The organism is Micromonospora sp. NPDC005161 (assembly GCF_053599855.1).
Window position 1 is genome coordinate 1 of sequence record NZ_JBSFYQ010000037.1, and the last position, 56,252, is coordinate 56,252.

Genomic DNA, 56,252 nt, shown 5'->3' on the forward strand with positions numbered 1-56,252 from the left:
AAATCCAGGTCGAAGGCGCCCACGCTGGTGGCCAGTGACGCGGTGTAGGCGACGGTGATGGCCATCGCGACCAGCAGCATCATGCCCGGCGCCCGGATCTCCGGGCGGCCGTTTCGCTGTGCCGTAGGCAGTGCGTGCCGGGTCAGTCGTCCAGCCAGTCGAGGCGTCGACCGCCCCGCTCGGTCGGCGGCGGGCTGTCCGCCGGCCGAGCCCGGCCGGACTGCTGACCGTAGCCGCCCTGGTCGTAGCCGCGGTCGTCGTAGCCGCCGCCGCGCTGGGCCGGGGGCTCCTGGCCGTAGCCGCCCTGGTCGTACCCGCCAGCGGCCTGTTGGCCGTAGCCGCTCTGGTCGTAGCCGCGGTCGTCGTAGCCGCCGCCGCGCTGGGCCGGGGGCTCCTGGCCGTAGCCGCCCTGGTCGTACCCGCCAGCGGGCTGCTGACCGTAGCCACCCTGGTCGTACCCGCCGGCCTGCTGGCCGTAGCCACCGGTCGGCTCCGCCGCCCGACCGCCGTACGGGGCGGGGTCGGACTGGCCGTACCCCTGGCCCTGCTCCGGCTGGTAGACGCCGGTGGCGTACGGGTCGGCCGGAGCCGGGTACTGCGTGCTGTCGCCGGTGTACCGGCCGGTCGGCTCGTCGAAACGCTCGCCGTAGCCCGCACCGCCAGCGGGAGCCGGCGGGTAGCCGGCCGCACCGGCCGGGGCCGTGTAGTCGCGGCTCCCGTAGCCGCCGTCGGAGGACGGCGTGCCGCCGTAGCCGCCGCCGGAGGACGGTGCGCCGCCATAGCCCGCACCGGAGCCGGGCGCGCCGTAGCCGTCGCCAGCCGCGCCAGCGCCGTAGCCGTCACCGGCTGCGCCGTAGCCACCCTCGGGGGTTGCCGCCGTGCCGTAGCCGCCACCCGAGGCGGAGGCGTTGCCGTAGCCGCCCGCGCCGTACCCGCCGGGTGCCGGCTCGTCGCCGTAGCCGGTGCCGCCCCAGCTCTGCTGGCCCGCCGCGCCGTACGGCTGCGCCGGCGCGCCGTACGGGTCCGGTGGGACGTCGTCGACCACCGGGCGGTGCATCATCGTCGGCGCCTCGCTCAGCCCCGCACCGCCGACCATCGTCGGGTCCGGTGCGCCGAGCGGGCGGTTGACCACCCGCGTCTGGTCGTCGGCCCCGCGGAACCCGCCCCGGGCCGCCGGCACGGCGCCGGCACCGGCAGGGTCGTCGTCCTCGTCGCCGTTCTCCTTGCGCTTCATCCAGAGCAGCACGATCGTGCCGACACCAGCGGCGACGAGCAGACCGCCGAGCAGGATGATCAGGTACGAGCTGAGGCCGCCGCCGTCCTCCTCGTTGGAGGCGTTCGCCGGGGCGCCCGCGCTGGCCTCCTCGGTGGCCTCCTCCTCGGTGCCCTCCTCGACCGGTTCCTCGGTGGGGGTGGCCTCGGCGCTGGCGGACGGGGTGGGGCTCGGGGTCACCTCGACCTTGAGGGCCAGGCTGACCCGCTGGCCGGTGACGGACTGCCCGGCGCCCGCGTTGATGGTCTTCCGGCCGAGGACGTTGTCGAAGCTGGCGCCCAGCTCGAGCCTGCCGGGCGCGATCGGGTTGCCGGTGGTGCCGGTGAAGCGGAAGTTACCGCTGCCGTCGCTGGTGGTGTCGTGGCGCTTGCCCGCGCTGTCCAGGAGCATCACCACGGCGTTCGGCACGGCGTCGCCGTTGGCCTGCACGATGACCTTGCCGGAGACCGACTTCACGGTCTGCGCCTGCGGCGGTGGTGGCGCGGCCTTGCCCTTGACGGTCAGCGAGAAGGTCTTGGTGTCCGGGCCGGAGTCGGCCTCGACGGCCACCGTGACGGTGGCGGTCGCGTCGCCCGCGTTGTCGTTGGCCGCGATCCTGACCAGCACCGACTTCGCTTGGGGATTGCCAAGGCCGGGGAAATCGACGTCGCCGCACCCGCTGGCGCAGCTGACGCCCGACGGTAGCCCGGAGAGGCTGATCTTCGCGTTACGGTCGCTGTCATCGGGAGTGACGCGCACGGTGATCGTGGCGTCGCTGCCGGCGCTCACGGTGACCGACCCAGGTGATACGTCGACACTTGCGGCCAGGGCTGGTGTGGCGGGGACGGCGAGCAGAGCGCCGGCAACCAGCGCTACGACCACACCGGCCCGCTGCTTCCAGGCACGTCGGTGTGTTGACACGTCCACCGCCTTCCGGACTGACTTCCCTTGACCGGCGGGGCGCCGGGCCGGGGATTATCACGGTACGAATACGCCGTCGGCAACTATGCCTTGTCTGACTGGATCGGCGCGACCCAGGGCCAACGTCGGGCACTCTGCCCGCGGGTCGTATCGTCCCGTCGTGTCCTCTCCGTACAGAAAGTCCGCCGCCGTTGCGGCGGTATTGTCGGCGCTCGACGAGGGGCGTACGCCCGAAAGGCCGGTAGTCCGGGAGGCGGTCCGGTCGTTGTTGGCCGGCCTCGCGGAGCGCGCCCCCGGCCGATCGGTGGAGGTGCGCGTCCCACCATACGGTGCGATCCAGTGCGTTCCTGGCCCTCGACACACCAGGGGAAACCCGCCAAACGTGGTCGAGATGGCCCCGGACACCTGGCTGGCGCTGGCCACCGGGCGAATTGGTTGGGTCGAGGCGGTCACCGAGGGTCGCATCCAGGTGAGCGGAGTCCGGGCGGACCTCTCGGCATATCTGCCCCTCTAGCTGCGCGGATGTCCAGCTCTCCGTGACGCTCGGCAGGGAAACCGTGACTTTCTGTATTGACGGCGATTCGCGTACACTGTCAGGCGACGACAGTGGTCCCGGCAGAGGAGTGTGGATCCACCCGTGATCCCCGCCAAGCCGGTCCAGACCAGCATGAGGGAGCGGTAGTGCCCCGAGGCGACGGCCGGCTGAGCCACGACCTTGACCCCCAACGACCCGGCCCCCAGGATGCCTGCGGCGTCTTCGGCGTCTGGGCCCCCGGTGAAGAGGTCGCCAACCTGACCTACTTCGGTCTCTACGCGCTGCAGCACCGCGGCCAGGAGGCGGCGGGCATCGCGGTGAGCGACGGCTCCGGCGTGGTGGTCTACAAGGACCTCGGCCTGGTGGCCCAGGTCTTCGACGAGCCCACCCTGGCCAGCCTGCGCGGCCACCTGGCGATCGGGCACGCCCGCTACTCCACGACCGGCGCCTCGAACTGGGAAAACGCCCAGCCGACGATCCGGTCGACGAGTTCCGGCACGACCATCGCCCTGGCCCACAACGGCAACCTGGTCAACACCACCGAGCTTGAGAAGGAGGTCGCCGAGCGCGGCCTCGTCGCGGACGGCTCGACGAACGACACCTCGCTGGTGACCATGCTGCTGGCCAGCCGTCCGGACCTGTCGGTCGAGGCGGCCGCGCTGGAGGTGCTGCCGCAGCTGCGGGGCGCGTTCAGCTTCGTCTTCATGGACGAGACGACGCTCTACGCGGCCCGCGACCCGCACGGCGTACGCCCGCTGGTGCTCGGCCGGTTGGAGCGCGGCTGGGTGGTGGCCAGCGAGACCGCCGCGCTGGACATCGTCGGCGCCAGCGTGGTGCGCGAGGTCGAGCCGGGCGAGCTGATCGCGATCGACGAGGGCGGGCTGCGCTCGACCCGGTTCGCGTCGCCGGAGCCGAAGGGCTGCCTCTTCGAGTACGTCTACATCGCCCGCCCGGACGCCACGATCGCCGGGCGCAACGTGCACGCGGCGCGGGTGCAGATCGGCCGGCAGTTGGCCAATGAGCACCCGGTCGAGGCCGACCTGGTGATCCCGGTGCCCGAGTCCGGCACCCCGGCCGCGATCGGCTACGCCGAGGCGGCCGGCATCACCTACGGCGCCGGCCTGATGAAGAACCCGTACGTGGGGCGCACCTTCATCCAGCCGTCGCAGACCCTGCGCCAGCTCGGCATCCGGCTGAAGCTCAACCCGCTGCGGGAGAACGTCCGGGGCAAGCGGCTGGTGGTCGTCGACGACTCGATCGTCCGCGGCAACACGCAGCGGGCCATCGTGCGGATGCTGCGCGAGGCGGGGGCGCTGGAGGTGCACGTCCGGATCTCCTCCCCGCCGGTCAGCTGGCCGTGCTTCTACGGCATTGACTTCGCCACCCGGGCGGAGCTGCTGGCCAACGGGTTGGACAACGACGGCATCCGGCGGTCCATCGGTGCCGACACGCTGGGTTACGTTTCGCTTCCTGGCCTGATCGCCGCGACCGAGCAGCCGAAGACCCGGCTGTGTCGGGCGTGTTTCGATGGGGAGTACCCGATCGAGCTGCCGGCTGGCAACCTGATCGGCAAGCACGTGCTCGAAGGGGTGGGCCGACGGGTCGCCAACTCGGCACCGGAGGCCCCGCACACCGACGGCCCGCTCGTCGCCACTCCAGGTGGCGTGACCGCAAACCGCCCGTAGCACCAAACTGGCGCGGCCCGGCCACCGCCGGCGCGGCACCGAGAACCACAAAGGGGAGAACCGTGACGCACGTGTCCGAGCGCAGCGGCGCAGGAAGCAGCCCGACCGGCGCCGGCGGCGACCGCCAGCTCTGGACGGCCGGCGCCAGCCGTCAGGCGCGCAAACGCTCGGTCTCGTACGCCGACGCCGGTGTCTCCATCGACGCGGGCGACCGCGCGGTGGAACTGCTCAAGTCGAAGGTGCGCCAGACCCGTCGCCCCGAGGTGCTGGGCGACCTCGGCGGCTTCGCGGGCCTGTTCCGTCTGGACACGACGAAGTACAAGAACCCGATCCTGGCCTCCTCCACGGACGGTGTGGGCACCAAGCTGGTGATCGCCCAGCAGATGGACATCCACGACACGGTCGGCATCGACCTGGTCGCGATGGTCGTCGACGACCTGGTGGCCTGTGGTGCCGAGCCGCTCTTCCTGCTCGACTACATCGCCACCGGCGAGGTTGTCCCGGACAAGGTCGCCGAGATCGGCGCGGGCATCGCTGACGGCTGCCGGTACGCCGGCTGCGCGCTGCTGGGCGGGGAGACCGCGGAGCACCCGGGTGTGCTCCGCCCGGACGAGTACGACATCTCGGCGACCGGCGTCGGCGTGGTCGAGGAGAGCGACATTCTCAGCCCGGACCGGGTCGAGGTGGGTGACGTGGTGATCGCCATGCGCTCCTCCGGCCTGCACTCCAACGGCTACTCGCTGGTCCGTCACGTGCTGCTCGGCGCGGCCCGGATGCGGCTGGACATCGTGATCGACGACTTCGGCCGGCAGCGGACCCTGGGTGAGGAGCTGCTCACCCCGACCAAGATCTACGCCAAGGACTGCCTCAAGCTGATCGCCGAGGCCGAGGTGCGGGCGCTGGCCCACGTCACCGGCGGTGGCATCCCCGGCAACCTGGTCCGGGTTCTGCCGGAGCACGTCGACGCGGTGGTCAACCGGTCCACCTGGAAGCCGCAGCCGGTCTTCGACCTGATCCAGTCGAAGGGTCGGATCGACGACCCGGAGATGGAGTCGACCTTCAACATGGGTGTCGGCATGTTCGCGATCGTCTCGGCCGAGGACGCCGACCGGGCGCTGGCCACGCTGACCGGCCGTGGGGTCGAGGCGTGGCAGGCCGGCGAGATCATCGAGGGCACCGGCAACGTGCAGATGGTTGGCCAGCACACCCGCGGCTGATCACGCTCTGGTGATCGTACGGGCACCTGATCAGGGCTTCACCCGAGTGGCCAACGCCGCCTAGCCTGAAGGGCACCCCTCAGGCTAGGTGGAGGAGGGCGATGGCTGCTCAGGGACGGTCGTTCAGCGGGATGCGTGGCCTGGCCACGGTCCCGTCGTACGTCGTCATGCAGCCCACCACCCTCTGCAACCTCGACTGCGCGTACTGCTACCTGCCCTTCCGGGCTGCCGACCGGCGGATGCCGGTGTCGGTGGCCGAGGCGGTGGCGGCGGCGGTCAACCCGTGGGCGGCGGCCGGCCGTTTCTCCGTGGTCTGGCACGGCGGAGAGCCGCTGGCGGCCGGCCGGGAGTGGTTGGGCGACCTGATCGCGCCGTTCGGGCCCGAGGTCGAGCACCACGTGCAGACCAACGCCACGCTGATCGACGATGACTGGTGCGCCTTCTTCGCGGAGCATGACGTGCGGGTGAGCGTGAGCGTCGACGGGCCCCGGGAGCGCAACGGCGACCGGGTCAACCGGGGTGGTCAGCCCGCGTACGACCGGATTCTGCGCGGGGTGGACGCGTTGCGCCGACACGGCCTGCCCTTCTCCGCGCTGGCCGTGGTGTCCCGGCCGGAGCCGGGGCTCGCCGCCGAGCTGTACGACTACTTCCTCGGCCTGGGCTGTGACGTGCTGGGCATCAACATCGAGGAGACCGAGGGGGTCAACACCCGGGACAACCGCCACGACCGGGCGGCGGTGACCGCGTTCTGGGCGGAGCTGGTGGCGGTCTGGCGCCGGGAGCCGCGGATCCACCTGCGCGAGATCGAGTGGTCACTGCGCTACGCGGCGGCGGTGCTCGACGACTCGGCGGACGCGGTGCTGCCCCGCCGGCTGGACCCGATCCCGACCATCGGGCACGACGGTTCGGTGACCGTGCTCTCCCCGGAACTCGCCGGCTTCACCGACCCCCGCTACGGCGACTTCAGCAGCGGTAACGTGCTGACCACCCCGCTGGCCGAGATTCTCACCGGCGCCGGGGCGACCCCGTGGGTGGGCGAGTTCCTGGCCGGGGTGGAGGCGTGTCGGGCGTCCTGCCCGTACTTCGGGTTCTGCGGCGGCGGTCATGCCGCCAACCGCTACTTCGAGTTGGGGCGGTTCGACGGCACGGAGACCGAGCACTGCCGCAACAGCAAGATCCGCCTATTGGAGGGAGTGTTGGAGCATGCCCGAGACCACCAGTCACCGGCGCCCTGAGCGCGGAGCGGATGACGCTCCGGACGGCGTCGCCGAGCGGGTGCGGGACGCTGCCCCAGGGCTCGTCGCGCTCCTGCAGGAGGCCGAGGACGCTCGACGGCTGCGGGCGGAGGTGCCGGGCGGAGGCGGCACCAGCGCCGTCTGCGCCTGGAACCACTTCGAGAACATCCCAACCTTCTACAACTGGAACAACCGCCCGCGCTGACGGTGACCGCGATCAGGGGCCTGTCGGCCGGCCGGAGTGGTCTCCGGCCAGGGCAGGCCCCTGATCGTCGGCACCGGTGTCGCTCCCGACGGGCACATGCGTGAGCACGCGGGGGTCACCGCGTGCTCAGCTACGTCGAGAGGTCAGCGGGTCGGACGGATCCAGGGATCCGGATCGTCGTCCGCGTGATCCTCATCATCGTCGTCGACGAACTCTTTAGAGTCGTCGTCGAAGTGGTGCTCAGACTTACCAGCACCCGCCAGTTCACGCTGCAAGGCGGTGAGGTCGGTGTTCGGGGAGTGGTACTTCAACTCCCGGGCCACCTTCGTCTGCTTGGCCTTAGCACGGCCGCGCCCCATGGCTCGACCCCCTCGCACAGAATGCGGGGCAGCCCGAAGGCGGGCCCCGATGACGTCAGGCATCTCTCGTGGCTCTTACGGTACATGGGGATGCCATCGTTCGGCACCTCGGGTTACCGTCAGCCGGCTCTGCGAGTCGCGGCGAACCGGCCGTCACCCAGTGTACCTGGTAAGGAGCGGAGCGGAGAGCACCCGTGACACCGGACAAACACCCTGAAGTTGACCCGGCCCCAGCCTACCGATCGCGGGCCGGCGCGGGGCCCGGAGGCGGATCCGGTCGGTCCGCCTCCGGGAACGCTCAGCGCAGGTGGATCGTGCGCAGCCGGCCGACCTCGGCCATCCGCCGCTCCGCCAGCCGGTCCGCGGCCACCGCCGGCGGCACGCCCTCGGCATCGGCCAGGTGCAGGATCTGACGGGTGGTGTCGTAGATCCGGGTGGCGCGCAGCTTCGCCCGGTCGAAGTTGAAGCCCTCGATCTCGTCCGCCACCTGGATCACGCCGCCAGCGTTGACCACGTAGTCCGGCGCGTACAGGATGCCCCGGTCGGCGAGCAGCTTCTCGATGCCCGGGTGGGCGAGCTGGTTGTTCGCGGCCCCGGTGACAACCTTGGCCCGCAGCGCCGGCACGGTCTCGTCGTTCAGCGCGCCACCCAGCGCGCACGGGGCGTACACGTCGATGTCGGCGGCGACCAGCGCGGCGGCGTCGTCCACCAGGGTGATCTGCGGGTGGTTGGTGCGTGCCCACTCCAGCGCCTTGGGGTTGACGTCGGTGGCCACCACCTCGGCGCCGTCCTCCAGCAGGTGCCCGGTCAGGTACTTGCCGACCTTGCCCAGGCCGGCCACGCCCACCCGGCGGCCGTGCAGGCTCGGGGTGCCCCACACGTGCTCGGCGGCGGCCCGCATGCCCTGGAAGACGCCCCAGGCGGTCAGGATCGAGGAGTCGCCCGCACCGCCGTGCTCCACGCTGCGGCCGGTCACGTAGCTGGTCTCCCGGGCCACGATGTCCATGTCCGCCACGTACGTGCCGACGTCGCAGGCGGTGTAGTAGCGGCCGGCCAGCGACTCCACGAAGCGGCCGTAGGCGCGCAGCAGCGCCTCGCTCTTGATCTGCTCGGGGTCGCCCCAGATGACCGCCTTGCCGCCGCCCAGGTCAAGCCCGGCGAGAGCGTTCTTGTACGCCATCCCGCGGGACAGGTCGAGCACGTCGGCGAGCGCCGCGTCCTCGTTGGCGTACGGGTAGAAGCGGGTGCCGCCCAGCGCCGGCCCCAGCGCGGTGGAGTAGATCCCGATGATCGCCTTCAGGCCGCTCTGCTTGTCCTGGCAGAACACGATCTGTTCGTGACCGGTCGATACCGGGTCGTCGGTGCTCGCGAATACGCCCATGGCTTGCTCCTGGAGTGGTGTGCGCCCTTGTGGGACGCGGACCTGGTGGACCCCGGCGGGGATGCTGCCGGTGTGGTCGAGCCTAGTATCGGCCGCCGTGGCGTCGCCCGACGCGCCGCCGCCGTCTCACGTTGCGGCGCGCGTGGTCCAGCCGCTGACCGCGTAGGGGTGCGGTTCGTGGGAGGATCGCGCCGTGCCGTCGCTCTTCGCTTCTTACCTGCGCGTGTACGAACCGCTGACCGCCTTCGACCGGGACCGCCAGAGTTACTGGCGTCGCTACGTCTCCGAGGGGCGGGCGGTGGCCCCGGTGGAGGGCCCCGGCCGGCAGCGGACGGCGGTGATCGAGGCACTGGGTGCGGGCTGGACGCGGTTGCCGGACCCGCCGGACGAGGCGTACGTCCTGGAGACGGACGACAGCCTGCTGGTCTGCCCATGGAACCTGCGGATCCGGGTCGCTGAGGCGGCGCTCAGCGCCCGGGACGGGGTGCCCTCGGTGCTCGCCGACGCCTTCGTGCCGCCGGTGCTGGCCGGGCAGGCCAGAGCGGTCGTGGACGACTGGCGCAGCGGCGCCCGGGTGCTGGAGCACGGGGTGCCCCGGGTGCACGAGCAGATCGCCACCTGGGGTGTGCCGCTGCGCTGGTTCGTGCTCTTCGACCCTGCGGAGCGGGACCTGGTCACCCAGCCGGGCCGCCGCGCGCTGCGCTACCGCACCGAGATATCCAAGGCCCGCCGCCGTTCGTCGCGGGCGCTCTCGGTGCTGCGCAAGTCGGTGGGCGAGGCGCCGATCACGGAGGCGGTGGAGGAGGCGGCCCGCTGGCTGGAGGAGTTCCACCCGCGCTCGGTGGTGGAGCTGGACTACGGCGGTCTGGTCGACCTGCTCTCCGATGAGACGCTGGCCGCGGACGATTCCCCTGAGCTGGTCGCCGGCGGTCTCGCCGGGTTGTCCCGTGGTGAGGCCGACGAGGCGTCCGCCGCGTACGACAAGCTGGTGGCACGGTGGCGCGCGGTGCAGCTGCTGGAGCGGTGCAACTGAGGCAAATCACCCGCACAGCGCTCCCAAGGCGAGGCGTGCTCGTAGTTGACGCATCACGAACCGTGATCATGAGTCCGGATAAGGTACTTTCTGCCGTGTAAAAGTCGTAAAAATCGGGCATGGTTCATCCGTCCGTCTAGGGACCTTCATCCGTTCGGCCCATGTCGGACATCGGGGACTAGCCGGACCATGGGAGACGCGTCGGCCGGCGGGACCCCGGCCGATGTCTATACATGTGGAGGAGTGACCGATGGCATCGCGAACGCACGAACCAGAGCCGCTACTCACGCCGGCCGAGGTGGCGTCGATGTTCCGTGTCGACCCGAAGACGGTGACCCGGTGGGCCAAGGCTGGCAAGCTCAGCGCCATCCGCACGCTGGGTGGTCACCGTCGATACCGCGAGTCGGAGGTCAGGGCGCTGTTGCAGGGCCAGATCCCGCAGCAGCGGCAGGGCGACTGAGCCGGCAGTAGTTTTCCGGAAAGGGGCGGTGGATCGCGATCCGCCGCCCCTTTCCATGCCCGGCCGGCCTCAGCCCTGTTCCTCGGCCAGCGTCACCCGGATGCCGACCGTGCCACCCTCACCCCGGCGCAGCCGGCTGCCGAGCAGGCTCAGTCGACCGATCAGCCGGTACTTGTGCTTGAGCAGGTCGCGTATCCGGCCGGTGTCGCCGCCATCGCAGATCGTCGCGTGAGCGGGCACCTCCGCCCCGTGCGGCCGACCCCGCACGTCGCACGGCGCCACGGTCACGTCGCCGTTGCGGCGGATCCGCTTGACCTTGCCGGAGTCGGCCCGGGTCCAGACCGCCAATGTCTCGCCGTCACGGACCGACCAGACGGGCGTCGGCACCGCCCGACCGTCCTTGCGGAAGGTCGTGAGCAGGATGTACTTCTCAACCGACAGCCGGTCCAGCATGGTCACGCCGCCAGGATACGGCCGCTGCGGGCCGCTGAGTGGCCGGATAGCGTGACGTCATGACGGGGGAGCCTCAAATCGGTGACGTGATCGGCGAACTGCTGCGGGACGCGCTCGCCGTGGCCACCGGGGTGGGCCCCCGACCGCTGGTCGGCGGGCGGCTGCCCCGGCCGGTCATCGAGATCATCGAGCGGGACGACGGGTTGATCAACGGTGCGCCGGCCGCGCACTACCTGGACGGGCCAGCGGACTGGCAGCCGTACGACCACCGGGCGGTGGACCGGGTCCGGGGCGAGACGCTGGACATCGGCACCGGTGCCGGCCGGATCGCGCTGCTGCTGCAGGAGCGCGGCGTACCGGTCACCGGGCTGGACACCTCGGCGGGCGCGCTGACGGTGAGCCGGCGCCGCGGGGTCCAACGGCTGGTGCACGGCACCGTGGACACGCACGTCGCCGACGGCCAGCGGTACGACACGTTCCTGCTCCTCGGCAACAACCTGGGGCTGTTCGAAGGGCGGGAGCGGGCACCGCAGTTCCTGGCCGCGCTCGCCGCGCTGGCCCGGCCGGGGGCGCAGATCATCGCGCACGGCACCGACCCGTACGGCACCCGCGACCCGCTGCACACCGGCTACCACGAGCGCAACCGCCGCCGGGGCAGGCTCGGCGGCCAGCTCCGGCTCCGCCTGCGCTACCGGGAGCTGGGCACCGAGTGGTTCGACTACCTGGTCTGCTCGGCCGACGAGTTCGCCGAGCTGGTGCGGGGCAGCGCCTGGCGGCTGACCGATGTGGACGACCGGGACGCCCCCTACTACCTGGCCACCCTGCGCCTCGCCAACTGACCGCCCGCCCGCCACGCCCGCCCGGCTGGTGTTAGGAAGGGACCCTTGTTATGCACCAGGCGATAACAAGGGTCCCTTCCTTACGGCTCAGACCTGGACGGTCGGGGGGAGCTGCTCGGGCGGGAGGCCGCCGTCGCCATCGACCACCTCGTCGGGGGTGCCGTCCTCGTCGATGTCGACCATGGTGATGTCCACCTTGCCGTCACCGTCGGTGTCGAACTGGAACAGGTCGGCCTTGCCGTCGCCGTCGGTGTCCACCACCCACACGTCCGTCTGGCCGTCGTTGTTCGTGACGGCGCGCAGCAGGTCGACCCGCTCGTCTCCCCGGGTCTCCACGGTCTCCCCGTCGGTGCTGCCCGGGTCGGTGACGCTCTCCGGTGCCTGGCTCATGTCGACGGTCCTTCCCTCGGTTGACGGGCCGTCTGTACCCGATCCCACGCTCCCCCACGCATGGGCCGGCTCCACGTGCTGAATAGGGTCGCACCATGAGCGAGCGGACCAGGCGGATCACCCGGGCCGGCGTGGCGGGGACCCCGCGCGCCGCCGGGCGGGACAGGGAGGCGTGATGAGCGATCGTTTCGTGGTCGTCGGTGCGGGCACGATGGGGCTCGGCATCGCGTACGTGGCGGCCGGCGCCGGGCACGCCGTCGAGCTGGTCGAGGTGGACCCCGACCGGGGCGCGACCGCGCTGAACCGGCTCGCCGAGCTGTGGGAGCGGGCCGTGCAGCGCGGGAAACTGGACGCCGACCAGGCCGCGGCGAACCGTCAGCGGGTGACGCTGCGTCCGACTCTCGCCGAGGTCGCCCCCGCGCCCGAGGTGATCGTGGAGGCGGTGCCGGAGCGGCTCGACCTGAAGCGGGCGGTGCTGCGTGACGCCGCCGCGCTGCACCCGGCGCTGCTGGCCAGCAACACCTCCAGCATCGCCATCGGTGACCTGGCCGCCGGTCTGGACCGGCCCGAGCGCTTCCTCGGTCTGCACTTCTTCAATCCGGTCTGGGCGATGGCGCTGCTGGAGATCGTGGTCGGCCCGGCCACCGCCGAGGAGACCACCGCCGCGGCCGTCGCGCTCGCCGCCCGGCTGGGCAAGGACCCCGTCGTGGTACGCGACCTGCCGGGCTTCGCCACCTCGCGGCTCGGGGTCACCCTCGGCCTGGAGGCGATCCGGATGGTCGCCGACGGGGTGGCCAGCCCGGCCGACATCGACAAGGCGATGGTGCTGGGCTACCGGCACCCGGTCGGGCCGCTGGAGCTGACCGACCTCGTCGGCCTGGATGTGCGGCTGGACATCGCCCGCACCCTCCAGGCCGCGTACGGGGATCGCTTCGCGCCGCCGCCGTTGCTGGTCGAGATGGTGGCCGCCGGACGGCTGGGCAAGAAGTCCGGGCACGGTTTCTACCGGTGGGACGGCGGTGCCAAGCAGTGAGCGGGGGACTGCGGATCGAGGAGCGGCCGGACCGGCTGGTGGTCACCCTGGACCGGCCGGAGAAGCGCAACGCCATCGACGCCGACCTGATCACCGAGCTGCACCAGGTCTGTGCCGAGTTGGAGGCGCACCCCCGGCTGCTGCTGCTCACAGGGGGCGCGGCGGGCATCTTCGCCGGTGGCGCCGACATCGGTCAGCTCCGCGAGCGGGGCCGTACGGACGCCCTGGCCGCGATCAACTCGGCCGCCTTCGCCCGGATCAGGGCGCTGCCGATGCCGAGCGTGGCCGCCGTGGACGGTCCGGCGCTGGGCGGTGGCGCGGAACTGGCGTACGCCTGCGATCTGCGGGTGTGCACGGCGCGGGCGGTCTTCGGCCAGCCGGAGGTCCGGTTGGGAATCCTGGCCGGCGCCGGCGCGACCCACCGGCTGCCCGCGCTCATCGGCGAGGCCCGGGCCAAGGAGCTGCTCTTCACCGGCCGGCGCGTGGATGCCACGGAGGCGCTGCGGATCGGTCTGGTGAACCGGGTGGTGGACGAGCCCGGTGACCTGCTGGCGGTGGCGCACGGGCTGCTGGACGAGATGGCCCAGGGCTCGTCGCTGGCGCTGCGGCTGACCAAGCTGGCGGTGGACGCGCCGGCCGCCGCGCACCCGCAGCTCGACCTGGTCAGCCAGGCGGTGCTCTTCGAGGACGAGGAGAAGCACCGCCGGATGACCGAGTTCCTGGAGCGCCGCCGGCCCCGTTGACCCTCCGGACGGAAACGGCCGCACCGGCGGGATGCCGGTGCGGCCGTCGAGGTCCGCGGTCGGTGCTCAGTGCCGGATCTGCACTCCGCTGTCGGCGAGCGCCCTGATCACCTGGGCGGATTCGCCGAAGCCGATGACCAGCACGGCGTCCGCGCCGAAGTCCTTGATCTCCTTCGCGCCACCGGTGAAGTCGACCGGAGGAGCCTTGGCATCGGCCGGCGGCTCATAGGTGAGCAGCTTGATGCGGTCTTCGGCGATGCCGGCCTTCTGCAGCTCGTCGCGGGCGGTGGCCTGGAGGCCCTCGCCGTAGGAGTCCTTGCGGGCGACGATGACGATCTTCTGCGACCCGTCGCGGAGGATCACGTCGGCCAGCGCCCGGCCCTGGAGGCTGTCCGGCGGGGCGGTCCGGAAGTAGAGGCCATTGTCCTCCACGTCGGTCAGGCCGGCGTCGGTGTTGCACGGCGAGAAGAGGATCATTCCGGCCTTCACCACGTCCGGCAGCACCGCCCGGGAGATCCCGGATGCGCCGGCGCCGATGATCAGGCTGACGCCGTCCGCCACGTGCTTGGCCACGGTCGCCTTGGCCACCGCCGGGTTGGTGCCGTCGTCGCCGTCCACCCAGGTCACCGGCTTGCCCAGCGCGCCGCCAGCGGCGTTGACCTCTCTGATCGCCAGCGCCGCGCCGGCCGCCATCGGCGCGTAGGAGAGCGCCAGGTCACCGGTCTTCGGCAGCAGGCCGCCCAGAACCAGCGGCTCCTGGTCGGGGTTCTTTCCCGAGGGCTGCTTCTTCGGCTTCGGCGGCGTCTTGGTGCTCGCCGCCGACTCGGTGCCCGCCCCGACGAACTCGGTCTTGCCGTCGTTGATCTGCTGCCCGTCGAAGGTCAGCGTCGCGTAGCTCGCGGTGGCCGGCTCGCCCTTGTCGGTGAAGCCCGCCCGGGTCAGCGACACGCTGCGGTACTCGATGTCGCGCCCGGCGCGGGCCAGCGCCAGGCAGGTCACCGGGTCCTCGCAGCGTTGACCGTTGTTGGTCACGCCGACGATCTGCTTCGCGATGGCCGCCGGGTCGGTGCTACCGGCCAGTTGGGCGGCGAGCACCCCGATCACGACCGCGTCGTACGTCTCGGCGGAGTAGAGGTAGTCCGTCAGCGCCGGATCGACGGACCGTAGCCGGCTCTTGAAGTCCTCCGGTAGCGGGGTGAGCGGCGTCGTTCCCTTCATCCCATCGACGAGATTGGCACGTTCCTTCAACTCCGCAGGGTAGGAGTTGAGCATGTTGCCGTCCGTGCCATAGAGGCGCACCTGTTGGGCGCTTTTCTCCTCGGCCTTGTCATTCCCACAGGCGCTTGTGGCAAGCAGGATCGTCGCGCAGGCGGCCAGTGAGGCCACCCGCGAGCGGCGTGATACGAGCATGGTCGTCCTTCCTCCGGCGAAGGTCCGCTGCGCACATTAGCGTGCCCGGGCCGGCGGCGGGACTGTGGAGGTGGCGTAATGCGCAGGTCGCCCGCCTTGAACACGGAGAGTGACGGTCGGCGGGGCCCTTGACCGCCTCTCCTACTGTGCGCTGAGTGACGGACCTACCACAGCAGACGTTCGATGACGCGGCCGCCGTGCTCCGCTCGGCGCTCGCCGGGGATGGCGACGCGGTGGTGGGGACATTCGACGCGGTCGTCGAACGCGCCGGCCTGAGCGGCGCCTACGGGGTCGCCTGGTGCCTGGCCGCGACGATGCTCGGTGACGCGCCGCCCGGTAGCGGCTGCGCCCTGGACTTCCCGGGGATCGACCAGGCGGATTACGACACCCGGTGGGTCGCACGCTTCGTCAGCGCGTACGCGAACCGGGACGTGCCGACCGGGGAGGCGCTGTTCGGCGCCGCGGAGGCCGATGGGCTGCTCCCCGACTGCCTGCTCACCCTCGCCGGGTCGACGATCGCCACCCTGCGCAGCAGGGCCGCCTGACGGTGTCGCCCCGTCGCGACGCCCGCCGGGGCCGGACGCCGCGACGGGTGGGTCGCTCAGAACGCGTAGTAAGCGACCAGCGGCTCGTACTCGTAGCGCAGGTTGTCGAAGCGGACCCGGAAGTTGACCCCGTCGCGGACGTTGGTCGCCACCACGGTCCAGCCTGAGTTGGCCGGTAGGTAGGTCCAGTAGTTGCAGGCGCCGGTCTTGTCGACGAATATCACGCACGCCTCGGTGCCGTACGCGCTGGCGTTGCGTACGTTGATGTCGCCGCAGCGGCTCGTGGTGCGGTACGTGCCGGCCTGGCCGCCGTAGCCGCCGGTCTGGAAGTAGGAGCGGACGGCCCCGCCGTAGCAGGTGGCGAGCGGGGCGTAGAGGTTCACCTCGGGGGCGGGGGCGGGGGCGGCCTGCGCGGCCCCGGCGGGCGCGCCGATCGAGAACAGCGCGGCGGCCGTGGCGGTGGCGAGCAGTCGGGCGCTCGGGGATGACATGCATGCCTCCGGAACAGTTGGTCTGACCATCCGTATCGGATGGTGGAGCTGATCGTGACGATGATACGTATCGATCGATGCCGGCGCGGCCCCGTGCCGGACGGTGGATGTGATAGCTCTGGGGGCATGTCCGAGGCGATGCTCAGCAAGGTGCGCAAGCTGCTGGCCCAGGCCGAGGACCCGGCCTGCACGCCCGCGGAGTCCGCCGCGTTCACCGCCAAGGCGACCGAGTTGATCGCCCGCTACGGCGTGGACCGGGCGCTGCTCGCCGCCCGGGACCCGACCACCGACCCGGTCGGCGACCGCGTGGTGGACATCGTCGCCCCGTACGCCCGGGACAAGGTCGGCCTGCTCGCCGCGGTCGCCGAACCGTTGCGCTGCCGCTGCGTACGCCGTCGGCAGGGCAACGGGTTCGCGCTGCACCTGTTCGGCTTCGCCAGCGACCTGGAACGGGTCGACCTGCTCTTCACGTCGCTGCTCGTGCAGGCGGCGCACGGCCTGGCCGGCACGGCGGTGCCGGCCGGCGAGCATCCGGCCGCCTTCCGCCGGTCCTGGCTCGCCGGGTTCGCGCAGGTGATCGGGGGACGGCTCTGGATGGCCGAGACGGCGGCGGCCAGTGGCTCGGGCACACCGTCGGTGGCGCTCGTGCTGGCCGACCGCTCCGACCGGGTGCAGCGGCGACTCGCCGAGCAGTACCCCCGGCTGCGCACCGCGCCGCCGCGCCGGCTGGCCGGCACCGGCTTCGGGCCCGGGGCGGAGGCGGGACGCCGCGCGGACCTGGGCGGCCGGGACCTCGGCGGCTCGGCCACCGAACGACAACTCGGGCGCTGACCTGCCGGAGTGAGGGCTGTCGGTCAGGCGGGGGTGGTGGGGTCGCGGCGCGACACCGTGGCGAGGTAGCGGGTGAGCAGCTCGTGCCAGCCGGCGGTGAGCGCCTTGCGGTATCCCTCGGCCGCTTCGCCGTGCCGGTCGAAGTGGCGGTGCTCCAGCTCGACCCGCGTCCGCTCGGGCCCGTCGGGGAGGAACAGCACCTCCACCTCACTCGCCCGGGCCGGGTCCGGCACCGGCACCCGGTCCGGGCCGAGCTGCCAGACGAAGACCAGCCGGCGCGGGGGATCCCAGGTGAGCACCCGGCCCCAGTCGGCGCGGAAGCCGTACGGGCCGATCTCGTAGAGCATGCCGCCGGCCCGCGGCTCCATGCCCAGCTCGGCCAGGGCCTCCGGGCCGGACCAGGTGTATTCGGTGACCCACCACTCGGCCAGGTCGTCGGTGAAAACCGCGAACGCGTGCTCGGCGGGACCCGGGACGAGGAGGGTGCACCGTAAGGAGAACCGTTCCAGGTCCTGCCGGATGTTGGCCGGATCAGTCATCCCCTGTCCCATAGGCCCGGACCATACCGGCTGATGCTCGGGTGTGCAGCTTCGCGAGGTGCCCGGTTCCGGACAGTGCGTCGCCGGTCCGTCACGGACGGGATGTCCCGCCGGAAAGCGGGTAACCGCGCCGGACGGCCCGGACGAGACCGGGCGGGAGTGCGGCGGAGCGGGAGAGCATGAGCGAGAGCGCGCAGCAGCGGGAGCCGGGCCGGGCCGACGGCGGTGAGGATCCGGACGTCCTGCTCGACATTCCGAAGGTCTCGGTCGACTCGATCCGGCTGGCCGTGGACGGGCTGGACGCCGATCTGTCCCTGCGGGCCCGGCTGGCCAACCTTCTTCAGCTCGACGCCGGCGTACGGGTGCACCTGCAGGGCGTGGAGCTGGATATCAACGGGGTGCACGCCGAGGCGCAGCTGCGGGTGCGGCTGGAGCAACTGGTGGCCATTCTCGGCCGGGCGCTGGACACGATCGACAACAACCCGCAGATCATCGACGCCATCTCCCGGACGGCCGGCGTGGCGATCGACGACGTCAACCGCAGCGCCCAGCAGTTGGCCTCGGGGGCGGCCGAGGTCACCGGGTCGGCGCAGCGCTCCCGCGACGTACTCGACCAGGGCCGGCAGGGCGGCGCGGCCGCCGACCGGCCCCGACCGGGCCCCAGCCGTCCCGGCTTGGGCGAGCCGGGCCGCGCCGAGCCCGCCGGTCCGGGCGGACGCCGCCCGGAGGGCCGCCCACCTGAGCGGCAGGGGCCGCCGGGGCTGGGGCCTGCCGGCCAGGGGCGTGCCGGCCAGGGGCGTGCCGGCCAGGGGCGTGCCGGCCAGGGGCGTGCCGGCCAGGGGCGTGCCGGCCAGGGACCCGAGGGGCAGGGGGCTCAGCGGCAGGGTGCCGAGGGGGCGGGACCTGAGCGGCAGGCCCGCGACCAGAGCGGCGGATCGGCGGCCCCCGGTCCCGGACCGTCGGGGGGTGGCGGCGGCGGTCAGGACGGTGCCGGTGGCGTCTCGGGTGGGGCGCAGGCCGCCGCACAGAGCGCGGCGCAGCTCGCCGAGCAGGCGGGGGAGACCTTGCGGCAGGCCGGGCGCAGCGTGTGGGAGGCGATCCAGGGCGGCATGGCGCAGCACCGTCAGCAGGGGCACCGGGACGGCTGACGGCACTCAGCCCGGCGACTCGCCTCCACTGCGGTGACGCGGGAGCGCTGATAACGTCCGGCCGTGTCGATGTTCCGTACTCCGCAGGTCATCCTCTTCAGTGCGGACGTTCCGCGCGCCGTCGGGTTCTACTCGCGTCTCGGGTTCACCGAGACGTTCCGGGTCCCGACCGAGGGCGAGCCGATTCACGTCGATCTCGTGCTCGACGGCTACAAGATCGGCGTCGCGTCGGTCGCTTCCACCCGTGATGACCACGGCCTCGACCCGGTGCCCGAGGGGCAGCGGGCCGCCGTGATCCTGTGGACCGATGACACGGCCGCCGCGTACGCCCAGGTCACCGAGAGTGGGGCTCCCGCCTTGGCGTCCCCCCACGAATGGCTCGGTCGCCTGCTGATCGCATGGACCGCCGACCCTGACGGCAACCCGATCCAGATCGTCCAGCCGCTCTGATCCCTGGGCGTCATGATCATGCCTTCCAGAGGCCCGGTCCTTCCCGGGGACGGCAGATGTGCGGCCAGCGTGCAGCAGGACGTGGTCAGGTACTTGGAAGCGCGTCTACGCGAAGGCGGCGACCCCCTCGTATTCTCCGCTGGGTGCGTCGCCGACGGTCTCGTATTCGAGGAGCAGTAGACCCTTCGCCGTCACCTCCTGATGCAGCAGCCGGAGGCCGACAGACTCGCTCGGGTGGGCGAGCAGTCGGCGCCCGGACCCGATGACCGTAGGGGCGACGACGAGCCGCAGTGTGTCGACCAAGCCCGCCGACAGCAGCGAGTTGCCCAGAAGTGCGCTCCCGTGGATCTGGAGTTCCCGCCCCGGCTGCGCCTTCAGTGCCCTGACCGTCTGGACCGGGTCGCCCCGCAGCACATTCGTGGGGTTCCAGCTCCCCGCGGTGAGAGTGTTCGACACGACGTACTTCGGCAGCGAATTCATCCGCCCGGTGAAGGGATCGTCCGGCGCGGTGATCTGCGGCCAGTCGCGCGCGAACGCCTCGTACGTCCGGCGCCCGAGCAGCAGGCCGTCGGCGAGGTCGAGCCAATCAGAGGCGCGCTGGATGAACAGCTGGTCCATGTAGGGGACCAGCCAGCCGCCTTTCGTGAAGCCGTCGCTCGTGTCCTCGGCGGCCGAGCCTGGCCCCTGACTGACCCCATCGAGAGTGATGAACTCCGTTAGGGCGATCTTCATCGTAGGGCCACGCTCTCGGCGAGCCCAGCGAGCTGTTCCGTGACCGACGTCCAGCCTTCGGAGAAGCCGAGCTCCTCGTGACGAGCACGAGCGGCGGGATCGCCGTGGCGGACGACGACCTGGTATCTCGTGCCCTCTGGATGATCGTTCAGCGTGATCTCGGCGGTCATCAGCACCGGCGCCGGGCTCGTGGGTCGCCACTCGCTGTCGATGGCGTTCGTGAACACGATGCGCTCGAGATCGTCGACGACGAGGAAGCACGCGTTGACGTGCGGAACGAACGTGGTTCCGTCGTCGCTCAGCCGCGTCACGAACGCGCCGCCCGGCCGAACCTCCAGGCGGTCGACACGACACACGGCCGGAGCGGGCACCCACCACTGTTCGAGGCGGGACGCGTCAGTCCACGCGCTCCACACGGTTGTCCGAGGGGCGCGGATGACCCGCTCCACGCTGAGGTCGAGGTCCGGGTTCATTGCTGGTTCTCCTTGAGATTGGTGACGAACTGCTCCAGGCGGTCGGTGCGTTCATCCCAGATCCGGCGCTGCTCCGCGAGCCAGTCGTCGACAAGGACGAGGCGCTCGTGGTTGAGCACGCAGGTGCGCACCCGGCCCGACTTCACGGTGCGGATCAACCCGGTCGACTCGAGCGTCCGCACGTGCTTCATGAACGAGGGAAGGGTCATCGGGAACTCGCGGGCGAGATCGCCGACGCTCGTGGGCCCGCGACCCAGGCGACGGACGACGGCACGCCGAGTCGGATCGGCGAGCGCGACGAACACGCCGTCGAGCTCCGCCGCATACTGTGCCATGTGGCTAAGTATTGCCTCGGCCCGACACTTAGCGCAAGGGCTAAGTGTTTACATCTCCGAACTGAGGCTCACGATCGGGCCGTCGACGGTGGCCATGCCAGGGCAGGAAGTTGGCGGAGGCTGCCGTGCGATCTGTCCTGCGATTGCGCGCTTGACGCCCCTCCGATGATGGGCGCATGAGCCTGTATGACGAGGACCCGGTCACGATCGCCTTGCGCGTGGGGGTCGTGGTCCTCAGCCTGGGCTCGGTTGTACTCGGGGTGCGTGTGGCCGTGTCACGACGGTTTCCCGCAGCCTGGGTTCGGCTCGCACGCCTGAAGCCGGGAGAGCGGTCCCAGCCCGTGCGGGTGGGCATGGCCCAGGCCATGATCGGTGCGGGCTTTCTGGTCCAGCAGGCACCGTTCTTCATCTCCATGCCCCTTCCGCTTGGACGCGCCCTGTTCGCGGGTTCACTGCTGTTGGTGCTGACGGCAGCGGGAGCGTTTTCGCTGCTCCGTCGCTAGCTGCGCATGGTGAATGTGCCGGGGCAGCGGTGCGACATCACCGTGCGCCGCGAGTTCTGACAGGGCTTTAGCGCTCTCACGATCACGGCCGTCGACGGCGTGTAGGTACCGCCGGGCCGCCGCCATGGACGAGTGCCCGAGTCGCTTCACTAGATCCGCCAGTGTCGCGCCGGTCTGCGCGGCGAGGGTCTGCCCGGTGTGCCGCAGGTCGTGGAAGGTCAGATCATCAAGGCGGCCCGCAACCGGGCCGCGCCGGCTCGTCCGTGCAATCCACGTGCGACAAGAGTCGGCCACCAGCGGGATTCCGGGGTCAACGATGGTCAGACCGGACAGACGGGCTGGCGAAATGGTAAGCAAAGCGCCGACCGGCGTCTCCGCTGATCGGCGCTTCTGTAGCCCGGCGAAAGGCTATGTGGCCAGGGGCGGGGTCGAACCGCCGACCTTCCGATTTTCAGTCGGACGCTCGTACCAACTGAGCTACCTGGCCGTATCGCTCGGCTCATGCTACCCGCCAACCGGGTGGGCCGCTGGCAGGGTTGCACGCTCCGATACGCAGAACGCCGCGCTGGGCGCGGCGTCGGCGCTGCGGTCCTGACGGGACTTGAACCCGCGACCTCCGCCTTGACAGGGCGGCGAGCACTCCAACTGCTCCACAGGACCTAGCTTGTGTTGCTCCGGCTTGCGCCGGTCGTGCCCCCAACGGGATTCGAACCCGTGCTACCGCCTTGAAAGGGCGGCGTCCTGGGCCGCTAGACGATGAGGGCGGCCCCGCCATCATTGCACATTCGCAACTTCAAGCGGACTTGCTCCCATCCGGCCCCGCCGGAGGCTTGGAAAGCATACGTGATGCGTGGTCGGTCGACAAAACCGGTATGGCCGGAGCCTCAGTTCGGCGCATAACCGCAGGTCAGGGCCGGTCTAGCGCAATCGGGTGACGCCGAAGCGTCGCTTCAGGTCGGCGATCACGTGCGGGCAGGCGGCGAGCGTCGCGGCCCGGTTGCCGCCGCCGTCGTGCAGCAGCACGACGGCGCCGGGACGGGCGGCGGAGTGGACTCGCTTGGTGATCGTGGCAGCGGTCGGCTTGTCCCAGTCCTGCGGGTCGACGTTCCAGTGCAGCGGCCGCATGCCGAGATCCTTCGCCACCGCCAGCACCTCCGGCGTCCACCGGCCGCCCGGCTGGCGGTAGAAGGGAACCTTCGCTCCCGGGGCAGCCGCCTGGATGGCCTTGTTGGTCCGGGACAGGTCGGCCCGGATCTCGGCAACCGGCCGGCGAGCCAGCTCAAGGTCGTGCCGCCAGCTGTGGTTGCAGAGCTGATGCCCCTCCCGGACGATGCGCCGGACCAGCTCCGGGTGGCGCTGCACCTCACGGCCGACTAGGCAGAAGGTGGCGGTCACCCGGGCGGCCCGCAGTTGGTTGAGCACCTTGGGCGTCCAGGCCGGGCTGGGCCCGTCGTCGAAGGTCAGGGCCACCGGGCGTACGCCGGTGCTGCGCCGCAGGCCGGCCGGGAGCTTGGCCGGCAGCGGCCGCAGGGTGGGCTTCGGCGGCTTGGCGCGGGTGGGGTGTGGCGACGGAGTGGGTTTCGGGGTGGGCGGCATGGTCGACTCGACCGGCTGCGGCGCGCCGACGGGTGCGAGGGTGCCGTCCGGCTGGGCACAGCCGGCCAGGGCCAGCACCACGATGAGGGCGGACGCCAGGACGGCGCGGGCTTGCATCTGTTCGCTCCCGGGGGGTCGGGGTAGGCGGACGCCCCGACGCTAGTGGACGCCGCTGAGAGCCGACAGCCCCGGTCAGGCCCCTCTCGCCTGGTCCAGCGAGTCACGGACCGCGACGGCGAGCGAGACCGCCTCGGTCAGGTCGGCCGGCCGCACCACCCCGGAGGGCAGGGTCTCGGCCCGCCAGCCGGGGCCGGCGGCGAGGACCAGCAGCGGGCGGCGGGGTGCCGCGAGCAGCGCGCTGAGCTGAGCCGGGTCCGCGGTGGCCCGGGTGTGCGACCAGAGCACCACGGCGGCCGGCCCGGTCCGGGTCACCGCCTCGACGAGGGCGGCCACCGGCACCCGGGCGCCGAGCATCCGGTAGGTGAGCCCGGCCTCGCCGAGCGCGGCGCCCAGTGCCTCCAGCGGCAGGCTGTGCTGCTCCTCATCGGCGCAGGAGAGCAGGATCCGGGCCGGTCCGCTGGCCGCGGCGGCCCGGCTGCTCGCCGCGAACGCCTCCGACACGCAGCGGGAGACGAGGTGTTCCACCTCGATCAGGCCGCCGGTGGCGGCGTGCCGGTCACCGATGCCGACGAGGACCGGGCGCAGCAGGTGATCCCAGGTCGCGACCACTCCGCCGACGGCTAGCGCCTGCGCGATGGTCTCGCTGATCGCCGCCGCGTCCAGCCGCATGGCGGCCCGGGCCAGTCCTCTGGCGGCCGGGCCGGCGCGGCCTACCGGGATGGTTCCGCCGCCGTCGCGAACCGGTGGGCGGATCCGGGCCCGGGCGAGGGCGTCGGCGGGCGTGGGATCGGGCGCCTGGCGGGCCCAACGGGCCGCCTCGGCGGGGCTCACCCCCTCGGCGGTGAGCCGTCGCATGATTTCGAGACGGGCCAGGTCGGCCGGCGTGTACCGGCGGTGGTGGCCCGGGATGTGTTCACTGGGACCGAGCCCGTAGCGCTGGTGCCAGGTGCGTAGCGTGGTGACCGCGACCCCCAGCCGACGTGCGACCGCGCCCGCGCTCAGTGCCTCATCGACCACCTGACCGCTCCGCCGCGTCATCCGCCGACGATCCGGACGGGGTCACCGCCGGGCCGGGTACGCCGGACGTCGGCTCCGAGGGGCGCAGCAGCCGGTTCACCACCCCGCCCAGCCAGGGTGCGTACGAGCGGGGGTCACGGTCGAGCTCGGCCTCCAGGGCGGCGGGGTCGGCCCAGCGCAGCTCGGCCACCTCGTCCGGGTCGGGTAGCAGCGGGGCGGCGGGGCGGAACTCGCCGCGCAGGACGTGGTCGTACTCGAACTCGACCCGCCCGGTGGCCGGGTCCTCGGCGTAGTAGACGTAGACGCCCACCTCGGTCAACTCGACGGGGCCGGTGCCCAGTTCCTCGCGCAGCCGCCGGTTGGCCGCCTCGGCGAGCGGTTCGCCCGGTTGGGGGTGGCCGCAGCAGGAGTTGGCCCAGCGCAGCGGGAACCGGGTCTTGACCGCTGCCCGCTGCTGGAGCAGCACCTGACCGTCCGGGTCCACCAGCAGCACCGAGAAGGCCCGGTGCAGATGCCCCGGCGGTTGGTGCGCGGCCGCGACGGTGGTCTCACCACGAGCCCGGCCGGCGTCGTCGACCAGCTCGACGAGGTGCTCCTCGCGGCTGCTCACCGACCCTCCCCGGTGATCCGGCCGGCGGCCAGCTTGCCGGAGATCAGCACCATCGGCACGCCGACCCCGGGCTGGGTGCCGGAACCGACGAAGACCACGTTCGACAGGTCGCGGTGCAGGTTCGAGGGGCGGAACGGACCGGTCTGGAAGAGGCTGTGCGCGGCGGCGAACGGGGTCCCGGCGGCCATGCCCTGCTCCGCCCACTCGGCGGGCGTGATCGCCCGCAGCACCTCGACCCCGGCGCCGAAGCCGACGTAGCCGCGCTCCTCCAGGGTGCCGATCAGCTGGTCGCCGTAGCGCCGGGTGAGGTCGCCGTGCCACTCGAACGGGGCCCGGTCGAGGTTGGGCACCGGGGCGAGCACGTAGTAGGTGTGCCGGTCCGGCGGGGCCACCGACGGGTCGGTCCGGCTCGGGTTGGTGACCAGCAGCGACGGGTCGGTCATCAGCTCGCCCCGGCGGATGACCTCATCGAAGGTGCCCTTCCACGCGCGCCCGAAGTGGATGTTGTGGTGGGCGATCTTCGCATATCCCTGCCGGGAACCGACGTGCAGGACGACGCAGGACGGCGAGTAGGTGAGCAGCCGCCGCTGGCGGGCGGCGGGGAGCAGGTCCCGGTAGGCGACCGGCAGATCGGGGTTGAGCACCACCACGTCCGCCGGCACCAGCTCGCCGTCGGCGGTGAGTACGCCGGTGGCCCGGCCGTTCGTGGTCTCCACCCGGGTCACCGTGGTGTCGTACCGGATCTGCACGCCGTGTTTCTCGGCCGCGCCCGCCATCGCCTTGGACACCGCGTGGATGCCGCCGCGTGGGAAGTAGACCCCGGCCACCGAGTCGAGGTACGCGATGACCGCGTAGATGGCCAGCGCGTCGTGCGGGGCGAGCCCGGCGTACATCGCCTGGAAGGAGAAGATCCGCTGGGTGCGCGGGTCCCGGAAGAACTGGTTGATCTTCGTCTGGAGTCGGCGGAAGGCTCCGCCGGCGAGCAGCTTGAGCAGGTTGCCGGTGATCAGGTCGGTCGGCGCGTCCAGGTTGCGCTCGATGAAGTCGGCCCGCTCCAGCCGCCACAGCTCCCGCGCGTAGTCGACGAAGCGCAGGTAGCCGTCGGCCTCGCGGGGGCCGCAGACCCGGGAGATCTCGGCCGCCATCCGGGTGGTGTCGGTCAGCACGTCGAGGGTCGAGCCGTCCGGGTAGTACGCCCGGTAGGCCGGGTCGAGTGGGGTCAGGTCGAGCCAGTCACCCAGCTCCTCCCCGACCGCCCCGAGCGCCTCGGCGATCAGCTCGGGCATGGTGAGCACGGTCGGGCCGGTGTCGAACTCGTAGCCGTCCGCGGCGAGCCGCCCGGCCCGCCCGCCCGGCACCGGCTCACGTTCCAGCACGGTCACCTGCCGGCCGCTGCCGGCCAGGTGCAGCGCACAGGCCAGTCCGCCCAACCCGGCGCCGACGACCACCACCCGGTCCGTCCGTCCTGTCACCGTCCGCACGTGGCCACCTCCTTGGAGAAGTCGTTCATCAGGCCCGCCGGTTGGTGGCGGCGGTGGCCAGCCCGGTCAGCGCGGTTCGCGCCGTCCGGTCCACGGGTGTGGCGTCGAGCGCGGCCAGCGCGTCACCCACCCGCTCGGCGATCATCCGCTCCACCCGCGCCACCGCCCCGGTGTCGGCGATCAGCTCGGCCAGCCGGTCGACCCGGCCCTCGCGGGCCCGGTCCAGCTCCTTGAGCTGGGTCGGGGTGGCCAACTGCCGGGCCAGCATGAGCAGCGTGGTCGGCTTGCCGGTGCGCAGGTCGTCACCGGCCGGCTTGCCGGTGACGGCCGGGTCGCCGTAGGCGCCGAGCAGATCGTCGCGGAGCTGGAACGCCTCGCCGACGGCCAGGCCGTAGCGGGTGTACGCGGTGGCCAGCGGGTCATCGGCGGGCACCCCGGCCAGGCAGGCGCCGTAGAGCAGCGGTCGCTGGACGGTGTAGCTCGCCGTCTTGTAGCGGGCCACCCGCAGCGCCCGGTCGGTCGACCAGTTGACCACGTCGTTCTCGCCGAGCACGTCCAGATACTGCCCGGCGATGGTCTCCACACGCATCTGGTCGTAGCACCGGCGGACCTCGAACAGTCGGGCCGGCGCCACGGTGGCGTGCGCCAGCAGCCGGTCGGCCCAGACCACGCAGAGATCGCCGATGAGCACCGCGACCGCTTCGCCGAACCGGCCGGGGTCGCCCCGGCGGCCGGCGGCGACATGTTGCGCGGCGAGGGCGACGTGGGTGGTGGGCCGGCCTCGGCGGGTGGCGGAGGAATCCATGACGTCGTCGTGCACGAGCGCGAAGGTGTGCAGCAGCTCGAGGGCGGCCAACGCGGGTAGCACCGGGGGGAGTGGCTCGCTGCCGCCGACCGCCCCGCGCCAGCCCCAGTAGGCGAAGGTGGGCCGGATCCGCTTGCCTCCGGCCAGCACGGCCCCTCGCGCGGAGGCCGCGAAGTCGCCCATCGCGGCGTCGATCTCGGCGAGCGAGTCGACCTCGCCGTTGAGGAAGGTGGTCAGGGTGTCGTCCACCGCCGTGATCAGGTCCTGGGTGTACGCGGCCAGCACGGCGCGGACTGGATTGGCCCCATCGCCCGGCCGTGCCGGCGCCACGCGGATCGCGCTACCGGCAACTGCGTCGTTGGCCATGCGGCCGAGCGTACCCTAGAGTTACGAGTTGCGTCGATTGGTGCGTCGATAAATGAGGAGGGCCGGTGGACGCCGATCTCACCGCTGCCTATGACCAGTGCCGTGAGCTGAACAGACGCCACGGTCGCACCTACTATCTCGCCACCAGGCTGCTGCCCGCCTGGAAACGGCGGCACGTGCACGCCCTCTACGGATTCACCCGCTACGCCGACGAGATCGTGGACGGCACCGAGGACCTGCCGCCGGCCGAGCGGGCCGCCCGGCTGGACGACTGGGCCGGCCGCTTCGTGGCGGGCCTGGACGGCGCGTCGGTCGACGACCCGCTGCTGCCGGCCGTGCTGCACACGATCGCCGTCTTCAACCTCGACCGGGACGACTTCGCGTCGTTTCTGAAGAGCATGGCGATGGACCTGACGGTCACCGCGTACCCGACCTACGACCACCTGCTCGACTACATGGAAGGCTCGGCGGCGGTCATCGGCACCATGATGCTGCCGATCCTGGGCAGCTCCGACCCGGCCGAGGCCCGGGAGCCGGCTCGGCAGCTCGGCTTCGCCTTCCAGCTCACGAACTTCATCCGGGACGTCGCCGAGGACCTCGACCGGGGCCGCACCTACCTGCCGGACGAGGACCTGGCGAAGTTCGGCGTCACCAACGACGAGCTGGCCCAGGCCCGCGCCCGGGGTCGCGGCACGCCCCGGATCCGCGAGCTGATCGAGTACGAGGTGACCCGGGCCCAGGCGCACTACGCCGCCGCCGCGCCCGGCATCACCATGCTCGCGCCGGCCTCGCAGGCCTGCATGCGCACCGCGTACGCCCTCTACGGCGGCATCCTGGACGAAGTGGCCGCGCAGGGATACGACGTCTTCGCCCGGCGGGCCCTGGTGCCGCAGCGGCGCCGGATGGCGGTGGCCGCCCGCGCCCTGCTCACCCCGGCCGGTACCCCGGTCACCCTTCCCGGCCCGAAAGGAAGGGCACCTTATTAACGCCTGGTGTTGTACAAGGGGCCCTTCCTAACATCCGGTCACAGGCACGAGTGCAGTGCCTCGACGAGTTCGTCGACCCGGTCGTGCTCGGCCAACTGCGCGGTGGCGTACGCGAAGGTGTACCCGCGCTCCGGGTCGGCCCACGCGCTGCTGCCGCCGATGCCGCCCATGCCCCAACTGCCGTCCGGCTCCCACTGCATGCCCAGCGTCCACTGGACCTGGCGGTCCAGCACCAGATCCGGCCCGTCGTACTGGACCCGGGTCGCCTCGGTCACCAGCTCCGGGCTGACCAGCCGGACGCCGTCCAGGACACCGCCCGCGAGCAGGCCGGCGTAGAGCCGGGCCAGGCTGGACGCGGTGGCGTGCAGGTTGACCGCGGGGACCTCGGCGCCCCGCCAGAGCGGACTGTTGAGCATGGCCAGGTCCCGTCCGCCGGGCGGGTTGTCCATCGAGCGGGCACGGAGAGAGCCGGGCTCGCCGAGCATCCGGACCGGCCATTCCGGGTCGCCGTAGCGCAGGTCCGCACAGCGCCGTTGGTCGGCCTCGGACAGCCCGAAGCCGAGGTCGAGCAGCCACCGGCCGGCGATCTCCTCGGCCAGGAACCGGCCCACCGAACGGCCGTCCACCCGGCGGACCAGTTCGCCCACCAGGTGCCCGTACGTCCAGGCGTGCTCCCCGGCCACCGAGCCGGGCGCCCATTCGGGGTCGGCGGCGGCGAGGTCGCCGGTGAGCAGCGCCCAGTCGGCGATCGCGGTGGCCGGTCGGGGCACCGGGAAGGCCGGCAGCCCGGCGGTGTGCGACAACACCTGACGCACGGTGGCCGGGGTGCGAAACTCCGGCCAGTACCGGGCGACCGGCGCGTCGAGATCGACCCGACCCCGGTCGACCAGCATCAACAGGCAGAGCGCGGCCACCGGCTTGCCGACCGAGTAGACGTTGACCAGCGTGTCCGGTCGCCACGGGTCGCCGCCGGCTGGACCGTCGGCCCCATCGCTGGATCCGGAGGTGGTGCGGGAGCCGCCGACCAGGTCGATCACCGGATGGCCGTCGTACCAGACGGTCAGGCTGGCACCGGTCTCCCGTCCGGCGGCCAGCAGGTCGTGGAAGCAGTCCCGGACCGGGGCGAAGCGCGCGTGCATCCGGCCACCGTAGGCGCTCCGGCCCGGTGCGCGCGCCGGCTTTTCCCGGCCTCGGTGGTCGGGGCCGGGCTGCTAGGGGATGCTGTCGGGGTGGCGGAGCCGGAGTTGGTGGATGTGGTCGTGGTCGGGCTCGGGGTCGGCGGCGAGGAGGTGGCCGGGCGGCTCGCCGAGCCGGCCTGAGCGTCGTCGGCGTCGAACGGGACCTGGTCGGCGGGGAGTGCCCGTACTGGGGCTGCATCCCGAGCAAAATGATGATCAGAGCGGCCAACGCGCTCGCCGAGGCGCGTCGGGTCGACGGGCTGGCCGGGACGGCGCAGGTCCAGCCGGACTGGGCGCCGGTGGCGAAGCGGATCCGCGAGGAGGCCACTGACACCTGGGACGACACGGTCGCGGTGCGGCGGTTCACGGACCGCGGTGGCCGGTTCGTCCGGGGCAGCGGCCGACTCGACGGCCCGGGCCGGGTCCGGGTCGGCGACCAGGTGTTCCAGGCCCGGCACGGGATCGTGCTGGGCACCGGCACCCGAGCGTCGGTGCCGCCGATCCCAGGTCTGGCCGACACTCCGTACTGGATCAACCGTCAGGCGATCGAGGTCGAGCAGCTGCCGGAGTCACTGCTGGTGCTCGGCGGTGGCGCCATCGGGTTGGAGCTGTCCCAGGTCTTCGCACGGTTCGGGGTGCGGGTCACGGTGGTGGAGGCGCTGGACCGGGTGCTGGCCGTCGAGGAACCGGAGGCGTCCGAGGTGGCCGCCGCGGCGCTGCGCGCCGACGGCGTGGAGATCCACACGGGGGTACGAGCCGAGCGGGTCGAGCACGACGGGAGCCGGTTCACCCTGCACGGCGCCGGCGGGGCGGAGTTCACCGCGGACCGGCTGCTGGTGGTGACCGGCCGCCGGGCACACCTGGAGGAGTTGGGGCTGGACACGGTCGGGGTGGACGCCGCCCAGCGCTACCTGCCGGTGGACGATCGGCTGCGCGTCACCGATGGCATCTGGGCGGTCGGTGACGTGACCGGCGAGGGGGCGTTCACCCACATCGCCATGTACCAGGCGGCGATCGTGATCGCCGACGTGCTGGCCCAGGCTCGGCAGGCGAACGCGGGGCCGGACGCCAGCGGCACCGCCAGCGTGGTCGGCGGCGCGATGGGCGCGGCCAGCTCGCTGGGCTTCAGCGCGTCGAGCGGATCCGCGGGCAGTGTGCCGCGCGCCGACTACCGCGCGCTGCCCCGGGTGACCTTCACCGACCCAGAGGTCGGTGCGGTCGGGCTGACCGAGCAGCAGGCTCGGGAGCGCGGCATCAACGTGCAGATCGGGTACACCAAGCTGGGCAGCTCGACCCGGGGCTGGATCCACCGGGTCGGCGACGAGGGGTTCATCAAGCTGATCGCGGACGCCGACCGGGGCGTGCTGATCGGCGCGACCTCGGCCGGCCCGGCCGGCGGCGAGGTGCTCTCGGCGCTGGTGGTGGCGGTGCACGCGGCCGTGCCGCTGAGCCAGCTCCGGCACATGATCTACGCCTATCCGACCTTCCACCGGGCCATCGAGGACGCCCTGCGCAACCTGCGGTGACGTGTGCCCGACGTCGCCCAGGTGACACCCGGTTACGCGACGAGCAGGAGCACGCTGATCGCCGGCATCCCCGCCGAAGCATCAAGTGGCAACTGAAAGGCCAAGGCTCTGAGCAGGGCCACCCGCCGCAGCGGAGAAGCAACTGCCCGGCAGTTCCCTGTTCATTTCTTTCATTTCTGTGACGTACGATTGCGGCCGTGACCAAGCGGTTGACTGAAGTTGCCAAGAAGGCGGGCGTCAGCGAGGCCACCGTCAGCCGGGTGCTCAACGGCCGGGACGGGGTCTCCGAGGCGACCCGGACGGCCGTGCTGACCGCGTTGGACGTGCTCGGCTACGAGCGGCCGACCAAGTTGCGCGGCGAGCGTGCCAGGCTGGTCGGGCTGGTGTTGCCCGAGTTGCAGAACCCGATCTTCCCGGCGCTCGCCGAGGTGGTCACCGGGTCCCTCGCCCAGCGTGGCTACACCCCGGCGCTCTGCGCCCGCACCATCGGTGGCGTCTCCGAGATGGACTACGTGGAGATGCTCCTCGACCACCAGGTCTCCGGGGTGATCTTCGCCGGTGGCTCGTACGCGTTGGCCGACGCGCGGCACGACCACTACCGACGGCTGACCGACCGGGGCCTGCCGGTGGTGCTGGTGAACGCGGGGGTGGACGAGCTGGGCTTCCCCCGGGTCTCCACGGACGACGCGGTGGCGGTGGAGCAGGCGTACGGGCACCTGCGTTCGCTGGGGCACGACCGGATCGGGATGGTGCTCGGCCCGGAGGGGCACGTGCCGTCCCGGCGCAAGCTCGACGCGATGATCCGCGCCGTGGGCTGGACCGACGACACGGAGTACGTCGAGCGCTCCAGTTTCTCCATGGAAGGGGCGCGGGTCGCTGCGACAAAGCTGGTCGAGCGTGGTGTCACCGGGATCATCTGCGCCAGCGACGTGCTGGCGCTGGGCACCATCCGGGCCGCGCGCCGGCTGGGTCGTGTGGTGCCGACCGACGTGTCGGTGGTGGGCTTCGACGACTCGGCCTTCATGACCTGCACCGACCCGCCGTTGACCACCGTGCGGCAGCCGATCGAGACGATGGGGCAGGCCGCGGTGGACCTGCTGGTCACCCAGATCGAGGGTGTCGGCGTGCTGCAGGACGAGTTGCTGTTCGAGCCCGAGCTGGTGGTGCGTGGTTCCACCGCCCCCGCCCCGGGCCGCTGATCGGCAGGCGGGCCGCCGACTGACCGTCCCGGCCCCGCCCCTGGATCGCTGAGACGACCTCCCGGCCGTCGACCGCTTCTCGCGGTCGGCGGCCGTTCTCGTTGCTGCTCGAATACCGCAGCGACGGCCTGGTCTGCTGACGGGCCATAAGGGACCAAAGGTCATCATCTCGGGCCCGTTTCGAGGCGCTGTCGATATTTGCCGTTAGAAAGTCGTATCCTTTCACGACAGCATCGCTACCTTGCCGAAATGAGTCGGCCCCGTTACAGTGACTCCACTCACACGTGGCTCCGGCGCAGTTACCGGCGGTCAGGTCGCATCACCGCAGCTCATCGAACGTCATGGAGACACCCGTTCCCGAAGGGATGGACAGATGTCCGTACCGCAATACCGAAAGGCTGCGGCGTTAGCGCTCGTGGCCGGCCTGGGGTTCAGCCTCACGGCATGCTCCACGAAGAGCGACGACAAGGACACGAACGCAGGCGGCAAGGTCACCATCACGGTCGACTGCCAACCCGTCGGCGCTCAGAAAGAGCTGTTGAAGAACTGGAACGATGATGTCGCCGAGTTCCAGCGGCAGAACCCGGACATCGTCATCAAGAGCGTGAGCGTCGGCGAGCAGTGCAACAACCCGCCGGACTTCACCGCCCGCCTCGCCGGCGGCACCGTGACCGACGTGTTCTACGGGTACATGACCGATCTCCAGCAGGTGCTCGACTCCGGCCAGGCGATGGACATCTCCCAGTACGCCAACAAGGACGCCATCCCAACCTGGGACAGCGTCGACCCGGCGCTCAAGGGGGTCTTCACCGACGGCGGCAAGCTCTACGCCGTCCCGGTGAAGAACTACTCAATGGGCCTGGTCTACAACAAGGTCCTGTTCCAGCAGGCGGGGCTCGACGTGAACAGCCCGCCCAAGACCTGGGGCGAGGTCCGGGCCGCCGCCAAGAAGATCTCCGCGCTCGGCAACGGCATCGCCGGCTACTCGGAGTACAGCGCCGGCAACACCGGCGGCTGGCACTTCACGTCCCTGCTCTACTCGCAGGGCGGCCAGGTGCTGACGCCGGACGGCAAGAAGGCCGACTTCAACAACGCGATGGGCAAGCAGGTCCTGCAGAACATCAAGGACATGCGGTACGGCGACAACAGCATGGGCGCCCGGCAGCTGCTGCAGTGGGGCGACCTGCTGACCAACGCCGGTGCGGGCAAGGTCGGCATGTTCATCGGCGCGCCGGACGCCACCCAGGCGATCGTCAGCCAGTTCCAGGGCAAGTTCCAGGACTGGGCGATGAGCCCGCTGCCGGGTCAGGACGGCGCGGCGAAGGGCACGCTCGGTGGCGGCGAGGGCTACTTCTTCAAGAAGGACCTCACCCCCGAGCAGGTCAAGGCCGGTCTGAAGTGGATCGCGTACCAGAAGCTGACGCCGGGCAAGGGCCAGTTCGACTACGTCCGGGCCAAGCCGCAGAACTACCCGGTGGGTCTGCCCCAGCCGCTGCTCTTCGCCAACGGCAGCGAGGCGCAGAAGCAGGAACTCGAACTGCGCAAGGCCAACGCGAACGTCGACACCGCGAACTTCGCGATCTTCGAGGCGACCCCGGTGCCGATCAAGGGTGAGCCGCGCAACGCGCAGGCGGTCTACGCGGTGCTCGACGCCGCGATGTCCGGGGTGCTGACGAACCCGAACTCGAACATCGACGCGCTGCTCAAGACGGCCGAGGAAAAGGTCAACCAGCTCCTGGCTGCCGAGAGCTGATCCGGTCAGGTGGGGGCCGGTACGCCGACCCGGCCCCCACCCCATCCGCGCCACACCGTCCGGTCACTGACTCACCCAGGAGTTGCCTTGGCGATCACCACCGTCCCGGGTACCACCAGAAAGCCGGGACGTCCCACGCCGCCCTACACGGGGCCGCAGCGTACGAGCCTCGGCCGCAAGGTGCGGGACAACCTCACCGGTCACGCGTTCCTGATCGGGGCGGTGCTCTGCTTCGTCGTCTTCTCCTGGTACCCGATGATCCGCGGCATCGTGATGAGCTTCCAGCGCACGCGGCGCGGCGAGACCACCTGGGTGGGCTGGGACAACTACTCCCGCATCATCGCCGACCCCAGCTTCTGGCCCGCCTGGCAGAACACGCTCTACTTCACGGTGCTCGCGCTCGTCCTCGGGTACGCGGTGCCGTTCTTCGTGGCGATCCTGCTCAACGAGTTCCGCCACGCCAAGGGATACCTGCGGATTCTGGTCTACCTGCCGGTGATGCTGCCACCAGCCTCGGCGCTGTACCTCTTCAAGTTCTACGCCTACGACCCCAGCGAGGCGGGTCTCTTCAACGCGATCCTCAAGGCGCTGCACCTGCCCACGTCGCAGTGGATGCAGTCCCCCGACATGACGATGCCGGCGATGGTGCTCGCGTCGACCTGGATGAACATGGGCGGCGCCGTGCTGATCTACCTGGCGTCGCTGCAGAACATCCCGGGCGAACTCTACGAGGCTGCCGAGCTCGACGGCGCCGGGATCTGGAAGCGGATCCGCCACGTGACGATCCCGCAGACCCGGCTGATCCTCGCGCTCCTGGCGATGATCCAGATCGTCGCCACGATGCAGCTCTTCATCGAGCCACTGATCCTCGCCAACGGTGCGGGCGCGGAGGATTCCGCGACCTCCGTGGCGTACCTCATCTACCAGCACGGCTTCTTCCAGAACGACCTCAACGGCGCCGCGGCGCTCGGTGTGCTCATGCTCGTGGTGCTGGCCGGCTTCTCCGCCGCCTACCTGCGGCTGAGCGCGAAACAGGACTAGGACGGGCGAGACATGGCACAGGACTCCGGCACCCGGACCCTCATCTCTCACGCGCAGCTCCGCCGTGGGCGCGGCAGGTTCATCTACTGGGCTCTGCTCACCGTCGTCGTCGTGGGCTTCACGCTGGTCTTCCTCGGGCCGCTCTACTGGATGGTCACCGGCGCGCTGAAGTCCGGCCAGGAGATCGCCCAGACGCCGCCGTCGCTGTTCCCGAAGGACCCGCAGCCGCAGAACTACATCGACGCCTGGAACAACCTGGACCTCGCCAAGCTGCTGTTCAACACGTTCTACTACGCCGCCGGCGCGGTGGTGTTCCAGCTCGTCCTCGACACCGCCGCCGCGTACTCCCTGTCCAAGCTTCGGCCGATGTTCGGCAACGTGATCCTCGCGCTGATGTTGGCGACGCTGATGATTCCGGCGATGGTGCTCATCGTCCCGCAGTACGTGACCGTGATCGACCTGCCGATCCTGCACATCAACCTGCTCGACTCGCCGTTCGCGATCTGGCTGCCCCTGGTCGCGAACGCGTTCAACATCTTCCTGCTGAAGCGGTTCTTCGACTCGATTCCCGAGGAGCTGATGGCGGCGGCCCTGGTGGACGGGGCGACGCCGCTGCGCACGCTGTGGTCGATCATCCTGCCGATGTCCCGTCCCATCCTCGGCGTAGTGTCGATCTTCGCCGTGACGGCCGTCTGGAAGGACTTCCTGTGGCCGAAGCTGGTCATGCCGTCGCCGGAGACCCGGACCGTCAGCGTCGGCATCTACGCCTTCGCGGGTGGCACGCCCATGAACGTGGTCATCGCCGCGTCGGTCATCGCCGCGATCCCGACCGTCATCGTCTTCCTGATCTTCCAGCGGAACATCATGTCCGGTCTGACCACAGGAAGCCTCAAGGGATAGCGACCAGCGCAACCTCCCGTGGCGAACAACGGCCGTTCGCCCGACACACTCTCAGGTCCGGCGAACCCGCCGACGTACTGAAACAGAAAGCAGGTGCTCGTGTCCACAGCAGACAGCAGTCCGTGGTGGCGTGGAGCGGTGATCTACCAGGTGTATCCGCGTAGCTTCGCCGACGGCAACGGCGACGGCATCGGCGACATCGCCGGCATCCGGTCCCGGCTGAATCATCTGTCCGCGCTCGGCATCGACGCGATCTGGTTCAGTCCCTGGTACCCCTCCCCGATGGCCGACGCCGGCTACGACGTGTCCGACTACCGCGACATCGACCCCGTCTTCGGCACGCTCGCCGAGGCGGAGGCGCTGATCTCGGAGGCACACGCGCTCGGCATCCGGACCATCGTCGACGTGGTGCCCAACCACTGCTCGGACGTGCACCCCTGGTTCCAGGCCGCGCTCGCCGGCGGGCCCGACGCGCCGGAGCGGGACCTGTTCTGGTTCCGTCCCGGCCGGGGCCCGAACGGCGACCAGCGGCCCACCGACTGGGTCGGTGAGTTCGGCGGCCCGACCTGGACCCGGACCACCAACCCGGACGGCACCCCCGGCGACTGGTACCTGCACCTGTTCGCCCCCGAGCAGCCGGACTTCAACTGGGACCACCCCAGGGTGCGGGCCGAATTCGAGGACATCCTGCGGTTCTGGTTCGACCGGGGGGTGGACGGCATCCGGATCGACTCGGCCGGGCTGCTGGTCAAGGACGGGATGCTGCCCGAGGTCCACCCGGACCAGCCGCACCCGTTCCACGACCTTGACGGGGTGCACGACATCTACCGGGGCTGGCGGCGCGTCGCCGACGAGTACCCCGGCGAGCGGGCCCTGATCGGTGAGGTGTGGTTGCCGGATCGGCAGCGGTTCGCCAACTACCTGCGCCCGGACGAGCTGCACGCCGCGTTCAATTTCGACTTTCTCGGCTGCGCCTGGGACGCCTCGGCCCTACGCGAGAGCATCGACGGGACGCTGAGCGCGCACGCGCCGGTCAACGCGCCGGCCACCTGGGTGCTCTCCAACCACGACGTCACCCGGCACGTGACCCGCTACGGCCGGGCGGACACCACGTTCAGCTTCGCCGCCAAGCGCGAGGGGACCCCCACCGACCTGGAGTTGGGCACCCGCCGTGCCCGGGCCGCCGCGCTGCTGTCGCTGTCGCTGCCCGGCGCCGCCTACGTCTACCAGGGCGAGGAGCTGGGGCTCTGGGAGGTCGAGGACATCCCGTACGCGCTGCGCCAGGACCCGATGTGGGAACGCTCCGGCCGGATCGACCCCGGTCGGGACGGCTGCCGCGTGCCGCTGCCGTGGGCCGGTGACGAGCCCCCGTTCGAGTTCAGCCCCGACGGCGCCGCAACGCCATGGCTGCCCCAGCCGGCCGACTGGAAGGACCGGACGGCCCGGGCGCAGACCGGCGACGCCGCCTCGATGCTGGAGCTGTACCGGGCGGCGATCCAGATCCGGCGGGCCGACCCGGCGCTCGGCGACGGCGAGATGAGCTGGCTGCCCGCACCGGACGGCGTGCTCGCCTTCAGCCGTGGCGGTGGCTTCCGCTGCCTGGTCAACCTCACCGACGCCCCGGTGCCGCTGCCCGGCGACGGGGACCTGCTGCTGGCCAGCGGGCCGCTCGACGAGGGTCTGCTGCCGTCGGACACCGCCGTCTGGCTGCGTACCGCCCAACCTGCGGACGGGCCGCGGGCGGCGGACGGACCCGGCCTGACCTGATCGCCGTGGTGCCGGCGGCCCGTCCCGGCCGCCGGCACCACACCACCATCCCGGCCCCGCGCCGGACGACGAGAGGGAAGGAGGAACGGGGGACGCCACGCCGCACGGACACGGGGGGATCTGGCCTGCCTGACGAAAGGGAGAGCGCAGCTCATGGCCAACCACACCACCGGCACCCCGCACCATCTCCGACACCCGACCCGGGCAGGGTTGGCCGCCATCGCCGCCACCCTGCTCGCCGCGACATCGGTGACCGCCCTCGCGATCACCGGCACCGCGACCCCGGCCTCGGCAGCCGGGCTGTCCCCCTTCGACATCCCCGGCCGGGGCGCCACCGTCCCGTTCGTCGAGCACGAGGCTGAGAAGGCCGCCCACACCGGCACGAAGATCGGCTCGGACCGGCGCTACGGCACGCTTCCATCCGAGGCGTCCGGCCGGGAGGCGGTCACCCTCGACTCCGTCGGCGAGTACGTCGAGTTCACCCTCACCGCCCCCGCCAACGCGGTCACCTTCCGGCACAGCCTGCCGGACAGCCCGGCCGGCACCGGCCGGGACGCCGCCATCGACCTGCGGGCCAACGGGAACCTTTTGAAGTCGGTTCCGGTGACCTCGAGGTACGGCTGGTACTACGGCGGCTATCCGTTCAACAACAACCCGGGCGACACCAACCCGCACCACTTCTACGATGAGACCCGGGCGATGTTCGGCAGCACCTACCCGGCCGGCGCCAAGATCCGGTTGCAGGTCTCTTCGACCGCCCAGTCGCCAAGCTTCACCATCGACCTGGCCGACTTCGAGCTGGTCGGCGGGCCCCTCGACAAGCCCACCGGTGTGCTCGACGTGGTCACCGACTTCGGCGCCGACCCGAGCGGCGCGACCGACTCGACCGCGAAGTTCCAGGCGGCGGTCGACGCCGGGAAGGCCCAGGGCCGGGCGGTCTGGATCCCGACCGGCACCTTCACCCTCTGGGACCACGTGGTGGTCGACGGGGTGACCCTGCGCGGCGCCGGCCCGTGGTATTCGGTGCTCGGTGGCCGGCACCCCACCGACCGCAAGCGGGCCGCCGGCATCTACGGCAAGTACGTCCCCGGCGGTGGCTACACCGGCGCGGTCCGCCCGCACGAGGCCGGCGGGCCGAGTCGCAACGTGACGCTGCGGGACTTCGCCATCATCGGTGACATTCGGGAACGGGTGGACGACGACCAGGTCAACGCGCTGGGCGGGGCGATGACCAACTCGGTGGTGGACAACCTCTGGCTGGAGAACACCAAGGTCGGGGCCTGGATGGACGGCCCGATGGACAACTTCACCATCCGTAACAGCCGGATCCTGGACCAGACCGCCGACGGGGTGAACTTCCACACCGGCGTGACCAACTCGACGGTGACCAACACCTTCGTCCGCAACACCGGCGACGACGCGCTCGCGATGTGGGCGCAGAGCGTGCCGAACGTCAACAACTCCTTCACGCACAACACCATCGGCGTGACCCTGCTGGCGAACCACCTGGTCAGCTACGGCGGTCGGGACATCAAGATCACCGACAACGTGACGGCCGACTCGCTGACCAACGGTGGCGGCATCCACGTCGCCAACCGCTACCCCGGCGTGCAGGGCGCCACCGGAGTCCAGGGCACCTGGACGATCGCCCGGAACACGTTGATCCGCAACGGCAACTCGGACTACAACTGGAACTTCGGCGTCGGGGCGATCTGGTTCTCCGCGCTCAACGAGGCGTTCCAGCAGCCCACCATCAACATCACCGACACCGACATCCTGGACAGCTCGTACGCGGCGCTGCACTGGATCGAGGGCCAGACCAACGGGATCAACCTCAACAACGTACGGATCGACGGCGCCGGCACGTACGCCCTCCAGGTGCAGGCGCCCAGCCAGGTGTCGATCACCAACGTGCGGGCCACCAACATCGCGCAGAGCAACCCGATCCACAACTGCGTGGGCGGCGGCTTCCAGATCACCCAGGGCGCCGGCAACTCCGGCTGGTACACCCCGACCCCGTACTGCGGCCCGTGGCCCGACCCGCAGTGGGGCGGTGGACCCAGCACCCCGCCGACCACCCCGCCACCCACCACCCCGCCACCGACCACCCCACCGCCCACCGGGGGGAACCTGGCGCTGAACCGGCCGGCGACCGCCACCAGCACCAACCAGAGCTACACCGCGGGCAACGCGGTGGACGGCAACGCGGCCACCTACTGGGAGAGCGCCAACAACGCCTTCCCACAGACCGTGACCGTCGACCTGGGCTCGGCACGGTCGGTCGACCGGGTGGTGCTCAAGCTGCCCGCCGGCTGGGGGAGCCGTACCCAGACCCTGTCGGTGCTCGGCTCCACCGACGGGTCGTCGTACGCCACGTTGGCCGCCTCCGCCGGCCGGGTCTTCGACCCCGGCACGGGCAACAGCGTGTCGATCGGCCTGCCCGCCGGTGACCGCCGCTACATCCGGGTGAGCATCACCGGCAACACGGGCTGGCCAGCCGCACAGCTCTCCGAGGTCGAGGTGTACGGCGGCACGCCCACCACGCCGCCGCCCACGACGACTCCGCCCCCGACCACGCCGCCACCCACCGGCAACCTGGCGGCCGGGCGGCCGGTCACCGAGACCAGCCACGTCGACGTGTACGCCGCGCCGAACGTGGTGGATGGGAATCCGAGCACCTACTGGGAGAGCGCCAACAACGCGTTCCCACAGTCGGTGACCGTGGACCTGGGAACCGCCCGGTCGGTGTCCCGGGTCGTGCTGAAGCTGCCGCCGTCATCGGCCTGGCAGACCCGCACCCAGACGCTGTCGGTGCTCGGCTCCGCCAACGGCTCGTCGTTCACCACCCTGAAGGTGTCCGCCGGCTACACCTTCAACCCGGCCAGCGGCAACACGGCACCGTGACGTTCGCGGCGACCAGCCAGCGGTACCTGCGGCTGACCGTCACCGGCAACAGCGGCTGGCCGGCCGGTCAGCTCAGCGAGTTCGAGGTCCACTCCAGCTAGCCCGGTGGCCCCCGCCCAGCCGGACGGGGGCACCGGCTCCGGGCACCACACCCCACCCACCCCCGAAAGAGGTGTAGCGACCCCATGTCCAGTAACGGCACCAGACGAGGCACGCCGCCAACCGGCGCGCCCAGTTCCGTCCCCCGAACCACCCGCACCGGCCACCGGCGGCTGCTCGCCGGCGTACTCGCCGGGATGCTCCTCGTCACCGCCCCGGTCGTCACCCCCACGGCCAGCGCGGCACCGGTGGCCGACCCGCCCGCGGCCGCCGCGCGCGTGGCCATGCTCGCCGGACTCTCCGCCACCATGACTGCCAGCAGCCACAACCAGAACTACGTGGCGGGCAACGCCAACGACGGCAACGCGGACACCTACTGGGAGAGCGCCAACAACGCGTTCCCGCAGTGGATCCAGGCTGACCTCGGCGCCACGGTCAGCGTGGACCGGGTCGTGCTCAAACTGCCGCCCGCGTCGGCCTGGCAGACCCGCACCCAGACACTGTCGGTGCTCGGCTCCACCAACGGCTCGTCGTTCACCACCCTGAAGGCGTCCGCCGGCTACGCCTTCAACCCGGCCACCGGCAACACCGCGACCGTCAGCTTCACCGCCGCCAGCACCCGCTACGTGCGGGTGCAGGTCACCGGCAACACCGGCTGGCCGGCCGCCCAGTTCTCCGAGGTCGAGGTCTACGGCGCCGTCGGCAGCCCCGACACGCAGGCCCCCAGCGTCCCCGGCAACCTGGCGTACACCCAGCCCTCCAGCGGGCAGATCCGGCTCACCTGGTCCGCGTCCACGGACAACGTCGGGGTGACCGGCTACGACGTCTACGCCAACGGCGGACTGCGCGGCAGCGTCAACGCCTCGGCCCTGACGTACATCGACAGCCAGCCGGACAGCGCCACGGTCTCCTACTACGTGCGGGCCAAGGACGCGGCCGGCAACCAGTCGGCGAACAGCAACACCGTGACCCGGACCGGCACCGGCAACCCGCCGGTCGGCACCAACCTGGCGGTCGGTAAGCCGATCACCGCCTCCGGGTACGTGCACACGTTCGTGGCCACCAACGCCAACGACAACAACGTGGCCACCTACTGGGAGGGCAACGGCAACCCGAGCACACTGACCGTGCAGCTCGGCGCGAACGCCAGCCTCAGCCAGATCGTGCTGAAGCTGAACCCGGACGCGGCCTGGGGGGCGCGTACCCAGAACATCACCGTGCTGGGCCGCGACCAGGGCTCGTCTACCTTCACCACCCTGGTCGGCGCGGCGAACTACAGCTTCAACCCGGGCAGCGGCAACACGGTGACCATCCCGGTCTCCGGTGCGGCGGCCGACGTACGGCTCTCGATCGCCTCGAACACTGGCGCTCCGGCCGGCCAGGTGGCCGAGTTCCAGGTCATCGGCACCCCGGCGCCGAACCCGGACCTGACCGTGACCGGCATGTCGTTCACCCCGTCCGCGCCGGTGGAGACGAGCACCATCACGCTCTCGGCCACCGTGCGCAACGCGGGCTCGGCGTCCTCCGGCGCCACCAACGTCAACTTCTACCTGGGCGCCACCCGGGTCGGCACCGCGTCGGTCGGCGGCTTGGCGGCCGGCGCCTCGACCACGGTCAGCGCCGCCATCGGCACGCGTGACTCGGGTAGCTACCCGCTCAGCGCGAAGGTCGACGAGTCGAACACCGTCGTCGAGCAGGACGACACCAACAACAGCTACACCAACCCCAGCCCGCTGGTGGTCAGCGCGGTCGCCAGCTCCGACCTGGTCGCCTCGGCCGTCGACTGGTCACCGGGCAACCCGCCCCCCGGCAGCACGGTGAACTTCTCCGTGTCGATCCGCAACGCCGGCAACCAGGCGTCCGCGTCCGGCTCGCACGGCATCACCCTGACCGTGCTCAACGAGTCCGGCGCCGTGGTCCGTACCCTGACCGGCTCGTACTCCGGTGTGATCAACGCCGGGGCGACGGTCGGCCCGATCAGTCTCGGCACCTGGACCGCCGCGAACGGCAAGTACACCGTCCGGGTGGTGCTCGCCGCCGACGGCAACGAGCTGCCGGTCAAGCAGGCCAACAACACCAGTGACCGCCCGCTCTTCGTGGGGCGCGGCGCCAACCTCGGCTACGACATGTACGAGGCCGAGGACGGCACGACCGGCGGTGGCGCCGGGCAGGTCGGGCCGAACCGGGACATCGGCAATCTCGGCGGTGAGGCGTCCGGACGTCGGGCGGTGACCCTGAACAGCACCGGCTCGTACGTCGAGTGGACCACCCGGGCGGCGACCAACACGCTGGTCACCCGCTTCTCCATCCCCGACTCGCCGGGCGGCGGGGGCATCGACTCGACCCTGAACATCTACGTCAACGGCACCCTGCACAAGCCGATCAACCTGACCTCCAAGCACATCTGGCTCTATGGCGCGGAGGCCAGCCCGAGTGACTCGCCGAGCGCCGGCCCGCCCCGGCACCTGTACGACGAGGCGAACGTGATGCTGAACTCGACCATCCCGGCCGGCAGCAGGATCCGCCTGCAGAAGGACCCGGCCAACACCACCACGTACGCGATCGACTTCATCAACCTGGAGCTGGTCGCGCCGCGCGCCAACCCGGACCCGGCGCGGTACCGGGTGCCGACCGGTTTCAGCCACCAGGACGTGCAGAACGCGCTGGACGCGGTTCGGATGGACACCACCGGCAACCTGATCGGCGTCTACCTGCCGGCTGGCACGTACGAGACCGCGCAGAAGCTCCAGGTGTACGGCAAGCCGATCTCGGTGGTCGGCGCGGGGATGTGGTACACCCGCTTCCAGACGCCGACGAGCCAGTCGAACACCGATGCGGGCTTCCGGGTGGAGTCCTCGGCCAGCGGGTCGTCCTTCTCGCACATCGCCTTCTTCGGCAACTACACCGTCCGGCAGGACGGACCGGGCAAGGTCTGGGGCGAGTTGAAGGACGTCGACAACATGACCCTGGACAGCGTCTGGGTCGAGCACACCGTCTGCGCGTACTGGGGAGTGAGCGTCAGCGGGTTGACCATCCGCAACAGCCGCTTCCGGAACACCTTCGCCGACGGTGTGAACCTGACCAACGGCAGCACCAACAACCTGATCACCAACACCGAGGGGCGGTCGAACGGCGATGACGCGTTCGCCCTCTTCTCGGCCACCGACCAGGGTGCGTCGACCTCCAACAATGGCAACGTGTTCGAGAACCTCTCGGCCACGCTGACCTGGCGGGCGGCCGGGTTGGCGGTCTACGGCGGCTACAACAACATCTTCCGCAACCTGTACATCGCGGACATGTTGACGTACTCGGGGCTCACCATCAGCTCGCTGGACTTCGGCTACCCGTTCATCGGGTTCGGAGCCAGCCCACCCACCCAGTTCCAGAACATCTCGCTGATCCGGGCCGGTGGGCACTTCTGGGGAGCGCAGACATTCCCCGCGATCTGGGTCTTCTCCGCCTCGAAAGAGTTCCGCGGCATCCGGGTGTCCGACGTGGACATCGTCGACCCGACGTACACCGGGATCATGTTCCAGACCAAGTACAACGGACCGCAGCCGGAGAACCCGATCACCGACACCGTCTTCACCAACGTCTCGATTAGCGGCGTCCGCAAGAGCGGTGACGCGTTCGACGCGAAGTCCGGCTTCGCGATCTGGGCGAACGAGATGCCGGAACCCGGTCAGGGCCCGGCGGTCGGCTCGGTCACCTTCAACAACCTGCGGCTGACCAACAACTACCAGGACATCCGCAACACCACGACAACCTTCACCATCAACCGCAACTGATCTAGCCCGCACCGGGTGCCGCCGGGAGGTTCCCCCCTCCCGGCGGCATCGTGCCGTGCCGGCCCGCACCGGCGGCGAACCGGGCGGCGCCGGCCTCCGCGTCGGTGGCCAGCGAGACCATCCCGTACGCCAGCTCGGTCGCCATCGCCTCCGACTCGGGCTGGCCCGCTCCGGCCAGCACCGCCGCCCGGTCGTTGCGCAGGCAGGTCTGCGGGTGCCGGGCGATCCCTGCCGCCAGCTCCTCGGCCGCGGCCCGCGCCTGGCCGGGCGGCACAAGCCGATTGACCAACCCCATCGCGTACGCCTCATCGGCCGGCACCGGTCGGCCGGTGAGGATCAGATCCATCGCACGACTCTCACCGATCAGCCGGGGCAGCCGGACCGTGCCGCCATCGATCAGTGGCACTCCCCAGCGGCGGCAGAGCACGCCGAGCGTCGCGTCGGACTCGGCGACCCGCAGGTCGCACCAGAGCGCCAACTCCAAGCCGCCCGCCACCGCGTACCCGGAGATCGCCGCGATCACCGGCTTGCTCAGCGCCATCCGGGTCGGGCCCATCGGGCCGTCCCCCTCCGGCTCGACCCGGTTGCCGCTCGGCGTGCCGATCGCCTTGAGGTCGGCGCCGGCGCAGAACGTGCCGCCGGCACCCCAAAGCACGGCCACCGCCGCGCCGGGGTCGGCGTCGAAGGCTCGAAAGGCGTCGGCCAGGGCTCGCGCGGTCGGCCCGTCGACGGCGTTCCGGGCTGCCGGTCGGTCCAGCACCACTGTCGTCACCGGCCCGGCGCGTTCCACCCGTACACCCATCGGCTCAGCATGCCCGCCATCCACCGGTCCCGCAGACCCCGGATCCGATCAGAAGGCGGGCCGGAGCGCGCGGAAAGCGCTGCCGACACGCCGTGCTGCAGGTTTGTCACCGTCGACCGGTTTGCGACCGCTTTCGCCGGGAAGTCGGTACGCGTGCGAGCACTATTGACGAAAGTTGAGCAAGCATCGCGGCTGGACCGAACGGGCGACCGGCTGCAGCGGGCGGTCCTCGCCACGCTGCGTCCCCGGCGGCTGCGGGACCTGCTGCACGGAGTGACGCTGGGACATCCGCTGCATCCGGCGATGGTGCAGGTGCCGGTGGGTGCCTGGATCAGCGCCGCGGTGCTGGACCTGATGCCCGGGCAGCGCCGTCCCGCCACCGTGCTGGTCGGTCTGGGCACCGTCAGCGCGCTGCCGGCGGCGGTCGCCGGGCTGAACGACTGGGCGGCGCTCTCCCGCGACCAGCGCCGGGTCGGCCTGGTACACGCCGCCGCGAACACGGTCGGCGTGACGCTCTACGCCGGATCGCTGGCCGCGCGGCTCTCCGGCCGCCACGGCGCTGGCCGTACCCTCGGCTTTCTCGGGCTCTCCGCCGTGAGCCTCGGTGCGTACATCGGCGGTCACCTGGCGTACAAGCAGGGTGCGCAGGTCAACCAGAGCATCTCCGAGATGCACCTGATGAGCGACGGCTGGCACTCGCTGGTCGAGATGGCCGCGCTGCCGCAACGCACGCTGGTCACCCGAGAGGTGGACGACGTCTCGGTGATCCTCTACCGGCACGGTGACGAGGTCACCGTGATGCTGGAGCGCTGCCCACATCAGAGCGGGCCGCTCGGCGAGGGCGAGGTGGAGGAGATCGACGGCCACGCCTGCGTGGTCTGCCCGTGGCACGGCAGCGCCTTCCGCCTGAACGGTGGCGAGGTCGTGCATGGGCCGTCCGGCAACGACCAGCAGATCCTGCCCACCCGGATCGAGAACGGCGTGCTGCAGACCCGCCTGCCCTGACACCCAGCGAACGGATATCCGCCCGGTGTCCGACGCGCGGGCCAGGCTGCCAGGCCGCCGATCGCCGCTCCACCCTGCCTGCCCTGCGCGGGCTGCCTGGCCCTGCGCGGGTTGCCGCGCGCTGCCTGGCCCTGCGCGGGCTGCTCCTGGGGCGGTGTTGCTTTCAGCGGTTATACCTCAGAGTCATATTTATACCTGTGAGGTATAACGCCTCTCGGGACCCAGCGTGCCGCCAGCCGGGGGCTAGTCCGAGTCTGTGCCGTGGCCGTGGCCGTGGCCGTGGCCGTGGCCGTGGCCGCGCCGAGCCGGAAGCCCGGCGCTGCCCGTCAACCGGCGGCGATCTGAGCGGGAGCTCGGCGGGACCAGCAACCGGGCGGGCCAGCATCGGAAGTCCGCCGCTTGACCGCCACACGGCGGCGACCGTCGTGGGGACCGACCGGGACGGGCGAGCGCCGGCCAGTGCCAGTCAGCTGCGCCGGTGCCGACCGACCTGCGGTCCGTCCGGGACGGAGTCCAGGCCGGGCCCGCCGGCCAGCAGGCCACCGTGCTCGTCGTAGCCGCCCCAACCCTCGTCGCCACCCCAGCGCCCGTCGCCAGTTCGGCCGTCACTGGCCAGCCCGGGCGCGTCGGTCGGTGCCATCCCGCCGCCCGCAGGCCCCATGCCGCCGCCGGCCCGGCCGGTGTCGCTGACAGTCGATGCCGCGCCGCCGCTCGGTCCGGCGGTGATGCCGGCGGGCCGGGTCGTACCGCTGGTGGTCCGGGCTGTGCCGCCGATGCTCCGGCCCGCGCCGCCCCGGGGCGTGCGGGTGGACGCGGCCAGCCGAGGGGCCGCACCGGCGGTGGCCGGACGGCGACGCAGCCCGAGCACCGCGCCGATCTGGGCGCCGACGATGCTCGCCACGGCCAGCACGGCGGAGACCGCCAGCGGCCGGTTGACCCGGTCGGTCGCGCCGGCCCGGGCGGCGCCGACGGTCATCGCGGGAGGCTGACCGGCGGACTCCGCGCCACCCGGCGGTGTCGGTGCGGCCCGCTCCGGTGCGGCCCGCTCGGGTGCCGGCCGGGGCGCCGGCGGCTTGGGGGTGGGCCGGGCGACCAGCCGGCCGGTGGCGTGCGAGCGGGCACCCTGATCGGTGGCCTCCGCGGGCAGCCGGAGCAACTGGCCGGGGCGGATCCGGTCCGGGTCGTCGAGCCGGTTCAGCTCGGCCAGCCGTCGATAGTCGGCGAACTCGTCCAGGTAACGCTCGGCCACCTCGCCGAGGTAGTCACCCCGCGCCACGCGGTACACCGGCGCCGCCCCGTCACTCGCGCCTGTCCAGCCGGGCGCGTCCAGCCCCAGCGGCCCGCTGCCCGTGGCGCCCCCGACGCGGGGGGCGGCGATCCCGTGGGCCGTACCCAGCGCCGACGCCGACGCCGGACCGGCCAGGGTGGCGACGGCCGGCGAGTCCGGGTGGGCGTACGGCGTGCCGGCGTAGACGGCGGCGGCCGGGCTGGCCGCGAGAATCAGCGCCACCGAGCCGACCAGGGCGGCGGCGGCCTTCTGCTGGCGGCTCATTCCGGGCAGCTTCGGTGCCGGCCGGCGCAGGCTTTGGGCACCCAGCTCGACGAGGACCGAGAATGCGAACGTGGCCCAGCCGAACCAGCCGGCCAGCGCCAACGCCCGCAGGAAGAGCTGGCCGTCATCCCTGCTGGTCAGCGCGGTGCCCACCTCGGCGATGCTCGGCAGGTGGTCGGGCAGAGGGTTGCCCGCGAAGGCGAGCAGCGCGACCGGCGCGCCGGCCAGCAGCGTACAGAGCACGATCAGCGCGCCAAAGCCGGTGAGGATCCGTCCGGTCCGCCGTACGACGGACCCACCCGATGCGGGCATGGCTGCCTTCCTTCCTACGGTTCCTGCGGTGATGGCTCGCGGGTGATGGCTCGCGCGGTCGCCTCGCCGGTGACCCTGACCGTGCGGGCGAAGCCGAACAGCCCGAGCATCGAACGGCGGTAGGTGATCGTGACGCGTACCCGGACGAGGGTCTCCCCGGCGACTTCCGGGAAGCTCACGGTGTGGCCGGTGGTGCCGGCGGCGGCCAGGTAGTTGGCGACCGCGACGCGGGCCTGCGGCCGGTCGAGCCGCGTCGGCCCGCCCTCGATCGCGGTGGCCCGGTCGATGGCCTGCCCACCGGCCCGGGCCGCCTCGGCGGCCAGGTTGTCGGCGCGTTGCAGGGTGCGCAGCTGCCCGGCGCCGTCGAAGGAGAGGCCCACGATGGCCAGTACGCCGGTCATCGCCACCGCCAGGAAGATGCTGACCCGGCCGTGCTCACCGGTGTGCGGAGGCCGGGGAGTGAACGCGGTCACTGCCGGCTCCGGTAGCGGTCCAGCGGAGAGGTGAAGTCCGCGGTGATCCGGTTGTCGGTCGGCATACCGGGCACGACGTTCAGCGAGATGTCCTTGAACGACACCAGGCAACTGATCTCCACCGTCACCGTGGCGTCCGCACCGAGCGGGCTGCTGAAGGCGGCGTCGAAGCTGGTGGACTTGCCGGCGACCGAACCGGTGAACGTCGGGTCGAGGTCGTTGCTGCAGGCCAGCCCGTGCCAGTCCAGTTGTTTGCGGGCGGCCTCCCGCGCCGCGGTCCGCGCGGTGTCGGCATTCCGGGAGATCGAGGCGGCGCGGGCCGCGTCGTGCGCGGCGGCGTCGATCGCCTCCGCCGCCACCGCGCTACGCCCGGCCACGCCGGCCAGCACCATCAGCGCGATGAACGCGGGTGCGAGCACCGCCACCTCGATGGAGACCGAGCCCCGCTCGACGCCGCGGCTCATGGCGTGGTCACCCGTTCCACTGTCCCGTGCGCGGTCTGCCGCACCGCGAAGTCCACGCCGGGCACCACCGACAGGGACCGGCCGCGCACCGTGCAGGTCACCTCGGTGTCGGTGGTCACGCAGCTTGGGCCGGTCTTTGCCCAGCCCACCAGCCAGCCGCCGGTGGCGTTCAGGAAGCGGGTGGCGCTGGCGACCCCGGCGTCGTCCGGAGCGTCGTACAGCCGCTGGGCGTTGACCCCGCTCTGCGCGGCGTTCAACGCCGTGGAGCGGGCCAGGAAGACGGCCGCGACCTGGAGCGACGCGAAGAGCAGCACCAGGATCAGCGGCATCACCACCGCCAGCTCCACCGGGTTGGCTCCCCGCTCCCGGTCGCCGGCCGCGAGGTGGCGCGCCGGGCGTCGGCCATCACCCGGCGCCACCTCGGAAACGCGACTCGGCGCACGCCGGCTACTTCGGGTTCGTGTGGTTCGGGATGGCCTTCATCCAGTCGTTGGCCTTGCCCAGGGCCAGGCCGGTGACGATGGTCGCCACGAAGACCAGACCGAAGATGATCACCGCGGTCGGCACCGGGCTGTCGCCGCGCTCGCCGTCGCGGCGCAGCTCGGCCAGACGCGTCGTCATCACGACGTGCAGGTAGCTGATGATGGACATGGCGTACTCCTTCTCGGGGTGGGGTCAGACGCGGGCGATGAACGGGTAGACGACGAAGCCGAGCAGCACGAAGACGAGCAGTGCGCCCGGAATGTCGAGCTTGCTGGTCACCCCCTCGGCGCGGGCGAGGTTGTCGGTGCGGATCTGGTCGCGTAGCGAGTCGGCCCGGCTGCGCAGGGTCTCGTGCACCTGCGCTCCCTCACTCCCGGAGGAGCGCATGATCGCGCCGACGTCGCCCAGTTCCGGAATGCCGATCTTGTCGGCGAGGTCGCGCAGCTCGTCCCAGGGCGCGTGCATCTGCATCTGGGCGATCCGCAGCGACTCCTGGATCCGGTCGAAGACCCAGCCGTCGCACACGGCCGCGGCCCGCTCCAGCGACTGCACCGGCCCGTGCGCGGCGGAGAGCTGCAACGCCACCAGATCCAGGTACGTGCAGACGGCCTGGCGGAACTCGTCCCGGGCGGCGTCCGCCTTGGCGAGCACCGACCGGTGCGCCAGCAGCCCGGCGATCAGCGCCATGCCGAGGCTGCCGAGCACCGGTACGACCAGCGGTAGCGAGATACCCAGCACGAACAGCGCCACCCCGAGCAGGGTCGGCACGGCCAGCCCGATCAGCGCCGAGAGCAGCACCGACAGCGCGTACTGCTCGGAGGTCTGGCCGATCAGGGCGAGCTGCCGGTGCGGCGGCCGCAGCCAGCGGGCCAGCCCGGTCAACCAGTCCAGTTGCCGGGACGCGGGAGCGGCGACCCGGCCGGTGCCGGCCGGCTGGTGCAACCGGCGCAGTGCCGGTCCGAGCGCCGGGGTCGCCGGCACCAGCTCGCGGACCACCAGGAACAGACCCAGCCCCACGGCAGCTCCACCGCACACCGCGATGGCCAGGTGCCAGTTCACGATCACGCGATCACCTCCTGCGGGTCCGGCGACGGCAGGAACCGGGCCGGCCGCTGCGGCTGGCTCATCGACCGCACCCAGGCCAGCAGGCCGATGAAGGCGGCACCGAGGGCGGCCATCACGAGTTGACCCACCGGTGTGCCGTACGGCTCGATGTACTCGGTGTTGATCAGCCCGTACGCCAGGGTGGCGAGGGTCATGCCGGTGAGGAAGCGGACCGCGAACCGGGGCTGGGTGCGCTTGGCCTCGATCTCCCGGCGGGTGGCGACCTCCGCCGCCGCCGCGCCGGCGATCGAGCCGAGTACGTCACCGAGCCGCTCGCCCCGGTCGGTGAGGTGCAGGATCAGCGCCGCCACCACCTGGTCGCAGACCGGGTCACCGATGTCGTCGGCGAACGCCAGCAGCGCGGAGCGGGCCATCCAACCGGCCTGCAACCGGGCGGCGAGCAGCCGGACCTCGTCCTCGATGCCGGGTGGCACGCTGCCGATCGTGCCGATGATCGACTGCTGGAGGCCCTGCCCGGTGCCGGAGACGTCCTTGAGTCGGCGGGTCCACTCGCCGACCGCCTCGATCCGGGCGATTGCCCGTTGCTCGGCCTTGCCCACCGCGAACAGCCACGGGGTGCCGGGCACCGCCACCGCCACCAGCAGACCCACCACCGGCAGCCCGGTCAGCAGAAAGGCCAGCGCGCCGGCGACCAACGCGGTGATCAGCAGAGCCTGGTAGGCCCGCCGCTCGCCGGGGGTGGCGCCGGAGCCGCGCCAGAGCCGGCTCAGACCCGGTCCGGCGCCCGGGCCTGGGCCGGCGGGCCGCCGGGTGCCGATCAGCGCGACCACGGCCAGCAGCAGACCGGCGACACAGGCGGCGCCGGAGACCACCGCGATCAGTTCCAGGTTGTCCCGCACCGGATCACCGCCGGGCCAGTCGGGTCTGCCGGGGGCGGCGCCAGGCACCGGTGCCAGCCTCGATCCACCGGGTCAGCAGCCGGGCGTCGTAGCCCACCCGCAGCAGTTGCTCACGGACCCGTTCCGGCAGGTGCCGGGGGACCGCGCGGCCGTCGGGGCCGGGCCCGAAGACCGTGGTGGTGGTGATGCGCCCGGCTTCGCCAGCCCCGATCACCTCCTCCACGTGCGAGACGAACCGGTGCTTACGGCCGCCAATCGCGGTCTCGTCCTCGACGGTGACGTAGACGATCAGGTCCAGGGCGTTGCCGGCCATCCGGCGGGCCTGGTCGACGGTCATCTCGCGGCCGTGTGCCAGCGCCAGCTCGACGATCCGTTCACCGACGCCGGCGGACGTGCGGGCGTGGATGGTGCACATCGAGCCCCGGCTGGTGGTCATCGCCTGGAGCATCGGCACGATCTCCCGGGACCGCACCTCACCCACGATGATCCGCAGTACGCCCATCCGGAGCGAGAGCGGGATCAGGTCGGCGATCGTCACCTCGCCGGCCGGCCGGCCGTCGAAGCCACGTTCGCCGTGCCCCTCGCGGGCCTCGAAACTCATCACCGCCCGGTGCCGCTCCCGGCGGCGGGCCGGCAGCAGCTCCCGGCTCTCCTCCAGCAGCACGTACGGCTCGTCGGGCGGGATCTCGTTCATCAGCGCCCGGATGATCGTGGTCTTCCCGGCGCCGGCCAGCCCGGCGACCATGATGTTCAGCCCGGCGCGCATCGCCGCGCGGAGGAAGTCGCGCAGCAGTGGGTCGATCATCTCGTCCAGGTCACCCCGGGCGCCGGCCACGTCGTCCAGGCTCACGTCCAGGGTGTTGTGTTTGCGAATCACCGCGTACGGGCGGTGGCTGACCAGGAACACCGCGGCCAGCCGGCTGCCGTCGGGCAGTTGCAGGTCGAGGGTGGGCTTCACGGTGGACAGTGACCGCTCGGTCGCGCCCGCACGGCGTGCCGCCGCCTGGAGGATCTCCACCAGCTCCGCGTCGCTGTCGGCGATCGGCTCCGCCCAGTCGACCCCGCCGCCGTGCCGGGTGATGCGTACCTGGTCGCAGCCGAGGATGTGCACCTCCTCGATGGTGTCGTCGACCAGCAGGGTCTGCAGCCGACCCAACCCGACCAGCTCGGCGGTCACCTGGTCGAGCAGCAGGCGTTCCTCACCGGCGGCCATCGGCGTGCCGGCCCGGCGGACCGCGTCCGCGTACTCGGCGACCACCGTGACGGCCAGCCGGGCCCGCTCGGTGTCCTCCTCGTCGACGGTGAACTCACGGCCGCGCTGCCACAGGGTGAGCCGCTCGGTCAGTTCCCGGCGCAGCTCCCGGACCACCTGGAAGTCCATCCGGGCGCGGGGTGGCGGCTCCGGCGGCGGGCTGGCCGCGGGTGCCGGAGGCGGCGCCGGCAGTGGCACCGAATGGTGCCGGCCGTTCGGCGCGGTCAGCGGCGGCGTCGTGGAGGTGACGCCGGGCGGCTGTTGGCGCGGGTCGGCGCTGACCGGTTCAAACCGCATCCGGCACCCCCTGCTGCACCGGCCAGGCCAGCCGGGCGCGCCGCCGTTCCAGCAGCGCGCCGACCGGCACCTCCAGCGCGGCCGCCGCGCGCAGCAGCGGCCGTCCGGCGCGTACCGTCCCGCCCAGGCTGAGCACCCCGGCGGTACGCGAATCGTGCGGCAGCCGGGCGATCACCGGCAGTTTCAGCGCGCGGCTGATCTCGGCCCGACCATGCCCACCACCGACCAGCAGCAGCCGCAGGGTGCCCGGCGGCACCCGGTGCTCGGCGAAGTCCCGTTCGATCGCGGTGACCACCGCCCGGGTGCCGGAGAGATCCGGCAGCTCGGCCCGGGTCACCAGCAGCACCACCGAGGCGGCCCGCAGCACCGGCCACGGCGGGCCGTTGACGTGCAGCCGGCCGCAGTCGACCAGCACGTCGTAGCCGGGGGTGCCGCGGTCCAGGGCGTTGAAGTAGTCGGCGAAGCGCTGCCAGAGCGGGGTGACGCTGCCGGCCTGCGTCGGGTCGACCAGCCCGGGCAGCAGCAGCCGTTCCCGCCGGGGCGCGTCGAGGTCGACCAGCTGGGACCAGAAGGCGGTCTCCAGGCTGCCGTCGCGCAGCTCCCCGACGGCCAGCTCGCCGATGCCGCGCGGCCCGTCCAGCTGACCACCCAGGTAGCCGGCGAGGATCGACCCGCCGGCCGGGTCGCACTCCGCGAGCACCAGTCGTCGGTGCCAGGCCAGCGCGCAGGCCAGCGCCGAGGTGGTCACGCCGGGCGAACCCTTCGCGGACACCAGCGCGATGATCGCCATGTTCAGGCCGCCTCGGTCAGCACGACGGCGATCCGCTCCTGCGCGGCCAGCGCCACCACCGCGGGCACGTCCCGGATGGTGAGCGCCAGGTACAGCACCTTGTCGTCGTTGGCCGGGCTCACCATGTCGATCACGGTGGCGGAGAAGCGGGTGCCCGCGACAGCCGCTCCGGTGGCGTTGTCGTCCGGGGTGCTGACCAGCAGGACCTTGTCGCCGGGGTGCAGTTCACGCGCTGGCACCTGCGCGGTCTTGAGGCCGAGCGCGATCTGCTGCTGGCCGGGGCCTAGCAGCGCGTCGTCGGTGACCTGCCCCAGCGTGAGCAGGGTGCCCGGGACCAGCGCCACGGCGGCGCGCTTGCCGACCACCTCGTCCAGCCGCCCGGCGGGCACGGGGCGCAGTCCCTGACCGCCGGCGACCTGCACGGCGATCAGGTCGGCGGCGCTGATCTCCCGCCCCACCTCCACCGGCCGGGCCACCGCGAGGTAGCTGCCGGTAGCCCGGACCGAGGTGACCGCGAACGCCGCGCCCAGCCCGCCCAGCGCGATCAGGAGTACAGCCAGACCCAGCAGCCCCGGGCGGATCCGGCGCTGCCGGACCACCTTGGGCGGGCTGACCGGCGCGTCCACCGGGGTTCCGTTGCGTGTCGCGAGGCTCACCGGACCAGCTCCGTCGAAAGCCACTCGTTCCGCCCGCTCATCGCGTCACCACCTGGAGTTCGTTGATCTGGATCGGCACGGTGCCGCTGGTCCGGTCTGCGGAATCGGTTCGCCCTGGACGCCGCCGTTGGTCCACCACCGCACCGTCCAGTACGTGGTGGCGCCGACCCGGTAGGTGCCGGCCTTCGGGTAGCCGCTGTCGTAGCCGCAGTCCGGGGACGGCTGGCCGGCGTGTTTGCCCTTCGCGTCGTACGGGGTGCCGGCGCCCGGGCAGGTGACCTTGTCGCCGTTGCCCATGTCCCAGACGATCCGGTCGACCTTCGCCTCGATGGAGACGGTCAGCCCACGGTCGGACGCGGAGGCGTGCAGCGGGCCGAAGTAATTGGCGCTCGGTGTCGCCCACATCCAGACCGGCAGGCCGACCAGTCCGGGGCCGACGCTCTTGCGGGGTGCCACCCTGAGCCGCGCCGGCAACAGTTTGATCGACGCCAGGGCGCGGCGGGCCAGCTCCTCCGGGTCGGGCGGTGCGCCGTAGCCGGGCGGTGGCCCATCCAGCAGCACCATGTCCTGGGCACCCAGGTCGCCGCCGTTGCAGGTCTGCAGATACCACTGCTGGCCCTCGGGCGGCTCGACGTCCCCCTCGGTCAGCTTGTAGTAGCACCCGTCGCCGTTGTTGAACCGGCCGAGCAGGTCGTCGTAGCAGGGGATGGTCCGCCCGCCCCACTGGCAGACGCCGCCACCACCTCCGCCGCCGGAGTCCCCGCCGCCGTTGTCGCCGCCGCCGCCGGGACCGCCCGGCGTGCCGCGCTCGTCGTCCCAGACGCTGCAGTCCGGCTGGTCGAGCGGGCACTCCGCCCCGGGGTCGGCGCGCCGGGCGGCGCCGGCCGGCACGGTTGCACCGACCACCAGCAGCAGCGCGAGGCCGATCCCGGTGAGTGCCCGGCGGGGCGTCCCGGCCCGGGCGGTACGGGCCGGGGCGCCCCTTCCTCCCCAGGTCAGCACGGCTGGTCCCGGTGCGCGGCACTGGAGTTGATCAGCCAGCGGCCGTCGGGATAGCGGGTCGCGGTGGCGGTGGCCAGGTGCCTGCCGCCGCCACTGCCCGGGACCACCCGCTTGTCCTTGGCGTAGACCAGCCGGTAACCGCTCGCGTCCAGGCAGTCCTGGATCTCCACCGTGGCCGGGGCCGAGTCCAGGCTGATCGAGGTCACGGTCGGGTCGGACTTCACCGCCCCGGTACGCATCGCGCCGTGCTCCTTTGCCTCGCGAATGGACACTCGCACCCGAGTGAGCAGTGGATCGGCGAGATACCGGGACAGTTCCGGCGCGCGCGGATCACTGCGTCGACTCGCCGTACGCGAGGCGGCGAGATAACCGGAGTACGCGTCGAGCGCCGCCTTTTCCGCAGCCCGCCTTTCGACCTCCCGGTCCGCTTGTTGTCCGTCGCTCCGGGCCGGCGCCGGCCGTTCGACGGCCTCCCGTCCGCTGCCGCAGGCGGTGACTGACACCGCCGCCACGACCGCTAGCAGGCAGATTGCTGCTCGCCTGAGCTGTCGTCCGCGCACCGTCGAGCCTCCTCGTGGTCGCCCGGTGCGGCGACGGATCACCGCCGCCGGGCATGCGGAAGCGCGCCCGGATCAGCACATCCGGAGCCGTTCATTGCGCTTCTGCATTCACCGTTACGGATCTTTTACAAATGGATGGTCCTGTGTCGGTCGGTTGTTGCAGTGAGGCTTGCGTCACACCCAAGGGGCGAGCATAGGCTGACGCTCGCCGATGCAACAGAGGCAATTCAAGTGAACACTCTGCGTGATGACAGGTGGTGGTGAGGGGTGTCTGTGCCGCGCTCCGAGCATCGGCCGACCGACGGG

The 56,252-nt window shown here is 71.6% G+C and carries 52 protein-coding genes, 3 tRNA genes and 4 pseudogenes; 25 read left to right on the plus strand and 34 right to left on the minus strand.

Translation table 11 applies throughout. The annotated features are described in order from the left end of the window. Positions 1-142: 142 nt before the first annotated feature. A complete protein-coding gene (locus ACWD5O_RS28135) occupies positions 143-2,173 on the minus strand; it encodes a hypothetical protein (RefSeq protein WP_450087119.1) in 2,031 nt (676 codons plus the stop codon). A 160-nt stretch (positions 2,174-2,333) separates the two neighbouring features. On the opposite strand from ACWD5O_RS28135, the gene ACWD5O_RS28140 reads away from it, so the two are divergent. From ACWD5O_RS28140 to amcA, 5 genes are all read left to right on the plus strand, one after another. After that, positions 2,334-2,687 carry a sterol carrier family protein gene (locus ACWD5O_RS28140; RefSeq protein WP_354966500.1) on the plus strand — a complete coding sequence of 118 codons (354 nt, stop codon included), beginning with the start codon at positions 2,334-2,336 and terminating at the stop codon, positions 2,685-2,687. 167 nt (positions 2,688-2,854) lie between these two features. Beyond that, positions 2,855-4,393 carry an amidophosphoribosyltransferase gene (gene purF / locus ACWD5O_RS28145; protein WP_450087120.1) on the plus strand — a complete coding sequence of 513 codons (1,539 nt, stop codon included), beginning with the start codon at positions 2,855-2,857 and terminating at the stop codon, positions 4,391-4,393. A gap of 62 nt (positions 4,394-4,455) precedes the next feature. Continuing rightward, entirely contained in the window at positions 4,456-5,610 is a 1,155-nt protein-coding gene (gene purM / locus ACWD5O_RS28150) for a phosphoribosylformylglycinamidine cyclo-ligase (protein ID WP_450087121.1), read from the plus strand. Between the two features lie 131 nt (positions 5,611-5,741). Continuing rightward, the gene (gene amcB / locus ACWD5O_RS28155; protein ID WP_450087155.1) at positions 5,742-6,845 is read left to right on the plus strand and encodes a cyclophane-forming radical SAM peptide maturase AmcB; all 1,104 of its coding nucleotides are present in this window, start codon (positions 5,742-5,744) and stop codon (positions 6,843-6,845) included. Continuing rightward, positions 6,814-7,050, plus strand: coding sequence for a multiple cyclophane-containing RiPP AmcA (gene amcA / locus ACWD5O_RS28160; protein WP_354966503.1), 237 nt, complete (start codon positions 6,814-6,816; stop codon positions 7,048-7,050). Before amcB ends, amcA begins: the two co-directional genes overlap by 32 nt. A 143-nt stretch (positions 7,051-7,193) precedes the next feature. On the opposite strand, the gene ACWD5O_RS28165 is transcribed toward amcA, so the two are convergent. Together ACWD5O_RS28165 and ACWD5O_RS28170 are read right to left on the minus strand one after the other, a co-directional pair. After that, positions 7,194-7,409 (minus strand): DUF3073 domain-containing protein, encoded by a 216-nt coding sequence (locus ACWD5O_RS28165; protein ID WP_074315844.1) that lies wholly within the window; start codon positions 7,407-7,409, stop codon positions 7,194-7,196. 298 nt (positions 7,410-7,707) lie between these two features. Further along, entirely contained in the window at positions 7,708-8,790 is a 1,083-nt protein-coding gene (locus tag ACWD5O_RS28170; protein WP_354966504.1) for a Glu/Leu/Phe/Val family dehydrogenase, read from the minus strand. A 193-nt stretch (positions 8,791-8,983) separates the two neighbouring features. Here ACWD5O_RS28170 and ACWD5O_RS28175 point away from each other — a divergent pair, with 193 nt between their 5' ends. Both ACWD5O_RS28175 and ACWD5O_RS28180 read left to right on the plus strand, forming a co-directional pair. After that, positions 8,984-9,823: a hypothetical protein gene (locus tag ACWD5O_RS28175; RefSeq protein ID WP_450087122.1), complete on the plus strand. Its 840-nt coding sequence runs from the start codon at positions 8,984-8,986 to the stop codon at positions 9,821-9,823. Positions 9,824-10,073: 250 nt separating this feature from the next. Beyond that, complete coding sequence (locus tag ACWD5O_RS28180) at positions 10,074-10,283, plus strand: BldC family transcriptional regulator (RefSeq protein WP_007073996.1); 210 nt, start codon at positions 10,074-10,076, stop codon at positions 10,281-10,283. A gap of 69 nt (positions 10,284-10,352) precedes the next feature. Here the strand turns inward: ACWD5O_RS28180 and ACWD5O_RS28185 are convergent, their stop codons facing one another. Beyond that, the gene (locus ACWD5O_RS28185; RefSeq protein ID WP_450087123.1) at positions 10,353-10,742 is read right to left on the minus strand and encodes a PPOX class F420-dependent oxidoreductase; all 390 of its coding nucleotides are present in this window, start codon (positions 10,740-10,742) and stop codon (positions 10,353-10,355) included. Between the two features lie 53 nt (positions 10,743-10,795). Here ACWD5O_RS28185 and ACWD5O_RS28190 point away from each other — a divergent pair, with 53 nt between their 5' ends. Further along, positions 10,796-11,575 (plus strand): class I SAM-dependent methyltransferase, encoded by a 780-nt coding sequence (locus ACWD5O_RS28190; RefSeq protein WP_450087124.1) that lies wholly within the window; start codon positions 10,796-10,798, stop codon positions 11,573-11,575. 87 nt (positions 11,576-11,662) lie between these two features. On the opposite strand, the gene ACWD5O_RS28195 is transcribed toward ACWD5O_RS28190, so the two are convergent. Then, positions 11,663-11,965 (minus strand): hypothetical protein, encoded by a 303-nt coding sequence (locus ACWD5O_RS28195; RefSeq protein WP_450087125.1) that lies wholly within the window; start codon positions 11,963-11,965, stop codon positions 11,663-11,665. A 175-nt stretch (positions 11,966-12,140) separates the two neighbouring features. Here ACWD5O_RS28195 and ACWD5O_RS28200 point away from each other — a divergent pair, with 175 nt between their 5' ends. Together ACWD5O_RS28200 and ACWD5O_RS28205 are read left to right on the plus strand one after the other, a co-directional pair. After that, positions 12,141-12,998 carry a 3-hydroxyacyl-CoA dehydrogenase family protein gene (locus ACWD5O_RS28200; protein ID WP_354966509.1) on the plus strand — a complete coding sequence of 286 codons (858 nt, stop codon included), beginning with the start codon at positions 12,141-12,143 and terminating at the stop codon, positions 12,996-12,998. Then, positions 12,995-13,741, plus strand: coding sequence for an enoyl-CoA hydratase/isomerase family protein (locus tag ACWD5O_RS28205; RefSeq protein ID WP_387324703.1), 747 nt, complete (start codon positions 12,995-12,997; stop codon positions 13,739-13,741). The genes ACWD5O_RS28200 and ACWD5O_RS28205 overlap by 4 nt, the downstream gene beginning before the upstream one ends. Before the next feature lie 66 nt (positions 13,742-13,807). On the opposite strand, the gene ACWD5O_RS28210 is transcribed toward ACWD5O_RS28205, so the two are convergent. Beyond that, the gene (locus tag ACWD5O_RS28210) at positions 13,808-15,151 is read right to left on the minus strand and encodes an ABC transporter substrate-binding protein (protein WP_450087126.1); all 1,344 of its coding nucleotides are present in this window, start codon (positions 15,149-15,151) and stop codon (positions 13,808-13,810) included. Between the two features lie 155 nt (positions 15,152-15,306). Between ACWD5O_RS28210 and ACWD5O_RS28215 the strand changes: the two genes are divergently transcribed. Continuing rightward, on the plus strand, positions 15,307-15,696 hold the full coding sequence (locus ACWD5O_RS28215) for a hypothetical protein (protein WP_354966512.1): 390 nt from the start codon (positions 15,307-15,309) through the stop codon (positions 15,694-15,696). 56 nt (positions 15,697-15,752) lie between these two features. Here ACWD5O_RS28215 and ACWD5O_RS28220 read toward each other — a convergent pair whose 3' ends face one another. Beyond that, positions 15,753-16,187, minus strand: a complete 435-nt coding sequence (locus ACWD5O_RS28220; protein WP_450087127.1) for a hypothetical protein — start codon at positions 16,185-16,187, stop codon at positions 15,753-15,755. A gap of 126 nt (positions 16,188-16,313) precedes the next feature. On the opposite strand from ACWD5O_RS28220, the gene ACWD5O_RS28225 reads away from it, so the two are divergent. After that, positions 16,314-17,018 (plus strand): DUF2786 domain-containing protein, encoded by a 705-nt coding sequence (locus ACWD5O_RS28225; protein ID WP_450087128.1) that lies wholly within the window; start codon positions 16,314-16,316, stop codon positions 17,016-17,018. Positions 17,019-17,041: 23 nt separating this feature from the next. On the opposite strand, the gene ACWD5O_RS28230 is transcribed toward ACWD5O_RS28225, so the two are convergent. Continuing rightward, positions 17,042-17,569 carry an SRPBCC family protein gene (locus ACWD5O_RS28230; RefSeq protein WP_450087129.1) on the minus strand — a complete coding sequence of 176 codons (528 nt, stop codon included), beginning with the start codon at positions 17,567-17,569 and terminating at the stop codon, positions 17,042-17,044. Between the two features lie 167 nt (positions 17,570-17,736). On the opposite strand from ACWD5O_RS28230, the gene ACWD5O_RS28235 reads away from it, so the two are divergent. Both ACWD5O_RS28235 and ACWD5O_RS28240 read left to right on the plus strand, forming a co-directional pair. Continuing rightward, positions 17,737-18,705: a hypothetical protein gene (locus ACWD5O_RS28235; RefSeq protein ID WP_450087130.1), complete on the plus strand. Its 969-nt coding sequence runs from the start codon at positions 17,737-17,739 to the stop codon at positions 18,703-18,705. Positions 18,706-18,774: 69 nt separating this feature from the next. Next, on the plus strand, positions 18,775-19,155 hold the full coding sequence (locus tag ACWD5O_RS28240) for a VOC family protein (protein ID WP_450087156.1): 381 nt from the start codon (positions 18,775-18,777) through the stop codon (positions 19,153-19,155). A gap of 105 nt (positions 19,156-19,260) precedes the next feature. Here ACWD5O_RS28240 and ACWD5O_RS28245 read toward each other — a convergent pair whose 3' ends face one another. From ACWD5O_RS28245 to ACWD5O_RS28255, 3 genes are read right to left on the minus strand one after another with little or no spacing between them, the layout of a single operon-like run. Further along, positions 19,261-19,887, minus strand: a complete 627-nt coding sequence (locus ACWD5O_RS28245; RefSeq protein WP_450087131.1) for a dihydrofolate reductase family protein — start codon at positions 19,885-19,887, stop codon at positions 19,261-19,263. Beyond that, on the minus strand, positions 19,884-20,360 hold the full coding sequence (locus ACWD5O_RS28250) for an SRPBCC domain-containing protein (RefSeq protein ID WP_450087132.1): 477 nt from the start codon (positions 20,358-20,360) through the stop codon (positions 19,884-19,886). The genes ACWD5O_RS28245 and ACWD5O_RS28250 overlap by 4 nt, the downstream gene beginning before the upstream one ends. Next, positions 20,357-20,695, minus strand: a complete 339-nt coding sequence (locus ACWD5O_RS28255) for an ArsR/SmtB family transcription factor (protein WP_354966519.1) — start codon at positions 20,693-20,695, stop codon at positions 20,357-20,359. Before ACWD5O_RS28255 ends, ACWD5O_RS28250 begins: the two co-directional genes overlap by 4 nt. Positions 20,696-20,871: 176 nt before the next feature. Between ACWD5O_RS28255 and ACWD5O_RS28260 the strand changes: the two genes are divergently transcribed. Further along, positions 20,872-21,198 carry a hypothetical protein gene (locus tag ACWD5O_RS28260; protein WP_450087133.1) on the plus strand — a complete coding sequence of 109 codons (327 nt, stop codon included), beginning with the start codon at positions 20,872-20,874 and terminating at the stop codon, positions 21,196-21,198. On the opposite strand, the gene ACWD5O_RS28265 is transcribed toward ACWD5O_RS28260, so the two are convergent. The 9 genes from ACWD5O_RS28265 to ACWD5O_RS28305 form a co-directional block, all read right to left on the minus strand. After that, complete coding sequence (locus ACWD5O_RS28265; protein WP_450087157.1) at positions 21,145-21,492, minus strand: tyrosine-type recombinase/integrase; 348 nt, start codon at positions 21,490-21,492, stop codon at positions 21,145-21,147. The genes ACWD5O_RS28260 and ACWD5O_RS28265 overlap by 54 nt on opposite strands. A 119-nt stretch (positions 21,493-21,611) precedes the next feature. After that, a tRNA-Phe gene (locus tag ACWD5O_RS28270) sits at positions 21,612-21,685 on the minus strand. Between the two features lie 99 nt (positions 21,686-21,784). Then, positions 21,785-21,858, minus strand: a tRNA-Asp gene (locus tag ACWD5O_RS28275). Positions 21,859-21,889: 31 nt separating this feature from the next. Next, a tRNA-Glu gene (locus ACWD5O_RS28280) sits at positions 21,890-21,962 on the minus strand. A gap of 154 nt (positions 21,963-22,116) precedes the next feature. Beyond that, positions 22,117-22,911 carry a polysaccharide deacetylase family protein gene (locus ACWD5O_RS28285; RefSeq protein ID WP_450087134.1) on the minus strand — a complete coding sequence of 265 codons (795 nt, stop codon included), beginning with the start codon at positions 22,909-22,911 and terminating at the stop codon, positions 22,117-22,119. A 75-nt stretch (positions 22,912-22,986) separates the two neighbouring features. Next, positions 22,987-23,931 (minus strand): MerR family transcriptional regulator, encoded by a 945-nt coding sequence (locus tag ACWD5O_RS28290; protein WP_450087158.1) that lies wholly within the window; start codon positions 23,929-23,931, stop codon positions 22,987-22,989. Beyond that, positions 23,921-24,541 (minus strand): isopentenyl-diphosphate Delta-isomerase, encoded by a 621-nt coding sequence (idi, locus tag ACWD5O_RS28295; protein WP_450087135.1) that lies wholly within the window; start codon positions 24,539-24,541, stop codon positions 23,921-23,923. The genes ACWD5O_RS28290 and idi overlap by 11 nt, the downstream gene beginning before the upstream one ends. After that, on the minus strand, positions 24,538-26,022 hold the full coding sequence (gene crtI / locus ACWD5O_RS28300; protein WP_450087136.1) for a phytoene desaturase family protein: 1,485 nt from the start codon (positions 26,020-26,022) through the stop codon (positions 24,538-24,540). The genes idi and crtI overlap by 4 nt, the downstream gene beginning before the upstream one ends. A 28-nt stretch (positions 26,023-26,050) precedes the next feature. Then, complete coding sequence (locus tag ACWD5O_RS28305; protein ID WP_450087137.1) at positions 26,051-27,193, minus strand: polyprenyl synthetase family protein; 1,143 nt, start codon at positions 27,191-27,193, stop codon at positions 26,051-26,053. 65 nt (positions 27,194-27,258) lie between these two features. Here ACWD5O_RS28305 and ACWD5O_RS28310 point away from each other — a divergent pair, with 65 nt between their 5' ends. After that, on the plus strand, positions 27,259-28,179 hold the full coding sequence (locus tag ACWD5O_RS28310; protein ID WP_450087138.1) for a phytoene/squalene synthase family protein: 921 nt from the start codon (positions 27,259-27,261) through the stop codon (positions 28,177-28,179). A 38-nt stretch (positions 28,180-28,217) separates the two neighbouring features. On the opposite strand, the gene ACWD5O_RS28315 is transcribed toward ACWD5O_RS28310, so the two are convergent. Beyond that, entirely contained in the window at positions 28,218-29,318 is a 1,101-nt protein-coding gene (locus tag ACWD5O_RS28315; protein ID WP_450087139.1) for a serine hydrolase domain-containing protein, read from the minus strand. A gap of 90 nt (positions 29,319-29,408) precedes the next feature. Between ACWD5O_RS28315 and ACWD5O_RS28320 the strand changes: the two are divergent. From ACWD5O_RS28320 to ACWD5O_RS28355, 8 genes and pseudogenes are all read left to right on the plus strand, one after another. Continuing rightward, a pseudogene (locus ACWD5O_RS28320) lies at positions 29,409-30,883 on the plus strand (dihydrolipoyl dehydrogenase family protein). A gap of 197 nt (positions 30,884-31,080) precedes the next feature. After that, positions 31,081-32,082, plus strand: coding sequence for a LacI family DNA-binding transcriptional regulator (locus tag ACWD5O_RS28325; protein WP_450087140.1), 1,002 nt, complete (start codon positions 31,081-31,083; stop codon positions 32,080-32,082). 373 nt (positions 32,083-32,455) lie between these two features. Further along, a complete protein-coding gene (locus ACWD5O_RS28330) occupies positions 32,456-33,835 on the plus strand; it encodes an ABC transporter substrate-binding protein (RefSeq protein WP_450087141.1) in 1,380 nt (459 codons plus the stop codon). Between the two features lie 87 nt (positions 33,836-33,922). Beyond that, entirely contained in the window at positions 33,923-34,876 is a 954-nt protein-coding gene (locus ACWD5O_RS28335; RefSeq protein ID WP_354966531.1) for a carbohydrate ABC transporter permease, read from the plus strand. A gap of 12 nt (positions 34,877-34,888) precedes the next feature. Beyond that, positions 34,889-35,776, plus strand: coding sequence for a carbohydrate ABC transporter permease (locus ACWD5O_RS28340; RefSeq protein ID WP_450087142.1), 888 nt, complete (start codon positions 34,889-34,891; stop codon positions 35,774-35,776). Between the two features lie 99 nt (positions 35,777-35,875). Beyond that, positions 35,876-37,543, plus strand: a complete 1,668-nt coding sequence (locus ACWD5O_RS28345; RefSeq protein ID WP_450087143.1) for a glycoside hydrolase family 13 protein — start codon at positions 35,876-35,878, stop codon at positions 37,541-37,543. 153 nt (positions 37,544-37,696) lie between these two features. After that, positions 37,697-40,548: pseudogene (locus ACWD5O_RS28350) on the plus strand (galactose-binding domain-containing protein). A gap of 84 nt (positions 40,549-40,632) precedes the next feature. Further along, positions 40,633-44,334 carry a discoidin domain-containing protein gene (locus tag ACWD5O_RS28355; protein WP_450087144.1) on the plus strand — a complete coding sequence of 1,234 codons (3,702 nt, stop codon included), beginning with the start codon at positions 40,633-40,635 and terminating at the stop codon, positions 44,332-44,334. Between the two features lies 1 nt (position 44,335). On the opposite strand, the gene ACWD5O_RS28360 is transcribed toward ACWD5O_RS28355, so the two are convergent. Next, positions 44,336-45,136, minus strand: coding sequence for a crotonase/enoyl-CoA hydratase family protein (locus ACWD5O_RS28360; RefSeq protein WP_450087145.1), 801 nt, complete (start codon positions 45,134-45,136; stop codon positions 44,336-44,338). Positions 45,137-45,289: 153 nt separating this feature from the next. Between ACWD5O_RS28360 and ACWD5O_RS28365 the strand changes: the two genes are divergently transcribed. After that, complete coding sequence (locus tag ACWD5O_RS28365; protein ID WP_450087146.1) at positions 45,290-46,141, plus strand: Rieske 2Fe-2S domain-containing protein; 852 nt, start codon at positions 45,290-45,292, stop codon at positions 46,139-46,141. Positions 46,142-46,970: 829 nt separating this feature from the next. Here the strand turns inward: ACWD5O_RS28365 and ACWD5O_RS28370 are convergent. The 12 genes and pseudogenes from ACWD5O_RS28370 to ACWD5O_RS28425 all read right to left on the minus strand — a co-directional run. Next, a pseudogene (locus tag ACWD5O_RS28370) lies at positions 46,971-48,005 on the minus strand (LysM peptidoglycan-binding domain-containing protein); the annotation flags it as partial. 14 nt (positions 48,006-48,019) lie between these two features. Beyond that, complete coding sequence (locus ACWD5O_RS28375; RefSeq protein ID WP_450087159.1) at positions 48,020-48,406, minus strand: hypothetical protein; 387 nt, start codon at positions 48,404-48,406, stop codon at positions 48,020-48,022. 68 nt (positions 48,407-48,474) lie between these two features. Next, a complete protein-coding gene (locus ACWD5O_RS28380) occupies positions 48,475-48,942 on the minus strand; it encodes a TadE/TadG family type IV pilus assembly protein (protein WP_450087147.1) in 468 nt (155 codons plus the stop codon). After that, positions 48,939-49,361 (minus strand): TadE/TadG family type IV pilus assembly protein, encoded by a 423-nt coding sequence (locus ACWD5O_RS28385; RefSeq protein WP_354966539.1) that lies wholly within the window; start codon positions 49,359-49,361, stop codon positions 48,939-48,941. Before ACWD5O_RS28385 ends, ACWD5O_RS28380 begins: the two co-directional genes overlap by 4 nt. Before the next feature lie 28 nt (positions 49,362-49,389). Beyond that, positions 49,390-49,593 carry a hypothetical protein gene (locus ACWD5O_RS28390; protein ID WP_354966540.1) on the minus strand — a complete coding sequence of 68 codons (204 nt, stop codon included), beginning with the start codon at positions 49,591-49,593 and terminating at the stop codon, positions 49,390-49,392. Between the two features lie 24 nt (positions 49,594-49,617). Then, entirely contained in the window at positions 49,618-50,487 is an 870-nt protein-coding gene (locus ACWD5O_RS28395; RefSeq protein ID WP_450087160.1) for a type II secretion system F family protein, read from the minus strand. Further along, positions 50,487-51,389 carry a type II secretion system F family protein gene (locus ACWD5O_RS28400; RefSeq protein ID WP_354966541.1) on the minus strand — a complete coding sequence of 301 codons (903 nt, stop codon included), beginning with the start codon at positions 51,387-51,389 and terminating at the stop codon, positions 50,487-50,489. Before ACWD5O_RS28400 ends, ACWD5O_RS28395 begins: the two co-directional genes overlap by 1 nt. A gap of 4 nt (positions 51,390-51,393) precedes the next feature. Continuing rightward, complete coding sequence (locus ACWD5O_RS28405) at positions 51,394-52,938, minus strand: CpaF family protein (protein ID WP_450087148.1); 1,545 nt, start codon at positions 52,936-52,938, stop codon at positions 51,394-51,396. After that, the gene (locus tag ACWD5O_RS28410) at positions 52,928-53,728 is read right to left on the minus strand and encodes a ParA family protein (protein ID WP_450087149.1); all 801 of its coding nucleotides are present in this window, start codon (positions 53,726-53,728) and stop codon (positions 52,928-52,930) included. The genes ACWD5O_RS28405 and ACWD5O_RS28410 overlap by 11 nt, the downstream gene beginning before the upstream one ends. A 2-nt stretch (positions 53,729-53,730) precedes the next feature. Next, the gene (locus tag ACWD5O_RS28415; protein ID WP_450087150.1) at positions 53,731-54,384 is read right to left on the minus strand and encodes an SAF domain-containing protein; all 654 of its coding nucleotides are present in this window, start codon (positions 54,382-54,384) and stop codon (positions 53,731-53,733) included. Positions 54,385-54,421: 37 nt separating this feature from the next. Further along, positions 54,422-55,386: pseudogene (locus tag ACWD5O_RS28420) on the minus strand (hypothetical protein). Beyond that, positions 55,380-55,916 (minus strand): hypothetical protein, encoded by a 537-nt coding sequence (locus ACWD5O_RS28425; RefSeq protein WP_387325148.1) that lies wholly within the window; start codon positions 55,914-55,916, stop codon positions 55,380-55,382. Before ACWD5O_RS28425 ends, ACWD5O_RS28420 begins: the two are co-directional and overlap by 7 nt. Positions 55,917-56,252: the final 336 nt, after the last annotated feature.

Coding starts and splice junctions, on each gene's coding strand:
- amcA (WP_354966503.1), top strand. CDS start 6,814: ATGCCCGAGACCACCAGTCACCGGCGCCCTGAGCGCGGAGCGGATGAC.
- ACWD5O_RS28375 (WP_450087159.1), bottom strand. CDS start 48,406: ATGACCGGCGTACTGGCCATCGTGGGCCTCTCCTTCGACGGCGCCGGG.
- ACWD5O_RS28170 (WP_354966504.1), bottom strand. CDS start 8,790: ATGGGCGTATTCGCGAGCACCGACGACCCGGTATCGACCGGTCACGAA.
- ACWD5O_RS28165 (WP_074315844.1), bottom strand. CDS start 7,409: ATGGGGCGCGGCCGTGCTAAGGCCAAGCAGACGAAGGTGGCCCGGGAG.
- ACWD5O_RS28250 (WP_450087132.1), bottom strand. CDS start 20,360: ATGAACCCGGACCTCGACCTCAGCGTGGAGCGGGTCATCCGCGCCCCT.
- ACWD5O_RS28225 (WP_450087128.1), top strand. CDS start 16,314: ATGTCCGAGGCGATGCTCAGCAAGGTGCGCAAGCTGCTGGCCCAGGCC.
- ACWD5O_RS28360 (WP_450087145.1), bottom strand. CDS start 45,136: ATGGGTGTACGGGTGGAACGCGCCGGGCCGGTGACGACAGTGGTGCTG.
- ACWD5O_RS28210 (WP_450087126.1), bottom strand. CDS start 15,151: ATGCTCGTATCACGCCGCTCGCGGGTGGCCTCACTGGCCGCCTGCGCG.
- ACWD5O_RS28305 (WP_450087137.1), bottom strand. CDS start 27,193: ATGGCCAACGACGCAGTTGCCGGTAGCGCGATCCGCGTGGCGCCGGCA.
- ACWD5O_RS28255 (WP_354966519.1), bottom strand. CDS start 20,695: ATGGCACAGTATGCGGCGGAGCTCGACGGCGTGTTCGTCGCGCTCGCC.
- amcB (WP_450087155.1), top strand. CDS start 5,742: ATGCGTGGCCTGGCCACGGTCCCGTCGTACGTCGTCATGCAGCCCACC.
- ACWD5O_RS28405 (WP_450087148.1), bottom strand. CDS start 52,938: ATGCGGTTTGAACCGGTCAGCGCCGACCCGCGCCAACAGCCGCCCGGC.
- ACWD5O_RS28200 (WP_354966509.1), top strand. CDS start 12,141: ATGAGCGATCGTTTCGTGGTCGTCGGTGCGGGCACGATGGGGCTCGGC.
- ACWD5O_RS28390 (WP_354966540.1), bottom strand. CDS start 49,593: ATGTCCATCATCAGCTACCTGCACGTCGTGATGACGACGCGTCTGGCC.
- ACWD5O_RS28195 (WP_450087125.1), bottom strand. CDS start 11,965: ATGAGCCAGGCACCGGAGAGCGTCACCGACCCGGGCAGCACCGACGGG.
- ACWD5O_RS28315 (WP_450087139.1), bottom strand. CDS start 29,318: ATGCACGCGCGCTTCGCCCCGGTCCGGGACTGCTTCCACGACCTGCTG.
- ACWD5O_RS28240 (WP_450087156.1), top strand. CDS start 18,775: ATGTTCCGTACTCCGCAGGTCATCCTCTTCAGTGCGGACGTTCCGCGC.
- ACWD5O_RS28380 (WP_450087147.1), bottom strand. CDS start 48,942: ATGAGCCGCGGCGTCGAGCGGGGCTCGGTCTCCATCGAGGTGGCGGTG.
- ACWD5O_RS28410 (WP_450087149.1), bottom strand. CDS start 53,728: ATGGCGATCATCGCGCTGGTGTCCGCGAAGGGTTCGCCCGGCGTGACC.
- ACWD5O_RS28235 (WP_450087130.1), top strand. CDS start 17,737: ATGAGCGAGAGCGCGCAGCAGCGGGAGCCGGGCCGGGCCGACGGCGGT.
- ACWD5O_RS28180 (WP_007073996.1), top strand. CDS start 10,074: ATGGCATCGCGAACGCACGAACCAGAGCCGCTACTCACGCCGGCCGAG.
- ACWD5O_RS28245 (WP_450087131.1), bottom strand. CDS start 19,887: ATGAAGATCGCCCTAACGGAGTTCATCACTCTCGATGGGGTCAGTCAG.
- ACWD5O_RS28330 (WP_450087141.1), top strand. CDS start 32,456: ATGTCCGTACCGCAATACCGAAAGGCTGCGGCGTTAGCGCTCGTGGCC.
- ACWD5O_RS28285 (WP_450087134.1), bottom strand. CDS start 22,911: ATGCAAGCCCGCGCCGTCCTGGCGTCCGCCCTCATCGTGGTGCTGGCC.
- ACWD5O_RS28220 (WP_450087127.1), bottom strand. CDS start 16,187: ATGTCATCCCCGAGCGCCCGACTGCTCGCCACCGCCACGGCCGCCGCG.
- ACWD5O_RS28340 (WP_450087142.1), top strand. CDS start 34,889: ATGGCACAGGACTCCGGCACCCGGACCCTCATCTCTCACGCGCAGCTC.
- ACWD5O_RS28355 (WP_450087144.1), top strand. CDS start 40,633: ATGTCCAGTAACGGCACCAGACGAGGCACGCCGCCAACCGGCGCGCCC.
- ACWD5O_RS28260 (WP_450087133.1), top strand. CDS start 20,872: ATGAGCCTGTATGACGAGGACCCGGTCACGATCGCCTTGCGCGTGGGG.
- ACWD5O_RS28230 (WP_450087129.1), bottom strand. CDS start 17,569: ATGGGACAGGGGATGACTGATCCGGCCAACATCCGGCAGGACCTGGAA.
- ACWD5O_RS28190 (WP_450087124.1), top strand. CDS start 10,796: ATGACGGGGGAGCCTCAAATCGGTGACGTGATCGGCGAACTGCTGCGG.